This window comes from Sporosarcina sp. ZBG7A, assembly GCF_000813425.1.
In the GTDB taxonomy this organism is placed as follows: domain Bacteria; phylum Bacillota; class Bacilli; order Bacillales_A; family Planococcaceae; genus Sporosarcina.
This window is the reverse complement of record NZ_JWIB01000021.1, coordinates 1-57671: the sequence shown is the minus strand read 5'-3', so window position 1 is coordinate 57671 and position 57671 is coordinate 1. Positions and strand designations below refer to the sequence as shown.

Genomic DNA, 57671 nt, shown 5'->3' with positions numbered 1-57671 from the left:
TGCAAAGGAAATTAAGGGTAAGAAATGTTTCGCGAGTGAAAATGTCGATAAAATTAGAGATATTGAGGATTCAACTGTCTACTTTCCGAATGGATACACTTATAAAACTGGACAGAATTTTGATTTGGAAGATTCCTGGGTTTATGTAAAAGGGGAATTTAACACTGGGAATGGTCATCTTTACATCGAGGAAACTGATTTTAGGATAGATGGTTCGCTAACGCTAAGTAATAAACTGGATATTGAGGATTCGATTTTAGTTGTAAATAAGTCAGCAGTTATTAAAAATGATGTCGATATCGAAGAATCCTATTTTTATATAGGTGGAGATCTCACAGCAGAGAATCATTTTAATGCTGAGGATTCGAATAATTTGATTGTTATTGGTAATTTTACTGCTAATAAAAAGTTTGAACTTGAAGAAACTTCATTGTACGTAGGAGGGAATCTAACTTTAAAGGGTAATAAGACAGAGATTGAAGACAAATCAAAGGTTTGTGTAGCGGGGAACCTAACAATAGAAAATAAGGTTAGTGAAATATCCTCATCAAGTTATATTTTTTACAAAGGTAACCTTTCTTATCCAGAAAAAATACCTCATCCAAGAATTCAACGTCTTAGTAACCAACAATTCTTAGAAAAGTGTCCGGAAGTTTCAAATCAGACTCCACCAACAGATTCTGGAATTAAATGGCCAACGCCATCTATTGAAGTTGAATATAAGTGAAACTCATTTGAGAATTGAGGCTAATTATGACACCTTATCTACTACTACTAATTCTAGCTGTTTTAGCATATGCAGCCACCCTTTGGCTAGTCCGTACCAACCGGCTGCCAGATATCGCGACTTGGATTGTCCTACTCGGTACATCCACGGCATTCCTGGCCATGCTCGTTTCACAAATGATGTCATTTTGGTACGCATTACTAGTTATCTTGGGCTTGTCCTTTGCAACAGCAGTATTGCTAGCAAAGCAGCAAGAAGCGAAATAATATGATTCTACTTATAAAGAATTTTGAATGGGAGGCGTCCAAAACGTGGGTAATCGAACTGTTGTAACATATTTTTTAAGCATTCTGGGCGCTTCTTTACTCTTTTTTGGAATTGCGTCTGCAGGATCGTTTGCTGCAGAAAACCTACTCTTCGGTAAACGATTCGGGGATCATACATATGCAGGTCCTTTCAACTTATCAAAACAGACGGACAAGGAAGCGGAAATCAAGTTAACCTCAGAATTGTTGGGAATGCAAGACAAGTTGCAAGCGGATTTACTCTATCAAGATGCGATCATTCCATTACCAGCAGAATTAGTAGATTATAATCCTTCCGAAACCATCAAACAAGCTAAGTCTGAAGAGGAAAACTCACTTATTTCAACTGTTTCTGAAGATGGACTTAGAACATTGTTGCAGCAACAATTGCCGATGCTGTCTTTTAGTGATTCTGAAATCCAATCTATCGCTATGGGGATTGGGGAGAAATTGGAATCAGGAATCATGCCGCAATCCATTATTTTGACAGATTATCTTGAATCCACACAGACAACTACTGAAATTGCATCTGCATCCACTGAAATTGACGGTTTGACAGCTCCGATGCTCGAGTTAATCAGTGAGTTAGACGGAAACGAAATCGAGCCGAAAGCTCCATTTTCAATTCTTGAGTTCATCGAAAATACGCAACCTGGACTACTAGACGAAGAAGAACTCACAATTCTAGCGTCTACCCTCTATAAAGCTTCGTTACAGACGAACTTCTGGATTGAAGATCGAACAATTCGTCGTAAACTGACTCAGGGCGTGGAACCTGGATTCGAAGCGGCGATTAATACACAGCTAGGTCTGGATTATGTAATGACGAACCCGAATTACACTTCCTATACAGTTCATGCTAAGTGGGAAAGTGGATCATTGAACATTTCTATTGAAGGAATGCCACTTCGTTATGAATATGAGCCATACGTTGCGGAAACGAATAAATTCGATCCTAAAACTGTTGTTCAATATAGTGAGGATCTAACACGGGGACAAGTCCATATTGCAGAGCCTGGCACAGATGGATTCGAAATTATTGTTCAGCGCAAAATCACAGAAGATGGAACTTTACTAACTACTGAATCTATAGCAGAAGATTTTTATCCACCGGTTTCCCGTGTCGAACGACGTCCTTTAATTGAGGCAGACACGAATTTGGATAATGAACCCGGGGCAGATTCTTCTCAGAACAATGGAAGTGGGAATGATTCCACATCTAACAACGAAGATTCAAGCAACAAGCCCGATTCAAGTGGAGAGAAACCTTCTGGAAATAACAAACCATCTAAAAATCCTAACGATACTTCGGATCCAGATGATGGAAACGCTATACCGATGCCTGGTGATGATGACTATTTGTATGACAAAGGCGGAAATTTGATCAAGTAACACCCGGTTTGGAGGGGGATTTTCAATGGCAGCACCACGAAAACGGTTAGGGGATTTATTGGTTGAGTCTGGACTGATTACAGATGCTCAGCTCGACATGGCATTAGCCGAAAAGCCAAGGGACCAGCGTCTCGGTGATGCATTGCTTGCGCGAGGATACATTACAGAACAACAACTAATAGAAGTATTGGAATTTCAACTTGGGATTCCTCATATCAATTTGTTCCGTTATCCGTTTGATCCAAAATTGTTTAACATTGTACCCAAGGATTTCGCTAAGCGAAACTTACTAGTTCCATTGAAAGCGGATGGCGATCGGTTATTTGTTGCGATGAGTGATCCGATGGACTATTTGACGATTGAGGATTTGCGCTTGTCGACTGGCTTTCATATTGAAACTGCAATCGCTTCTAAAGACGATATTTTACGGACGATATCTAAGTACTATGAAGACGAATCATTCGAAGATATTTTTATTGATCAACCCGAAGAAACAAAGCAGCAGGAAGAATTGACGGATCTCGATTCACCGGTTGTTCGATTGGTGAACCAGTTGATGGTATCTGCCGTTGCTCAAAAGGCGAGCGATATCCATTTGGATCCCCAAGAAAACGAACTCGTAATCCGCTACCGATTAGACGGAATGTTGAAAACGGAACGAGTCCTCCCGAAACACATGCAAGGTATGTTGACAGCTAGGATCAAGATTCTTGCTAATTTGGATATTACCGAACAGCGTTTGCCTCAAGATGGACGTATTAAGACGACCATCGATTTTCGCCCAATCGATTTACGGGTGTCAACATTACCTACGATTTTCGGGGAAAAAATTGTGATGCGGATTTTGGATTTAAGTAGTTCACTAAGTGACTTGAAAAAACTAGGCTTCAATTCTCTTAACTTGGAACGATTTTTGGCGGAAATTAATCGCCCGAACGGCATCGTTTTGATTTCTGGTCCAACTGGGTCTGGTAAGTCGTCGACGTTATATGCGGCGCTCAACAAGTTGAATAGCGAAGAAGTCAATATTATTACCGTTGAGGATCCAGTGGAGTATCAACTTTCTGGTGTCAATCAAATCCAGGTCAATCAAAATGTAGGTTTAACCTTCGCTACTGGTTTAAGGTCGATATTGCGCCAAGATCCCGACATCGTCATGGTTGGTGAGATTCGAGATCGTGATACAGTCGAGATTGCGATAAGGGCATCGTTAACTGGACATTTAGTTCTTAGTACGATCCACACAAACGATTCTGTCGCATCCATTACCCGATTACTCGATATGGGTGTGGAACCGTTTCTCGTCACAGCGTCACTCAACGCGGTTGTTGCGCAACGTCTCATTCGAAAAGTGTGCAGAGACTGTGGGAAGAAAATGCCGGCGACGATACGAGAACAAGAGATTTTTGCGAAACGCGGGTTGGCAATTAATGAAATAAACCGTGGATCAGGCTGTGCAGCTTGTAACATGACGGGCTATCGAGGACGTGTTGCGATTCACGAAGTGCTGCTGATCGACGATGCGATGCGAGAATTGATTAACAGTAATGCGACGCCTGCTAAAATGCGTGAAGCTGCGGTCAACAGTGGAACGGTCTTTTTAATCGATGATGGACTGGATAAAGTGAAACAAGGACTGACAACGACGGAAGAAGTTCTCCGTGTAGCGTTGCCTGAATAAGGAGGGGATTTCATGATGAAACAACAGATTGATGATTTATTGACGAAAGCGGTTGAGCTTCATGCTTCTGACATTCACATGACGATAGATTCTCCACCAGTCTTTCGGATTAACGGAGATTTGAAACGTTTCGGGAGTGAGCCGATAGTTGAACAGTTTACGATGGGAGTTGCTAAAGCGACAGTCCCTGATAAATTATTCACTGCATTTAAGGAACAAGGTCAGATTGACTATTCATATGAAGTGCCAAATGTTGCTCGATTCCGCGTTAACGCGTTTCAACAGCGTGGGGTTACGTCTCTAGCATTTCGTACAATACCGACAGACATTCCGACAATTGAGTCTTTACAGATGCCGGGGATTTTAAAATCTCTGGCAGACACAAAACAAGGATTAATCCTTGTGACTGGACCGACGGGATCGGGTAAGTCCACAACGTTAGCGTCGATGATTGATTATTTGAATCAGACATCAAGAAAGCACATTTTGACGCTGGAAGACCCGATTGAATATATGCATAGTCATGGTTCAAGTATTGTCGACCAGAGGGAAGTCGGTTTTGATACGGATTCATTCGCAGATGGCTTACGGGCTGCATTGCGCCAAGACCCTGATGTCATTTTAGTTGGGGAGATGCGAGATTTAGAGACGATTTCAACTGCGATTACTGCTGCTGAAACTGGACACCTTGTACTTGCCACACTCCATACGTGGAGTGCTGCATCGACGATTGACCGAATTATCGATGTCTTTCCACACGGGCAACAAGCGCAAATTCGCGTTCAGCTGGCAGGAGTGTTGACAGCGGTTTTATCTCAAAGATTGTTGCCGACTAAAGATCGTTCAGGTAGACGAGCGGCGACGGAGCTAATGATTAAAAATGCAGCAATCGCCAATTTAATTCGCTCGGAGAAGGTACATCAGATCCCAAACGTCATTCAAACAAATCGGGCCATGGGAATGCACATGATGAATGCATCTGTTAAAGAGTTATTAGATGGTGGAATCATTAGTTTTGATACCGCAGAGCCTTACTTGCAGGAGGAATCATAATTGTGGCTCGTTTTAAATATGATGGACGAGACGCTAAATCTGTCCGTTCAGGTGTAATAGTTGCTGATAATAAAAGAGATGCGGCGTTGAAACTGAAACGCGAAGGAATCCGTGTGAAAAATTTAACGGAACAGGCGGAAACTACGCTAACAAAAGAGATTCATATCGGAAAACCGGTGAAACGCCAGCACTTCATCATGTTTTTGCGTCAGTTTTCTACGTTGCTGCGTGCAGGTGTAACAATCGTTGAAGCGATTCGAATCTTAGCTCTCCAAGTAGAAGGGAAGCAGTTCAAAAAGATCCTGACAGAAGTTAATGAAGACTTACGGACAGGCGGTTCCTTATCCGACTCATTTGCAAAGCATCCGAAAGCGTTCGAACCACTCGTGGTGAATATGATCAAAGCCGGTGAGCTGTCAGGTACATTGGATGATGCACTGGATCGGCTTGCGATTCACTATGAAAAAGCTTACAAGACACGGCAAAAAGTGTTGTCTGCACTTTCATACCCAGTTGTAGTTGGGATTGTAGCGGTTGGAGTTGTCATTTTTTTACTGACATTTGTCGTACCGATGTTCGTGGATTTGTTCGCCAGTGTAGGTGGAGAATTGCCGTTGCTCACACGTTTTGTCATGAGCGCAAGTGATTTTGCCTTGTCTTATTGGTATGTGATTGTCATGACCATTGCGGCGATTGCAATTGCGTTTTATCTAATTCGAAATAACCCGGCAGGAAAGATGATGTTGGATACGGTATTACTTCGGCTGCCGATATTCGGAGACATTGTGAAGAAATCAGTTCTGGCTACGTTAACTCGCACGCTTAGTTCGTTATTTTCGAGTTCAGTACCAATTCTGCAATCGATTTCGATGACAGAAAAAGTGATTGAAAATGAAGTCGTTAAGAAAGTGCTTGTAAAGTCACGAGAATCATTGGAACGTGGCGGGTCACTTACCGAGCCGATGGAAGGGCACTGGGCGTTTCCACCGCTCATTCCGCACATGATCGCAATTGGTGAACAAACAGGTTCTTTGGATGCCATGCTTGCGAAAGTCGCAGATTTCTATGAAAGCGAAGTTGATGCATCAACTGAAAGACTCAAAGCCCTAATCGAGCCAATAATGATTGTGCTGTTAGCGGGATTAGTTGGGACTATTGTCCTCGCAATTTTATTGCCGATGTTCAGCCTATTTAACGAGATAGATAATTTGTAACAAGTAAACCTTATCGTCCATTAAAATTTCATAAATTACTAGAAAAATAGTTCCACACAACCAGAACTTTTGGTATACTGACAGTATGTTAGAAAGCACGTACACTAAGGAGGAGAACAAATGAAAAAGTTTTTACAGAAGAAGTTGAAAAATGAAAAAGGTTTGACACTCGTCGAGCTACTCGCAGTTATTGTTATTTTGGGTATTATCGCAGCGATTGCTGTGCCTTCGATTGGGAATATAATTGAGAATAGTAGAGTTAAAGCTGTTAAAGCTGATGCTCAAACTATTTTATCTGCTGCTAATATGTATTTTGCTGAAAATTCAGAAAAGTCTACAGTGACACTAAGTGAATTAAATACTGAGAAATTTATTGACGACGGTGGCTCTTTTCCAATAACGGGAACAGGAACGCCTACCGTAACAAAGAGTAATTCAACGAAAAAAGCAATGACTATTTCAGGTACTGGTGATAATAAAGGTACCAAGGTTGTGTTTACTGATGCGACAAGTAAGGAAATAACAGACAGCGGTAACTCGAAAGCAGTGCCTAAATCAACTACACCATAACTCTCTAATCTAGGAGCCAAACCCATGCCATTCCCATTCTCCCGCCCAAAGCGGCCAATCTCACTTACAATTGAAGAAGACGCCGTCCGCTATGTAAAGCTGAAAGCGGGAGAACCGTTAACGGTGGAAGAAGCAGTAGAAATTCCACTTCTCGCGAATACCGTCCATGACGGGCGTGTTGTGGATTCCGTGGGGTTGGTGACTGTGCTCGACGGGCTTGCGAAGGAATGGGGCATTGTGAAACGCAGTGTCCAGTTTCTTGCGCCCGATACATATGTAATGATCCGGAAAGTGCCGTACCCGGAAGATGTACTAGAAGATGAATTAAAAGGGCACTTTTTCATAGAAATCGGTTCGTCGATCTATTTGCCGTTCGATGATCCGGTTTTTGACGTTGTACCATACTTACCGAATGAAGATACCCATGAAGCGATTTTAATTGCCTCCAAAGAAAGTGTCCTCAATGGATACGAAGCGGCGTTAACGGATGCGAAATTCGAACCTCTTGTCGCAGATATTGCACCGCTTGCACTATATCGATTGGCGCATGACAAGCACCAATTTACAGGGGACGAGCATGTTCTGTTAGCAGATTTAACTGCAGGAAAGCTTGTCGTTTCGATTTTCCATCAACATTATCCGCAGTTTATGCGTCCAGTAGATTTAGAAAATGCCACGGAACTCGATGTTTCGGCAACTGAGTTGTCGACGGACTCCAAAACGCTGTCTCCGCGTGCAATTGTTCAGGAGCTTGAAAAACTCGTCAATTTCTATCGCTACAATATGTGGAATGGCGGAGCGACGATTACACATTTGCTTGTGAATGGGGAGTATGTGGAATTGGATGAATTGCTGAAGCAAGTATCCGACCGTTTAAATGTGGTCGCGGGGCCTCTTTTACCAGAACCACTTAAATTCACAGATGGCGGGATAGTTCCTGCGTCGTTCAATCGAACGATCGGATTGGCGCTGAAAGAGGTGCACCATGCTAGTAGATATTAATTTATTGCCAGAAAAGGAGAAGGAGCGCTCTGTACTCCTTTACGTCGCGCTTGCGTTTCTCGGCGCAGCGCTTCTTTTTTGGCTAATTTTCTTTTTGCTTACACGGAGTGTGACTTCGGACTCAGAGCGTTTGGACAACCAATTAGTGAAACTTCAAATCACGCAAGCTGAATTGACAGAACGATTGAACCGTTCTGATACTGCCCAATCTCATGATCAGCTTGCTGCAAGTGTCCAGTGGGTTGAAGACTATCGTTATGAAACAGCTCCATTGTTGGAAGACCTGGTCGCACAACTTCCGAGACGTGGTTTTTTCCGATCATTTGCATTTGCGGCACCTCACCAAGCGACTGTAGAAATCCAATTTGATGATAAAACGGAAGCTGCATACTATTTAACTCGTATATTGTCTTCTGAATTTGTTGAGACTGCTTCGATTGAATCGATTGAAGCGGAAGAAATCGATCAGGAAGAGGGCGTCAATAACAATTGGTTGCCACGGTACCTTGCGACGTACACGATCTTCTTTACTGATGGACGCCAACTAATTGATGGGGCTGCGCCACCAGCTCCAGGTGATTCTGTGGAAGATAGTGAATCGTCATCTGACGAAACCGCTCCACCGTCAGAAAACACAGATGACAGTGAATCACCTGTTCCAGAAGAGGAGGGATCCGATGCGGAGTCTAACTAAACGTCAAAAAGACATTGCCCTTCTTGTACTAGCGGTTATTTTCTTTGTATTGCTTGTCAGTTATAGCTGGTTCCAGCTCTATGCGCCTGCAAAAGAAGAAAACACAGGGGTGGTTAATTCACTCGTAGATCAGCGAGAAGTCATCTTCGAGTTGCAACGTCAAGTAGCTGCAAAACCGATTGAACAGTCGAACAGTTCCCGTCCGTTGCAACGGAAAGTCCCGGTTCTACCGCTTGAGGATTTGCTGCTTGTCCAACTAGAAAAAGCTGAAGTGAAATCAAAGGCATTAATTAATAACGTGGCGTTTGCTAAAGATGAACTCAATGAGGTGCCGATAGAATCTTCTGACCAGCTGGATGCGGGGACAGAAGATCCTGCACTTGCCCTTAAACAACTGACAATTGACGTCGAACTCACTGCGTCTTCATATGAAGAGGTTGATAAATTCATTCGTGAAGTGGAAGCGACTGAACGTATCTTTGTCGTACAATCTATCGAATTGGATACGCCTGAAGAGATTCGGGAAGCGGCTGCCGAAAAAGAGCCAATTGAACTAACCGTTTCATTCCAAGCATTCTGTCGTCCTGATCTCCAAGAACTTGTCCCTGAAGCGCCAAAACTGGACGCACCGATGCCAGCGGGGAAAGAAGATCCAACAACTCGCGCAGGTGAAGACGAATGACAGCTGTCTGGACAGGCTTTTTCTTCATTTACGGACTTGTATTTGGTTCATTTTATAATGTGGTAGGGTTACGTGTGCCAAAAAAGGAATCAATCGTATCGCCACCGTCTCATTGTACAGTTTGCGATCGTCGACTGACTGCTGTAGATTTAATTCCGGTATTTTCTTACGTGTTCTTGCGTGGAAAATGTCGAGGGTGCGGAACGAAAATCAGTGTGATATACCCGTTAATGGAACTCGTTACCGGGGGTTTATGTGCCCTCTCATTCTATTATTTAGGGTTTTCGATTGAGCTCGCAGTGGCACTTCTTTTCATCTCGATGCTCGTGATCATTACAGTGTCAGACATCACATACATGTTGATCCCAAATAAAATCCTGTTGCCGTTTGGAATCGCAATTGCTTTACTGCGTATTGTTAGCCCGCTTGTCCCTTGGTGGGATAGTTTTCTAGGCGCAACAGTTGGTTTCCTGGTGCTTTTGCTTATCGCCGTTGTGTCGAAAGGCGGCATGGGCGGTGGCGATATTAAACTATTTTTCGTCATCGGACTTGTACTTGGAACGAAGCTCACCTTGTTTACTTTGTTTCTTGCGGCTTTAATAGGTTCAATCGTAGGGATTATCCACCTTTGTCGGACGCGTCAAGGTAGGAAAACACCCATCCCATTTGGACCATCTATCGCAGCGGCAGCTGTCATCAGTTACTTTTATGGAAATTTACTTGTCGGATGGTATCTGTCGCTGTTAACTTAAGTCGAACAATTTTCTTGAACAAGACGACACGAGTCTTGTTCTTTTTCATGTCCGTTTTGGTACGGTTAATGAAACTGGGGGGATTGTTATGAACTTCAAGAAAAAGTATACGAAAATGACAATTATGTTGGCACTCGGACAAGGCGTGCTGCTTGGGATTGCGGCAGTAGCCATTGTCGGATTCATCCTTTTAAAAACTGAGAAACCTGAAAGTGCTGCGTCACCTAACGTAAACGTTCCGGCGAGTGGACCTGCATCCGGTCAGGGGACTGATAAAAAAGACGAAACGAAGCCAGACACTGCAGCTGCAGGAGCGCCGATACCTATGTATGCAAAACAACATGGGGTGTTTTCATCAAAAACGTCTGCAGCTTCGTTTATAGCGGATGAAAACTTACCCAAAGCCGCTCCAGTCCAAGCTAATGGGCAATTTTATGTATGGAGTGCCTTGGGATTATCTGAAATAGATGCAGATCCTGCAGGAGAAGAGGGTGTGTTCCGTAAACAAGTGAACGTCTCCCCACTAGCTTGCGACAGTGGAGAGGGAGAATTGTTGAGGAGTGTTTTAAGTGCTACTAAAATTTCTGAAATTCAGGATTTGGTCGCTTCTAGGAAACAGAGTGTAGGTGAAGGGAAAAAAGATACGTTCACGAGTAATATTACCGCCATCACTGCATTTACAGATGATATTAATATCATTAAAATGCATGTGCTAGCTCATTATTCTGAGACAGGTAAGTGTGTCAAACTTGAATTTTGATAGCTAAAAAGCGACCAAAGTCATATTATGCTGTTTTCTACACAATTTTCTTCTGAATCACATTGTCGTATGATGTGGCAAAGGGGGCATTTACGTATGTTTTTTGAAACCAATGAAACCATTATTTTAGCTTCTGCTTCACCACGAAGAAAAGAGTTATTAGCCAGATTAGGGGTTCCATTTACAGTAAACGCAAGCAACGCGGATGAACGTCCGATAGAAAATGGTGAAAAGCCGGAAACTTATGCGAGAGCTTTGTCGTCCATTAAGGCGTCCGCTATATACGAAGACTATCCAGGGACTCTAGTAATTGGAGCCGATACGGTGGTCGCGTTAGACGGAAAGGTGTTCCCGAAGCCAAAATCTGCTGCTCAAGCGGTGGAGTTTTTACAAGAGCTCTCGGGACAAACTCACAGTGTCATAACCGGCGTCACACTTTTAAGAGATGGTGCGTTCACCAGTTTTTCATCCAGTACCGAAGTGACATTTCGGAAGTTAGATTACGCACTCATACAAGCATATGCAGCAACTGGTGATCCGCTAGACAAGGCAGGTGGCTACGGCATACAAACAGCGGGCGGTTTGCTTGTCTCAGAAATTACAGGCGATTACGATAACGTCGTAGGTCTACCAATCTCAGAACTTGCGGATGCATTGCGTTCGAGAGGTCTGATCTGGTTAAAAGGAGACGAGCGCTGATGCCGACGGATTATAAAGATGCGCTAATGATTCGTGATATCCATTTCGCAGACAGACCGCGTGAGCGGATGACTCGTCAAGGGGCGTCCAGTTTGTCGAACCAGGAGCTTGTAGCGATTTTACTTCGTACAGGCTCACGTGAAGAATCCGTGCTCGTCCTTGCAAATAAACTCTTGTCTGAGTTTGATAAGATCCAGGATTTACGTGACGTCACGATTGAAGAGTTGACTGCGGTCAAAGGGGTAGGAGACGCTAAAGCGGTTCAAATCTTGGCGGCAGCTGAACTCGGCAAACGGATCTATTCGGTTGCGCAAGATGGACGCTACGCTATTAAATCACCAGAAGATGCCGCTGCCTACTTGATGACGGATATGTCAAAATTGACGCAAGAACATTTTGTTGTGCTGTTTTTGAATGTGAAAAACGAAGTACTGCACAAACAAACTATTTTCATAGGTAGCCTAAATTCCTCAATCGTTCATCCACGGGAAATTTTCAGGGAAGCTGTGAAACGCTCTGCTGCGTCACTCGTCGTAGCGCATAATCATCCTTCAGGCAACGCAACACCGTCTCCTGAAGACATTGAAGTGACCAAACGACTTGCAGAAGCGGGAGAGCTAATGGGTATCGATCTTTTGGATCATATTATCATTGGAGACCAGCGCTTTATCTCCCTTAAAGAAAAGGGATACATGTGACACTGTGAATTTGTTCGCCTTTCCGTTATACTATGGTGTATGCTTTTAAGAAGCCTCATAAAACGGTACTGCAGAAAGGAAGAACGAATTTGTTTGGACTAGGAGCGAGAGATGTCGGGATTGACCTCGGCACCGCCAATACGTTGGTTTTCATCAAAGGAAAAGGGATTGTTCTACGGGAACCATCCGTAGTTGCGAAAAATACGATGACTAATGAAATCGTGGCTGTTGGTAGTGCTGCGAAAAATATGATCGGCCGTACGCCAGGTTCGATCGTTGCAACACGCCCAATGAAAGATGGAGTTATTGCTGACTTCGACATTACAACAGCAATGATCGAGCACTACATGAAAGAAGCAACAAAAGCTTCTGGTGGCGCATGGAAAAAACCGAACGTTATGGTTTGTGTGCCATACGGAATTACATCAGTTGAACAGCGGGCAGTGATTGACGCAGCTCGTCAAGCTGGCGCAAAAGATGCGTACACGATTGAAGAGCCTTTTGCAGCTGCAATTGGTGCCAATCTACCTGTTTGGGAACCTACTGGTAGTATGGTTGTCGATATCGGTGGAGGTACGACTGAAGTTGCGGTAATTTCACTTGGAGGAATCGTAACAAGTGAGTCGATTCGTGTCGGTGGTGATACGATGGATGCAGCGATCATTAGCTATATCCGTAAAACGTATAACTTAACAATCGGAGAACGTACAGCTGAAGCTATCAAAATCGAAATTGGTTCTGCTAGCGTGCTTGAGACATCTGAGAAGATGGAAATTCGTGGACGCGACTTGTTGACAGGTCTGCCGAAAACACTTGAAATCTCACAAGATGAAATTGTCGAAGCGTTGCGTGAATCATTGTTACAAATTGTCGACGGTGTGAAAAAGACATTGGAAACAACACCTCCAGAATTGTCGGCTGACGTGATGGAGCGTGGAATCGTCTTAACTGGCGGTGGTGCGCTATTACGTAATTTGGACAAGGTAATTTCTGATGAAACGAATATGCCTGTGTTCATCGCGGAAGATCCTTTGGATTGTGTCGCAATCGGAACAGGTAAAGCGCTTGATAATTTTGACGTTATTAAAAAAATGCAAGCGAAATAATTGAGGGAGGATATCGGCAATGCCGCGATTTTTTTCGAACAAACGATTGATTTTACTGCTCGTGGGCGTAATTGTCCTGGTAGCATTGATAGCTTTTTCTCTTAAAGACCGGCAAAGCGCCAACCTCCCTGAAAAGATGGTGAAGGATGTCGTCGGTTTTGGACAATCTCTAATTTCCAAGCCGGCACATTCCATTACCGGATTTTTCGATGACATTGATGGAATTTTGAATACATATGAAGAAAACAAGACGTTGAAAGCCCGTCTGACCGAATATGCTTCAACAGAAGTGGAATTAGCAGATATCAAAGAAGAGAATGAACGTTTACGTAAGATCATCGATAAAAAAGATGATTTGCGAGCGTATGATCCTGTTCAAGCAACTGTCATTTCACGAAATCCCGATCAATGGGAAGAGAAAATTATTGTCGACAAAGGTGCTAAACAGGGAATAAAACGCAACATGGCTGTGTTGACAGCGAATGGGCTTGTCGGAAAAGTTGTCCTCGTGACGCCTTTTAAATCGACTGTCGAATTACTGTCGACTGAAAACCAAAACTTCCGAGTGTCTGCAATGATTCCTGGTAAGAAAGATATTTTTGGTCTGATGGAAGGATACGATCCCGAGCGTGGCGAATTGATTATGAAACGGATCGATTCCAGTTTTGAAGTGAAAGTGGGTCAAAAAGTGATGTCTTCCGGACTTGGCGGGATTTTTCCGAAGGGTCTTTTAATTGGAGAAGTAACTGAGGTTTCGACGGATGATTATGGTCTCACGAAGTTGGCCTACGTTCGTCCGGCTGCTGAATTCTCAATGCTCGATCATGTCATGATCGCCAAAAGACAGTCTGCAACTGCAAAAGGGACAGATGACCCTGGAACGTCGGCAACGGAGGGGGAGGATGGATCATGACTCGGTTCATCATCCCTCTTATTGCTGTCGTTCTGTTTTTTCTGGAGCCGGTTTTCAGTTTGTTTTCACCAATTGAACTGGGCGACGTCCGCTATACACTCGTTCCGAGATTTGTCATTGTTTACTTAGTATTCATCGCTTCCTATTATGATCTTCGCAAGGCGGTTCTCTATGGTTTATCCTTTGGCCTCTTGTATGATATGTATCACATTGATATTATTGGGATATATACGTTTCTCTATCCGCTAATTTGTTTCTTAGCTTTTGTGATCATCCGTCAAGTTCATCGGTCTACCGGGACTGTTATGCTCTTGTCTCTATTTATGGTCGTGTTGCTAGAAATGATGTCATATTTGTTCGCTAGTCTGATTGCCCTTACGTCAATCAATTTAGAAGTGTTTATGACAGCGAGACTCGTACCGACAGTGATCGCTAACTTGATATTCATAATCTTGTTTGGATGGTTGTTTAAAAACCTGATCTACAAACGAGTCGTAGAGAAGCAAGCCGGTATGTAATTTTCGCATAGGGCGGGGTGACGCAAGTGTCGAAACAGCAAGTTGTAACGATTAAAGGTACCAAAGATGGACTCATCCTGCGGTTGGACGATCAATGCGCCTATTCAGATCTATTGGAAGAGTTAGGCAAGAAAGCGCAGGATCCTGGTCTAGAAGGCGCTGTTGAGGTGCAAATTCATACAGGCTCACGCTATTGCAGTGACCAGGCAGCAAAAGAGATTATCCAGGTTGTCCAGTCTGCTGGGCATTTACGTGTTTCAAAGATTCAAAGCGATGTAATTACGATGGAAGAATGCAACCGCCGCGTACAAGAACAACAGTCCGAAACGTATATCGGTATTGTACGTTCTGGTCAGGAAGTACATGCCAAAGGTGATCTGGTTGTCATTGGTGATGTGAATCCGAATGGACATGTCTCTGCAGCGGGAAGCATTTATATACTTGGTAGGTTGAAAGGGAAAGCGCATGCAGGAAATGCTGGCAACCGTGAAGCGGTTATTGCTGCTTCATGGTTGGAAGCGACACACCTCATGATTGCGGACCAAATGGAAACGATGACAGATGAGCTCGCAATTTTGTCAGAGCATCCTGAAATGGAATGCGCATACTTGCACACGAATGGCTTTATCGCCATTGACCGTTTGCAGGATCTAAGACTGTTGCGGCCTGGTTTGTCAACATTTAAAGGGGGGAGCTAATGTGGGAGAAGCAATTGTTATAACATCTGGGAAAGGTGGAGTCGGTAAAACGACTTCGTCGGCAAACCTGGGTACTGCATTGGCCCTTCAAGGTAAGAAAGTTTGTCTAGTCGATACAGATATTGGATTGAGAAATTTAGACGTAATTCTTGGCCTTGAGAATCGTATTATTTACGATCTAGTGGATGTTATTGAAGGTCGCTGTCGAATTCAGCAAGCGCTCGTTAAGGACAAGCGGTTCGAGGATCGTTTGTTCTTATTGCCAGCTGCACAGACGACCGATAAAAACGCAGTCACGCCAGAACAGATGAAAGACTTGATCACTGAGTTAAAACGGGACTATGATTACATTTTGATCGATTGTCCTGCGGGTATTGAGCAAGGTTACAAGAACGCAGTGGCAGGAGCAGATCGTGCGATTGTCGTGACGACTCCGGAAATTTCGGCAGTTCGAGATGCGGACCGGATAATTGGTTTGCTTGAGGCAGAAGATATTGAGCCGCCAAAGCTCATTATTAATCGGATTAGAAGAAATCTCATTAATTCAGGAGATACGCTTGACGTGAATGATATTACTTCACATCTGTCGATCGATTTGCTTGGTATCGTGCTTGATGATGAAAACGTTATTTCGTCTTCCAACAAGGGAGAGCCAGTTGTGATGGATCCAAATAATCCCGCTGCGCTAGGGTATCGTAATATCGCTCGAAGGATACTGGGGGAATCTGTTCCGCTCATGTCAGTGGATACTGGTAAACCAGGATTTTTCGGTAAGTTGAAATCGTTATTTTCAAAATAATATTTAAAGTCCTCTGTACCTAAATTGGTGCAGAGGACTTTTTTGATGCGAATTTATAATTTTACGATTCTCCGCCTTGTATACAAAAGATGTGCGGTCCCGACTATTCAGGAGTTGTGGTTCATATACTGAAAAAAAGGGGGGATACGTGTGAGGAAAAAGACAAAATGGATGTTTGCTCTCGTATTCACAATTGCGATTCTCGGTGTTGCTAAACTAGAGCAACTCGGCGTAATGGAGAAGCCAGTCACCCAATATCTTTCAACGGGTCAAGATTTTGTAGCGGTGAAAAAATGGGTGGCTTCGATGATTGACTCTGAGGAATCCGGAATGATCCAAGTAAGTGGTGAGGTTGAAGGAGTTGACCCATTTGCTGCGTACGAATCGATGCAACCGTATAAATCAGGCGTGATTTTGTCCTATCCTGAAGCTCTTCCGATAGCGGCTCGTGGAAGTGGTCTTATTGTATTTACAGGATTTACGAGACAATCGGGAAAGACACTCACTGTACAGTATGACAATGGCGATGAAGTAACTTATGGATTCGTCGGGTCGTTTGCAAAGTTACCTTATACTGCTGTTAACAAAGGGGACACGCTTGCAGTGATGGAAGAAGGTACGATGTATTTAAAAGTGAAGAGGGATGGACTTGTGCTTGACTCGACGTTGTTACCGGCGTTCTTTTCGGAAGTAAGTCCTTGAAATTTCGGTTGCATCCGATTTTGCTGCCGGTCTTCATTTTACTTGCTGTAATGGGCGGACTCGCTGCTTACGCCATTGTTTTCGGTTCGTTACTCTTTCACGAAGCGGGACATTTAGTGGCGGCAAAAGCGAATCGAATGCGCGTCCGTTCGATAACAATCCTGCCATATGGTGGGGAATTAGAAATCGCCGGACGCGCTGACCATTCACGTCGGGCACGACTCCTGCTAGCACTTGGCGGTCCGATTGCAACGACTCTGTTACTTTTAGTGGCCATGACGGTAACGTTTCCAGGTTCCATGGATGTGATGCGCATCCAACTGTTGATCCTACTCGTGAATTTACTTCCGATATTGCCGCTAGATGGTGGACAGGCGTTACTCGCATTGACAGAACGTGAAGAAAGCCGTTATTTCGATCAAACCGCGTTTCTTTTGTTCTCGATAGGATTTCTGGTCGTAGGAATTTCGGTGTTACTGACAGGATTGCCTGAAACTGCGCTTTTAATAAGTCTTGCGGTTTTTTTATGTTTGCAGAACATTAGTGTATTTCGATTTAGAAGATATCAAAGAATCTATGAGCAATTGAAAAGAAACAACTTGACGTAAAGATGTATGCATGTTATTATTCTAATGTTATGTTTGTAGCGCACCCGTGCTGCAACCGCACTGAACCAGGTACAAGCATCTGTAATGGATCACCTGGGAAGGCGAGTCTAAGACTATTTGAGGAGGTGCAAGTATGTACGCAATTATTGAAACTGGTGGAAAGCAAATCAAAGTTGAGCAAGGTCAGGAGATCTTCATCGAGAAATTGGTGGGAGAAGCTGATGAGGCTGTAACATTTGACAAAGTTCTTTTTGTAGGTGGAGATGACGTGAAAGTTGGCGCTCCATTCGTGGAAGGTGCTTCTGTAACAGCGAAAATCGTTAAACAGGGCAAAGGCAAAAAAATCACTGTCTTCAAATACAAGCCGAAAAAGAACTACAGCAGAAAACAGGGTCATCGTCAGCCTTATACTAAGGTTGTTATCGAAGGCATCAACCTGTAAGCTGTTATGATTCAAATCACCGTACAGGAACAAGCATCTGGTCGTATCAACTCTTTTGAGATGAGCGGACATGCCGATTACGCAGAACATGGGAAAGACTTAGTGTGTGCAGCTGCATCTGCCGTGTCATTTGGCGCAGTAAATGCAATTATTACACTTACTGGAATCACACCAGCGATCCAACAAGGTGAAGATGGTGGATACCTGAAAGTCGTTCTACCGGAGACGGAATATGATCATGATCAGCAAGTGATTATGCGTGCGATGATTGTTTCGATGCAGACGATTGAACAAGACTATGCGCAGTTTATAAAAATAACCTTTACCAAGTAGGAGGTGGAACACATGTTGTTACGTTTGGATCTTCAGTTTTTCGCATCGAAAAAAGGGGTAGGTTCTACAAAGAACGGTCGTGACTCCGAATCGAAACGTCTTGGCGCTAAGCGTGCCGATGGACAATTCGTTTCTGGTGGTTCTATTCTTTACCGCCAGCGCGGAACGAAAATTCACCCAGGTGAAAACGTAGGTCGCGGAGGCGACGATACTCTTTTCGCTAAAGTTGACGGCGTTGTACGCTTCGAGCGTTTTGGCCGCGATAAGAAAAAAGTAAGTGTGTACCCTGCAGTGCAGGAAGCATAAGAATTGAATCCAAAAAGGACTGCACGCGCCAAGTGTGCAGTCCTTTTTTTATTTTTAAAATCTGGATTCCAATTAGTATCATCTCGTTTTCACTTATATAGGCAATCAACAATGATTCACCCAAACTTTTTGACGAACAACACCCCCATAATGCTATACTGTAAAGAACGAAACTGCAGGCGGTGAAGAATTTTGAAAAAATCGGAGTTGACTGTCCGGGATGCGATGAAATTCGCCCGACATGATTTTTTAAATGAGCTACAGCTCATCCTCATGCACATGGACCTCAATAATGTCCCCGAAGCACGGCGCAAACTTCTGGATGCTACAGAACGCATGCGTATTGACTCCCAAATAAGTGGACTGGACATGCCCGTGCTTGAAACGTGGCTATTAACTTTTGACTGGAACTACATAGCGTTCAGCAAAGTTTTAAAAACATCAATCGTTCCTAGAAAATCTGACCGAAAAGCAGACGATCAGGCGATTGTTGAAGTATTGGACGACATATGCCAGCAACTTGTAAATGGCGCAGACCCTTACGCGGACTGTGTGGTCAACATTTTAGTGACGACCACCGGTGACGAGTGGGAAGTCTCACTTTCGCTTCCCGGACAAACAGCGCCGATTGTATGGAATGATGTATATGAGAAAGACTGGACAGCAAAGCTGTCTGTAGATAATGAGTATTGGACGTTCACATTCCGTGGACAATAGGAGGAAATTACATGTTTGTCGATCAGGTAAAAGTTTACGTTAAAGGTGGAGACGGCGGCGATGGAATCGTTGCGTTCCGCCGTGAAAAATATATTGCATTTGGCGGTCCGGCAGGCGGCGATGGCGGGAATGGTGGAGACGTTATCTTCGTCGTAGATGAGGGATTGCGTACATTGATGGATTTCCGTTATCAGCGTCATTTTAAAGCTCCGCGCGGGGAGCATGGAGCCAACAAAAACCAGCATGGCCGTCGAGGTACGAGTATGGTAATCAAAGTTCCGCCTGGTACAGTTGTGACAGATGTAGAAACAAAAGAAATTATCGCGGATTTAGTGGAAGATGGACAAACTGCAGTGATTGCACGCGGAGGACGCGGGGGACGCGGGAACAGCCGTTATGTGACACCGCAAAACACGGCGCCTGAGCTATCCGAAAAAGGAGAACCGGGTGTAGAACGTGACATCATGCTTGAACTGAAAGTACTCGCTGATGTTGGCCTTGTTGGATTCCCAAGTGTCGGTAAATCTACGCTTCTATCTGTCCTATCTGCTGCCAAGCCTAAAATCGCTGATTATCACTTCACAACACTCGTTCCAAACTTGGGGCTTGTTGAAACAGATGATCACCGGACATTTGTCATGGCGGATTTGCCCGGACTTATTGAAGGTGCCCACGAAGGAGTAGGACTTGGACATCAGTTTTTACGTCATATTGAGCGGACTCGTGTCATTGTGCACGTTATTGATATGTCAGGTTTAGAAGGCAGAGATCCATTTGAAGACTTCGAAACGATTAACGCAGAGCTCGAGCAATATAACATGCGTCTAATGGAGCGTCCTCAAATTATTGTGGCAAACAAAATGGACATGCCGGATTCAGAAGAAAACTTACAGGCATTTAAAGAAAAACTTGGAGAAACGGAACACAAAATCTTCCCAATCTCAGCCATTACACGCACTGGATTAGATTCACTATTGTTTGCGATTGCAGACCTGCTTGAAGTGACGTCAGAATTCCCAATGCATGAAGTGGAAGAAACAGAAGAAGAGCACTCCGTTCTTTATAAATACGAACCAGAAACACCTGATTTCAAAATTACACGCGATGACGATGGGGCTTACGTATTGTCCGGATATGGTATCGAGCGATTATTCAAGATGACCGATTTCAACTTCGACCAATCTGTCCGTAAATTTGGCCGTCAAATGCGAGGCATGGGTGTTGATGATGCACTTCGTGAACGCGGTGCGGTAAACGGAGACATCGTTCGTCTTCTTGACTTCGAGTTTGAATTTATTGAGTAATGAAGAGCCGGCTGACGGCTGCAGGGGGATTGACGATGAAGCAGTTGGGTGAAGACCAATTCTATTTGGTGCGGGAAGATGTCCTGACGGAGTCGATGCAAAAAATGCTTGAAGCGAAGCGTCTTCTCGTATCAGGGGAAGCGGCAACGATTCAAGAAGCGACTACTCGTGTTGGATTATCACGAAGCGCCTTTTATAAGTACAAAGATGCAGTATACCCATTTGAAGCGATCGCGCGTGAACGGGTACTGACGGTATTCATCCAATTGGAAGACTTGAAAGGTTCACTTGCGGTTTTGTTGGAGCTTATTTCAACATCCCACTGTAATGTGTTGACGATTCACCAAACCATACCCGTACAAGGGCGGGCGAACATTACGTTGTCGCTGGACGTAACTGAGATGAACCTCTCCATGGAGGCGTTCATCCACAAGCTGAATGGGCCGAGTTTTGTGGATTCGGTTCATTTGGTCAGTTCGGGCGCATTGTGAGAGGAGAACTAGTCGATGAAACATGAATCTTTAAAACCGAGTGTTGCTTATTTAGGACCTGAAGCATCTTTCACGCATATTGCGGCTACAGACTTCTTTGGTAATGATGGACTGATGCCGTTTCCATCGATTCCAGATTGCATAGAAGCGGTGACGGATGGACGAGTAGCCTATGCGATTGTACCGCTCGAAAATGCGTTGGAAGGATCCGTTCCGTTAACGATTGACTACTTGTTTCATGGGAGTGATTTGTTCATTAATGCTGAACTCTCCACACCTATTCAACAGCATCTGATGGTGCATCCAAAACAGGCTGACGCAGTGGAATCACTTTCGTCGATACACTCTCATCCTCATGCGCTCGCGCAATGTCATAAATACTTGCAATATCACTTTAGAAGAGTTCCGCTCATGCAGACGTCTTCGACAGCAGCTGCTGCGAAGTATGTGTCTGAGCATCCGGAACTACCGATTGCGGCGATTGGAAATCAGCTCGCTGCAGATACATATGGACTCCATATTGCTGAAGAATCAATCCACGATTTCCATTTCAACCACACCCGGTTTGTTGTCCTATCATTACGTAAAGAAACGTTAGCTTATGAAGGTGCAGGAATTCCAAAAACCACCCTTATGATTAAGTTGCCGGAAGATGATCAGCCTGGTATGCTTCATCAAATTTTATCGGTGTTTTCATGGCGTAAGTTAAATTTAAGTAAAATTGAGTCCCGTCCATTGAAAACGGGTCTAGGAAATTACTTTTTTATCATAGACGTTGCAGAAACGGAAAATCATCCGATGATGAAAGGTGCAATGGAAGAACTAAAAGCACTTCGTTGTGATGTGTCGTCGTTTGGATCTTATAGTACGTATAATCAAAAAATACCTGCCGGAAAGTAATCGGCAGGTATTTTTTTGTTGAAGTACTATTTACCTCTCCTAATTCGTATAGTTGAAAGAGAAGGTGCCGGACAATGTACATGGTCACATATCCGGGCACCCGTTCATATGATGAGTCGATGGAAGGGGGACTTTACAGAGTGAATGTCCATATCGTTGTAAAAGGTGACACGCTTTGGAAAATAGCGCGTCAATATGGAATTTCGTTTGAAGAATTGAAAAAGGTGAATGCACATTTAGCCAATCCTGACTATATTGTGCCCGGCATGAAAATTTTTCTTCCCGAGGGGAAGGGGACTAAGCATCCTGAAAAGCATGGGGGAAAGGAAAAACATCCTCAACAGTATGAGAAGCCGATGAAACCAGCACCGCCGGCACAGCCAGTACCTCCGATACCAAAGCCGACGCCACCTGCACAGAAGCCAATGCCAAAGCCACCTGCACAGAAACCGTTGCCAACGCCACCACCAGCACCGCCGCCAAAACCTGCACCAAAGCCAGAGGTGAAGCCACAACCGAAACCTGAAGTGAAGCCACAACCGATGCCGAAACCACCACCTCCACCACCAAAGCCGGAAGTGAAACCGATGCCTAAACCAGAACCTCCGAGCTGCGAAGCACCACCAGTACCACCAATGCCGCCAATGCAGCCACAACCGATGGTCCACCCGATGTTCATTGGCATTCCGTGTGGTTGGATGCCGATTTACGATGCGGACTGTCATCCATGCGCGCATCCGATGCAACATCATATGCATCAGCCGATGGCACCACCGATGATGCCGCAAGTACCTGTACAGCCACCATTATGGAACATGCAACCTGAAACATCGGAGTGCAAAGATGAATCACCAATTATGGCTGGTCAAGGACCAGGAGTGTCACCGAATCATTGCGACAGTATGAAAATGTGGGAAACTCCGAACGTTCAAATGCCGAATATCGAGTCATCTACTTTTGACTTATCACCACCTGCGTACTGTCCGCCTGAACAAGGATATGTCCCACAACAGATGCCGCAACAAGGATATACACAGCAGTACCCGAACAATCAGCAAGTTCCGATGCAAGGCATTCAAGCTGCTGCACAACATCCACAATACATGCATCTATGCTCGTCTTGTGGTTCAAACATGTCGCCAACTCCATATTACGGGATGCCGATGATGGGAATACATCCTTATTATGGTGGCTATCAGCAAATGGGTTATCCGCAGCAAGGAAACTATGGGCAAAACCAAATGGGTTCGTATTGATCGACCGTGGAAGTTGAAAAGAAATTTTCTCGCATTAAAGAAAATGTATGGCGATTAGAAGAAGAGGGAAAAGAATATTCGGTAAAGCGCTATGCGGATGTTCGAGATGCCATCAAAATCAGGAAAATACATGAACTGTTGCAAACAGTGGAATATCCATTTTGTGCACCAATTACGACCAAAGGAAATGCGCACATTGTCGTCCAGCCATGGATAACGGATGCTATCCCAGTGGATTTTACAAAACAATCTGATCGGAGGGCTTCCTTGACAGCATTGGATGCCCTCCACGAGACTGAATCTGTTGTGGACTGGGAATCTCTTCCGTTTTTACAAACGTACACATTGTTGGATAAATGGAGTTGGCGACTGGAGAGGTTTCTCAACAAACGCCATACAATCGTTCCTTTTTTAGGGGAAGAGACCTTTGATAGTATTGAGCGGTATAGCGAGCAAGCTCTTGCACGTTTAGTCACCTCAACTGCTCGAGAAGCGCCCCATACGCTTCTTCACGGAGATGTGGTGCATCACAATCTATTGAAAACCTCGGAGGGAACTGTATCCTTAATAGACTTTGATTTAGCATGCACTGGTCATCCCGACGTAGAAATTGCATTATGGCTGCATCGAGTTCTTCCAAAGGTCGATTACAATGCGACGTTATTGTTTGATGAAGAACCTAGATTGCAAGTTCTTGGCCAGCAGGCAATTGCCATGCTTCAGTATCCAAATGAGATGCTGCGTGAGTGGTCGTATTTGACGACACTTCCTGAAGAACGTCAAAAGACCTTAGCCAAGCAACTCATTCCATTTACTGAACAGGCATTGAATCGATGGCCTGAACTCTGTCAGTTTTCAAACAATTTACTTGAACACGATCGCTATTTCCCATAAGGACTGCCCAAGTCGTATGTTATACGTCTGGCAGTTCTTTTTGGTGATTAGACTGCGCTGTATTTCACGTTGATGTGGTATACTTGAAGATAAGACTCTAGGGGGTAAGTGGCATTGTATGATTACATAAAAGGGTTCGTTACCCGAGTGACACCAGAATATATTACGATTGAAAATGGAGGAATCGGTTATCAAGTGTTAACACCGAATCCATACGCATTTCATGTGACGGAAACAGAGCAACAGATCTTCATTCACCACCATGTGCGGGAAGATGCTCAGTTGCTTATGGGTTTTCTATCATTAGAGCAAAGAGAACTATTTAGAAAACTGATCACGGTATCAGGAATCGGTCCAAAAGGGGCACTTGCCATACTTTCAAGTGGTATTCCATCACAAGTGATCAGCGCAATCGAGCGTGAAGACGAGTCGTTCCTTGTTCAGTTCCCAGGTGTCGGTAAGAAGACAGCTCGCCAAATGATTTTGGATTTGAAAGGCAAATTGGTAGATCTCTTCACGGAGTTGGACATGCCAGAAGATGATGGCAATACACTATTCACTCTCACAGAAAACGGAGCACTTGAAGAAGCGATGCTTGCACTTGAAGCGCTAGGTTATTCAGCAAGAGAAATAGCGAAAGTGAAAAAAGCGCTCGAGAAAGAAGAGTTATCGACAGAAGGATATATGAAGAGAGCATTGCAATTATTACTTAAACAGCAGTAAGAAGTCCGTGTTCTTTGCGCACGGTTGAAAAGGAGGGAGAACAATGGATTCACGCGTACTTTCAAGTGAACTTTCGGATTTTGATGAAGGATTCGAGCAATCACTGCGCCCGCAACTGTTAGCGCATTATATAGGACAAGATAAAGTGAAGGACAACTTGTCAATTTTCATCGAGGCCGCTCGGGGACGAAGCGAAAGTTTGGACCACGTGCTATTATATGGACCACCAGGGCTAGGGAAGACAACGCTCGCTGCTGTTATTGCGAATGAGATGGGCGTCAACCTTCGCATGACGAGCGGTCCAGCGATTGAACGTCCCGGTGATTTGGCGGCAGTCGTTTCTTCACTGGAGCCAGGGGATGTATTATTTATCGATGAAATTCATCGGTTGAATCGATCGATTGAGGAAGTACTGTACCCTGCTATGGAAGACTTTTGTCTCGATATCGTCGTTGGAAAAGGGCCATCTGCAAAATCGATACGTCTCGACTTGCCACCGTTTACATTGATTGGGGCAACAACACGTGCCGGATCACTTTCTGCCCCGCTTCGGGATCGGTTCGGCGTTCCGTTACGTCTTGAATACTATGACATTGACCCGCTACAGGAAATTGTCATTAGAAGTGCAGGGTTGTTTGATGTGAAGATCGAGGACCAGGCAGCTGTAGAAATTGCACGTAGGTCAAGAGGGACCCCACGTATTTCAAATCGTCTACTTCGTAGGGTGCGAGACTATGCGCAAGTGCGCGGCAATGGTACAATTTCTCTCGACATCGCAAAAGAGGCACTGGAAATGTTACAAGTGGATTCCCATGGACTTGACCACATCGACCATAAGTTATTGACCGGTATGATTGAACGGTTCCGAGGTGGGCCAGTTGGATTGGAGACCCTTGCAGCAAGTATCGGGGAAGAGTCGGTCACACTTGAAGACGTCTACGAACCCTATCTATTGCAAATCGGGTTCATTCAACGGACCCCGCGTGGAAGAATTGCGACACACTTGGCGTATGAACACTTTGGGTATCCACTGCCCGAGCAACGCTGACTTTACGACATTAAGGAGATTAGATGGAATGGATGTACATGATTTTGACTTTGACTTACCACAACGGTTAATAGCACAAACACCACTCGCGGATAGAACTGCCAGTAGGATGCTTGTGTTGAATAGTGAAACAGGAGAAGTTGCACATAAACACTTTCGTGCAATTGTCGACGAACTAGAAGCAGGCGATATGCTTGTGCTGAATGACACGAAGGTGCTACCAGCGCGATTGATTGGCGTGAAAGAAGAAACCGGAGCTTCTATCGAAGTATTATTACTGAAAGAAACCGGTGACAATGAATGGGAAACACTCGTCAAGCCTGCGAAGCGAGTGAAGCCTGGGACGGTCATTACGTTTGGTGACGGTCGTTTGACTGCAGAGTGTATCGGTGTTGCCGATCAAGGCGGCCGCACGTTTAAGTTTACGTATGAAGGTATTTTCTATGAGCTACTGGATGCTCTTGGGAAAATGCCATTGCCACCGTATATTACGGAATCACTAGATGACCAATCACGCTATCAAACCGTGTTTGCAAAAGAGCGTGGTTCTGCAGCAGCCCCAACTGCTGGATTGCATTTTACGGAAGAAATTTTAGATGAACTACGAGCTAAAGGCGTTGGTGTAGAATTCATCACCTTACACGTAGGTCTCGGAACATTCCGTCCGGTTAGCGTCGATTCGATAGAAGATCACGAAATGCATGCAGAGTACTACCAAGTGACCGAGGCAACGGCTACTGCTATTAATCGTACGAAAGAAGCGGGAGGACGCGTGATTGCAGTTGGTACAACGTCTACGCGTACGCTTGAAACGATTGCGAGCGAAAATGATGGCAAGATTGTCGCTGGTTCGGGATGGACATCCATCTTTATTTTCCCGGGCTATGAATTTAAAGGGGTAGATGGGCTCATCACGAACTTCCACTTGCCGAAATCGACACTAGTCATGCTTGTGTCCGCCCTTTCCACTCGAGATTATATTTTAAATGCCTATCACCAGGCGATCGATGAAGAATATCGATTCTTCAGTTTCGGAGATGCGATGTTCATCCGACCGTCAAGAAAGAAGGAGAACGAATAATGCCAGCAGTTACATACGAACATATTAAAACATGTAAACAAACAGGTGCACGCCTTGGAATTGTGCATACGCCGCACGGCTCTTTCGAAACACCAACATTCATGCCTGTTGGAACGATGGCGACTGTGAAAACCATGTCTCCTGAAGAGTTGAAAGAAATCGGTTCTGGAATCATTTTGAGTAATACGTATCACTTATGGCTTCGTCCGGGTCATGAAATTATTCGCGAAGCAGGCGGACTTCATAAATTCATGAACTGGGATCGTCCCATTTTAACGGATTCGGGCGGATTCCAAGTATTTTCTTTGAGTGATATGCGTAAAATCGAAGAAGAGGGTGTTCACTTCAGACACCATTTGAACGGCAGTAAGCTTTTCCTAAGTCCTGAAAAGGCAATGGATATCCAAAATGCTCTCGGGTCGGACATTATGATGGCGTTTGATGAATGCCCGCCTTTCCCAGCAACTTATGAGTATATGAAAGCGAGTGTTGAGCGTACTTCCCGTTGGGCAGAACGCTGCCTAAATGCGCATCAACGTCCTAACGATCAAGGTCTGTTCGGAATTGTACAAGGTGGAGAATTTGAAGAACTGCGTAAACAAAGTGCGAAAGATCTAACGTCACTTGACTTCCCAGGTTATGCGATTGGTGGACTATCTGTTGGTGAACCAAAGGACATTATGAACCGTGTGCTTGAATTCACAACACCGTTACTGCCTGCTGACAAGCCCCGTTACTTAATGGGAGTCGGCTCACCGGATTCACTAATTGACGGAGCGATCCGTGGAGTGGATATGTTCGACTGCGTATTGCCAACGCGAATTGCTCGTAATGGTACGTTAATGACTAGTAACGGACGCGTTGTCATCAAGAACGCAAAATATGAAAAAGACTTTGGGCCAATCGATGAAAATTGCGACTGTCATACATGTAAAAACTATAGTCGCGCATACGTTCGTCACCTAATTAAATGTAATGAAACTTTTGGTCTGCGACTCGCGTCATATCATAACCTGTACTTTTTGCTCAATTTAATGGAGCAAGTACGGGATGCAATCCGGAATGATCGTCTCGGCGATTTCCGTGAAGAGTTTTTCGAACAATATGGTTTCAACAAACCAAATGCAAAAAACTTTTAATTCTTGTATACTAGTTTAAGTAGGGGGGGGGATTTTAGATGAGTGCAACTTTAGTAAATTTGCTGCCGTTCGTAGCGATGATCGCAATTATGTGGTTTTTGCTGATTCGTCCAGCACAAAAACGTCAGAAAGCAACAAAAGAAATGCAGACAAGCTTGAAGCGTGGAGATGGTGTCGTGACAATCGGTGGATTACACGGTACAATTGACGCAGTCGATGAAACTTCTGTATTTTTGAAAACTGCAGACGGCGCTGTATTGCAATTCGATCGTCAAGCTGTCGGTCGAGTTACAGATAGCTCAACCGCTATTTAATACTGAAATTGAAGAGACCTGCCAGGTTAATGGGCAGGTCTCTTTTTATGCCTTTATCCGTTTAAGCGACAGCACTTGTGGGCAAGCTACGAACGATAAAGGAGGATGTAGTCATGCATGATTTAGTTATTATCGGGTTTCGCACATTACTTCTGTATGCGCTTATTGTTCTCATCCTTCGATTGATGGGAAAGAGAGAAGTCGGTGAATTAAGTGTTATTGATATTGTCGTTTTTGTCATTATCGCTGAAGTGGCAGCATTTGCACTCGACTCTCCAGACGAAAAGCTCATTAACTCCATTCTGCCCATGTTAGTTTTGCTGATCATTCAGTTTGTGTCGTCTTATATTTCGTTGAAAAACAAGAAATTCCGAGACATTGTTGACGGGGATACAACTGTAATTATTCGAGATGGGCATATATTAGAAGAAGAGATGCGAAAACAACGTTATAATTTAGATGACTTGTTCCAGCAATTACGTGAAAAAGAAATCGGTTCGGTATTTGAAGTAGCATACGCGTATCTTGAACCGTCGGGTAACTTAGCGGTATTCAAATACGGAGACACCGCACCTGTTCTTCCTCTCATTTCAGATGGATATATCGATGCCCGACACCTGGAAATCCAGCACAAAACTGAAGAATGGTTAGTAGCAGAGCTTCGTAAAAAAGGTATAGAGGATCCGCAGCAAGTTTTTTACTGTTCGTATGAAAATGGAGAACTAAAAGTCCAATTGAAGCAAGCTTATTTGTGACGAGCAAATAATTTGTTGAAGTGACGGATGTCATCTCGCTTCAACTGTCCAGTGAAAAATAGAACGATTGTGAGAAAAATTACGGTGATTCCGCAATCGATCCAAAGACCATAATTGCCGGTTGGTATAAAGATCGGACGCATGATTGCAGTCATTATGAATGATGCATATGGAAGTGCAAACATTGTAAAACCGGTGTCGGTCTTTCTGTTTTTTCTTAACGTTGCAATATGTAGGAACGAGGTAATTAGAACACCGAATCCAATTGCTAAAATAGCCCCAGTTTCTTGAAGACCTGGTTGTGAAGCAAGTACAAACATGACAACCAACTTAGCGATTCCACCGTAGACAGAGTTCATCATAGCCGCTTTCGCTTCATTTGTTGCTTGCAAAATGGAAAACAAAGGACTTTGAATGTAATAAAAGAAAAAAATTGGGGCAAGTATTACCATATACGATGCCCCTTTTGTAATATGAAAGAGTGTTTCTGCCATTTCTTTACCGTGAATGAAAAATACTGCGGCTGCAAACGCGCCTGTTAGGGCAGAAAGCCGAAGAGATAAATGAATACGTTCTCGAAGCTTACTAATATTTCCTGATGCGGAAGCACCGCTTACTGCAGGAATGAGCACAACAGACAGCGCATAAGAGATGAATGATGGGAATAGCAGCAATGGAATCAGTACCCCTGAAATAACCCCATAGAGCGAAGTCGCAGCAGCCGCTGTAATTCCCGATACAGCAAGAGCGCGTAAAAAGATGATCGGTTCTAAAAACCATGTAAACGTCCCGAATAATCGACTTCCTGAGGAAGGTAATGCAACAGAAAATAATGGTTGAAGCGGATAATGACCATCCCTATCGCGCGTAGCAGGGGTATTTTTTTTGTGTTTTTTATATTTAAGCCATAAATAGAATACCGAACCTGCCTCTGCAAGTAATGTAATTAACATAGCGATTGCAGCATTCAGTGGAGCATTTCCATCGACTAAGAAGTAAGGAAGTAGCCAAGTGATGAGTATAATCCGGATGAATTGTTCAATGATTTGTGACCATGCTGTCTCTTCCAGACGAGCGATTCCTTGAAAAAAACCACGAATCATTCCACCGATAGCAGCTATCGGTATAATTGCAATACCTACATAAAGTGTCGTGGATGTGGCAGAATTACCAAGTAACGTTCCTGATAGATAAGGAACGAATAATACCGAAAGCGGAATGAAGATAAAAGCCGTGCACAGTGTTATGAATGTGGACGTTCTCATTACTTGTGAAAAACGAGCAGTTTCACCTTTAGCTTTCAGTTCGGCTATGACTTTTGCAATTGCAATCGGTATCCCTAACTGAACGAGCGATAAGAAAAAGATGAATGCCGGGAATGCAGTCATATAAATGCCTACTGCTTCTTCACCAGCAACCCGCATAAATTGAATACGATAGACAAAACCTAGTAGTTTTGTCATGAAAACGGCAATCATCAAGATTACTGTACCGCGAATAAATGAAGACAATGAAAACAACTCCTTCTCAAGTCCAACCAATTCATATACACTATTAGTATGCGGAAACATGTACATTTACAACTCTCTATTAAAGAAGGGATGAACGTGAGTGGATATCAAATACGAACAATTGTTTGACCATGTCCGCCCTGCAATTGAAAGTAAGATGAACGAATTCCATTTTTACGGGTATTCAACTGTGACAGAAAAGGATATTTGGAAATACTGCGTTCAAAAAAAGTGGCGAAAGCGAAATATCAGTGAGATGAGGACGTATGAGCTGATCAATGATGTTATGGAACTCACACCAGCAGAATACATGACCTACACACAAATTGAAGAGCAGCGGGGGTCTGATTGGTTTTCAGATTTGAATAGCGATGAGTTACAACTCTTACTTTCCCCTAAGAAGAATTCAGAAAATTAGGTTGTGGAACGAATAGCATTTGACACAAGAGACTCTCTGTCTCATAATTGTTGTGTTGATGTTTCTTTCGTACATAACATAGTAATACCGCTTCACATATAGAGGGGGAAAATGGATCATGAAGAAAAGAGGACGGCTGGTCGCCTTTTTATTGTTGCTCGTTATTTTTGCAGCTACAATCGGCAGTACAGCGAACCCAATTTTAAAAAATGTAAAATTAGGACTGGATTTACAAGGTGGATTTGAAGTCTTGTATGAAGTTCAGCAACTGAAAACAGGAGATAATAAGCAGAAAATCACTGAAGACGTTGTCGCTGATACTGCGAAAGCACTTCGCAACCGGATTGACGTACTCGGTGTCAGTGAACCAAGTATTCAAATTGAATCGAACAATCGAATCCGCGTTCAGCTAGCTGGTGTTGACGACCAGAAGAAGGCACGTGAATTACTTTCGACCCAAGCGAATTTAACGTTCCGTGATGCGGATGATAAATTATTGCTTGACGGGGACGACTTGAAAGCAGGTAAAGCGAAGGCAAACTTTGGTGAAGGCGGCAATCCAGTCGTTACACTAGAGATGAAAGACCCTTCGAAGTTTGCTCAAGTGACAACGGAAGTCGCTGCAAAAGCGCCTGAAAACGTCATGGTCATCTGGCTCGACTTCGAAGAAGGTAAAGATTCTTATAAAGAAGAAATGAAAAAACCGGATCCTCGTTTCATCTCAGCACCTTCCGTACGTCAAACTATCAACTCTTCGGATGTTGAGATTTCCGGTAGTTTCACAGTTGACGAGACAAAGGATCTTGCAGGTATCTTGAACGCAGGGGCACTCCCGGTTCATCTTGAAGAGATGTACTCGACATCTGTCGGTGCACAATTTGGTGAGCAAGCGCTAGACAAAACGATAACTGCTGGTATTATCGGCGTTTCGTTAATCTTCCTCTTTATGCTCGTGTACTACCGTATTCCCGGGGTTGTAGCAGTCATTACACTTTCTGTATACATTTTCTTGATCATGGTAGTCTTCACACTCATTAATGGTGTGCTAACATTGCCTGGTATTGCCGCATTGCTACTAGGGGTCGGTATGGCCGTTGATGCGAACATCCTAACCTATGAGCGTATAAAAGAAGAACTACGCATTGGTAGTTCCATAAAGACCGCTTTCTCTCGTGGTGCCAAAGAGTCCTTCACTGCGATTTTAGATGCCAACATTACAACGCTACTTGCAGCAGTCGTATTGTTCATCTTCGGGACAAGCTCGGTTAAAGGTTTTGCAACAATGCTCATCATCAGTATCGCTGTCAGCTTCATAACAGCTGTATGGGGTTCTCGTTTACTTCTCGGCTTGCTTGTTCATAGCGGTTACTTTGACGGGAAAACAAGCTGGTTCGGAATTTCTCCGAAACACGTTCACCCTGCAGAAGAAAACGTAGATACGCTCGAATTGTCTACGAAGTTCGACCGTTTCGACTTTGTTCATAGCCGTAAGCGATTCTATACACTTTCAATCGTATTATTGATTGTAGGTGCGATTATCCTAGGAATCTTCAAATTGAACTTAGGAATTGACTTCTCTAGTGGTACACGAGCTGAAATTCTTTCAGAGAGTGCGATAACGAAAGATGAAATCAGTACGTACTTGGAAGACATCGGCTATCCTACAGAAGATATCGTCATTTCTGGAGACAAGAGCAATATCGGTGTTGCTCGATTTAATGAAGAGTTCAGTCAAGAAGAAGTGAACGACATAAAGACTCAAGTTGCTGAAAAATATGGTTCTGAACCAAATATTTCAACAGTATCAGATAAAGTCGGAAAAGAATTAGCAAAAAATGCGATTTATGCATTGATGCTAGCAGCACTTGGGATTATTATCTACGTCGCGTTCCGCTTTGAATGGCGAATGGGTGTCTCGGCTATTATAGGGCTGCTTCACGACGCATTCTTCATGATTGCGATCTTCAGTATCTTACGTTTGGAAGTGGATATCACTTTCATCGCGGCTGTACTGACGATTGTCGGGTATTCTATCAACGATACGATCGTTACGTTTGACCGGATCCGTGAGAACCTTCATAAGATCGGTCACTTGGACAACGAGAATGACTTGGCAAATATTATCAACAAATCACTTCGCCAAACACTCGGACGTTCTGTGAATACCGTATTGACTGTACTTATAGTCGTCGTTGCGCTTATTGCATTAGGCGCAGAAGCGATTCGACCATTCTCAATCGCATTGCTGATTGGTCTCATCGCAGGTACGTATTCATCAATCTACATTTCCGCTCAAATCTGGTTCGACCTGAAAAAGCGTGAAATCAAGAAACACGGTAAACTTAAAACGGTCAAAGAAAAGAAACAATGGGGATCAGACGAACCAATCGTTTAATACGTTTCAACGATTCCTTTAACAGGTATACTCAGGTATACCTGTTTTTTTATGTTTATTTACGTGCATTGCTGGTGAGAAAAATCTTTATTACTCATATACCGGCTTTTAACTAAAGGAGGAAGCAAAAATGAAATCCCAATGGATGCTCGTAATCGGATTATTATTTGCAATCATCATTGCAGTCTTCGCAGTATTCAATGTCGATAAAGTTCCAGTCGACTATGTATTTGGTGAAGCTCACTGGCCACTCGTTCTAGTCATTCTTGGTTCTGCGCTACTCGGCGCACTCGCAAGCGGACTCTTTGCAGTCTTTAAATCTGTCAGGACCAGACGTGAAGTTAAGGTTCTGCAAAGACAAATCACCGAGAAAGAAAGTACGATTGCCAACCAACAAAACGAAATAGCGATGCTGCAAAAATCACCAGAACTCGCAACCGAAGTATTGGGTGATCAGTATGATGCCAAAAAGTAATACAACAAGCGTCTTTGCGATTAATGCAAAGACGTTTTTCTTTCGGATACAATCCTTTCAGAAATCATCTGCAGCCGGTATAATAGACATAAGGAAGTGAATGCATTGATTAAATCTAACAAAAATTGGAAGATACATAGACCCGATGAAGCTGTGGTTGAAAGCTTGATGAAGGAATTGAAACTGCCTTCGCTTCATGCGAAAATTTTAGCATCTCGTGGATTTCAAGATTCTGAATCAGTCAAAAAGTTTCTAACGACCGATGCAACCGCTCTGCATGATCCATTTCTCTTATATGATATGGACAAAGCAGTGGCAAGAATTCAAGCAGCTATAGAAAACGGAGAACATATTGTCGTATACGGTGACTACGATGCCGATGGTGTAACCAGTGTTACGGTCCTAACAACTGCGTTAGAAAGAATTGGAGCGGATGTATCCTTTGTCATCCCCAATCGATTTGAACACGGCTACGGGCCAAACAGCGAGCTGTTCCAAGAAATCGCGGATCTTGGCGCTTCCCTCATCATTACAGTGGATAATGGCATTTCTGGAATTGATCAAACCGTTTTTGCAAAATCGATCGGACTCGATATCATCATCACGGATCACCATGAAATTGGAGAAACCTTACCTCAGGCAGATGCTATCATTCATCCAAGACATCCTGAAGGAAATTACCCATTTGGTGAGCTTGCAGGCGTTGGTGTTGCGTTCAAACTAGCAACGGCGCTTCTCGGTGAGGCACCGCTCGATCTACTCGAATTTGCTGCAATCGGAACAGTAGCAGACTTAGTTCCTCTATTAGATGAAAATCGGTATTTCGTAAAAGAAGGCATCCGACGTCTTCGTATGTCGAGTCGCCCTGGAATACAGGCTTTGGCGAAAATCGGTGGAACAGAACAGCGACAATTCACGGAGGAGACGCTCGGCTTCATGGTCGGACCACGACTCAATGCACCTGGTCGTTTAGGAGATGCAGACCCTGCTGTCGAGCTATTGAAAGCAGAAGAAAGTGATATAGCAACTGGAATCGCAAACGAACTGGACCGCCTCAACAAAGAGCGACAAGCCCTCGTCAATGGGATTTCAGAAGAAGCGCTCACAATGATTGAAGAACATTACGGCTCAGCCATCCCGCATGTATTTGTTTTAGCTAAGGAAGGGTGGAATCCGGGTGTTATCGGAATCGTCGCTTCCCGGTTGACCGAGAAATTCCATCGACCTTCAATTGTCCTTTCGATTGACCCAATTGCTGAAACTGCAAAAGGATCTGCACGTAGTATCGAAGGATTTGACCTTTACCAAGAGCTCTCGAAGAACAAAGAACTCCTTCCACACTTCGGTGGGCATGCAATGGCTGCTGGTATGACGCTTGCCCTAGCGGATGTGGATGCTCTACGAGACCGGTTGAATGAACAAGCAGGACAAGTGTTAACAGATGAACAGCTCATCGCTACTGTTCAAATTGACGTCCCACTGACGATCGATGAAATTGAAGTGGACGTATTGGAATCTTTGGAACAGCTACGTCCATTTGGCATGGCCTTCCCGAAACCAATGTATATGATTGAACAGATAACAGTCGGTTCCATTAGGAAAATTGGTTCTGCGAAAAACCATTTGAAATTGGAACTAGAAGATGGTGCGAGTAAATTGGATGCGATCAGCTTTGGTTCTGGAGAACTTGCAGATGAAATGACACACGGCATGTCACTAATGGTGACAGGGGATTTGCAAGTGAATGAGTGGAACAATTTTAAAAAGCCTCAAATCTTACTCCAAGATATCCGTTCTGATGAGCGTCAAGTGTTCGATTTGAGAGGAATCCGGGATCCGCTTCGTTGGATTCATACAATCCCTAAGGAAAATGCTCTCTATATTGCGTTCCAACCTCAGACGAAAACTCACTTTTTACCGATTCTTCAAGGAAGAGAAATTACGTTGTATGAGGAGCGTCAGGTAGATGGAACGATAGAACACGTTGTGTTACTTGACATGCCGGAACAACAAGACCAGCTCGAGTCGTTACTGAGTGAGTACGATCCAGGCCGGATATATGCTCATTTCTATGCACCGGATTCGCGGTATTTTGACGGCATTCCGGATCGAACGGAGTTTGGATGGTACTTCAGCTTTTTGAAAAAACGGAGTACATTTGATTTATCCGCACAAGCAGAGCAGCTAGCGAAACACAAAGGTTGGAAATTAGATACAATTTATTTCATGTCGAAAGTGTTTTTTGATTTAGGATTTGTTAAGATAGAGAATGGTGTAGTTTATATTGAACCAACAGCAGGCAAGAGGGATCTTGCCGATGCACCTGCTTATCAAGAACGGAAAAGACAGATTGAAATGGAAGAACGGATGTTGTATGCCCCTTACCATGAACTTAAGCAATGGTTTCAAAAGGTGCATCAGGAGATAGCCGTCAAGGAGGAAACAGTATGGACTTGAAACAATTCGTAACAGTAGTTCCCGATTATCCGAAAAAAGGGATTAGCTTTAAAGATATTACAACGATCATGGATAATGGAGAAGCCTACAAGTATGCGACAGACCAAATCGTAGAGTATGCAAAAGAAATGGGTGCTGAACTTATCGTTGGACCTGAAGCACGAGGTTTCATCATCGGATGTCCAGTTGCTTATGCACTTGAAATCGGTTTTGCACCGGTTCGTAAACCAGGAAAATTACCTCGCGAAACGATTGCAGTCAACTACGATTTAGAATACGGTGTGGACCAATTAACAATCCATAAAGATGCCATCAAACCAGGACAGCGTGTTCTCATTGTGGACGACCTTCTGGCTACAGGTGGAACAGTTGGAGCTACGGTTGAACTTGTTGAAAAGCTAGGCGGCGTTGTGGCAGGATGTGCGTTCCTAATCGAACTTACTTACCTGGATGGTCGTCGAAAATTAGAAAACCATAATGTCATTTCCCTAATGAAATACTGATTTCTTTCTCCCCCGCAATTTTCGCGGGGGAGTTTTTGTATTTCTTTAATAGAAATGGAGCAAAAACAGCTTTAGACATGCTTTCGACACAGTGACGAAACTCCGTGAATTCATTTCTTTACAAATCTTCTATTTTCGCCATACAATAGAGGTATGTTTATTTTTTCGGAAATTGCTTGAAAGAGGTGAGAGAATGGCTAAAAATCAAGATTTAACGGCAGAAGATATATTTGAACTTGTCGGTTCCTATATGAATAACGAACACGTCGCATTTGTCGAAAAAGCGTACGAAGCTGCAAAGAGAGCGCATGAAGGTCAGTTCAGAAGTTCTGGAGAACCTTACATTCTCCATCCTGTGCAAGTAGCTGGAATTCTTGCAGAACTTCAGATGGATCCTTCGACAGTAGCTGCAGGCTTTTTGCATGACGTTGTAGAAGATACTGAAATTGGAAGAGACGACATCGTGCGAGACTTCGGTGAAGAAGTCGCTATGCTTGTCGACGGGGTCACCAAACTCGAGAAATTGAAGTTTAAAACGAATGAAGAAAAACAAGCGGAAAATCACCGGAAGATGTTTATCGCAATGGCTCAAGATATTCGGGTCATTCTTATTAAACTGGCGGATCGTTTGCATAATATGAGGACGTTAAAGTATGTGAAAGAAGAAAAACAACGTCGTATCTCTGCGGAAACACTTGAAATATTTGCACCGCTAGCGCATCGACTCGGAATATCTGCGATTAAATGGGAGCTTGAAGACATTGCCCTTCGCTATTTAAACCCTCAGCAATATTACCGCATCGTCAACCTCATGAAACAAAAGCGCGTGGAACGTGAAAACTATTTGAAAAATGTTATGGAACAAATTAATAGTGAAATTGGGACAATGGACATTCACGCAGAATTGTCGGGCAGACCTAAACATTTGTACTCCATTTATCGGAAAATGGTCTTGCAGAAAAAAGAATTCAACGAAATTTATGATTTACTAGCAGTTCGTATTGTCGTGAAAAGCATTAAAGACTGTTATGCAGTACTTGGGATCATTCATACACTTTGGAAACCGATGCCTGGTCGCTTCAAAGACTATATTGCGATGCCAAAGCAAAATTTGTACCAATCGTTGCATACAACTGTTGTTGGACCTGCGGGTGATCCTCTTGAAGTACAGATCCGTACGGATGAGATGCACAAAATTGCTGAATTCGGGGTTGCTGCACATTGGGCGTATAAAGAGGGAATCACTGCCGATCACCCCGATACGATCGACTCTAAGTTGACATGGTTCCGTGAAATATTAGAAATGCAAAATGAGTCTTCAAACGCAGAAGAGTTCATGGAGTCATTGAAATTCGATCTATTCTCGGACATGGTCTACGTATTCACACCTGAAGGGGACGTCGTCGAACTTCCTAAGGGCTCCATTCCAATCGACTTTGCCTATCGTGTTCATTCTGAAGTTGGGAATCGTACAATCGGTGCGAAAGTGAATGGCAAAATGGTTCCGCTTGAAACCGAATTATTTACAGGTGATATTGTAGAAGTGTTAACGTCTAAACAGTCGTTTGGGCCAAGCCGTGATTGGTTAAAAATCGCCAACACATCTCAAGCACGTAACAAGATACGCCAATATTTTAAAAAGCAATTGCGTGAAGAGAACATTTACCGCGGAAAAGAATTGCTTGAAAAAGAAGTGAAACACCAAGAATACGTACTACGCGAAGTAGTAACACCAGAAAGTTTACGACGCGTTATTGATAAATTTAGTTTCACATCTGAAGAAGATATGTATGCAGCTATAGGCTCTGGCGGAATTACCGCACAGCAAGTCGTCAATCGAATGACGGACAAGATCCGTAAAGAGCGGGAACAAAAAGATACGATTGATAAGATTGTGTCTGAGATAAAGACTCAGCCGCCCCCACCAATGACAGAATCAGGTGTTGTCGTCAAAGGGCTGGAAAACCTACTCATTCGCTTATCTAAATGCTGTAATCCGGTACCGGGAGATGAAATTGTCGGGTTCATCACAAAAGGTCGTGGCGTATCAGTTCACCGAGTGGATTGTCCGAATATCCATGCGGACGGTGAGCAAGAGGATCGCTTGATAGATGTCAGTTGGGCAGTTTCCGGTACTGAAAGCATCAAGAAAGAATTCCAAGTCGATATCGAAATTACAGGCTATGATCGACAAGGTCTGTTAAACGAAGTGATGATGACAGTAGTCGATACTAAAACACCGATTGTGGCGGTTTCCGGTAAAGCAGACCGTGTAAAGATTGCTCACATCAGTATGTCTATTAAAATTACGGATTTGCAACACTTACAACGAATAGTCGATAAAATTAAGCAAATTCGAGACATCTATTCCGTTCAACGTATTATTAATTAACAAAGAGGTGTCTTAACATGAAAGTAGTCCTACAACGTTCTAAGAAGGCTTCAGTCACGGTAGATGGTACCGTGACGGGCGCGATCGAACATGGGTATGTACTACTCGTCGGCCTCACTCACACGGACACACAAGAAGATGCTGCGTATGTTGCGAAGAAAATCGCAGGTCTCCGTTTGTTTGAGGATAAAGACGGGAAGATGAATCGCTCTATCGACGAAACGGGTGGAGCTATTCTTTCGGTTTCTCAATTCACGCTTTATGGAGATACGCGTAAAGGGAGACGCCCGAGTTTTATCGAAGCAGCGAGACCAGAAACGGCAGAGCCTCTTTACGATTATTTCAATGAACAGCTCCGTGCCTACGGTTTGACGGTGGAAACGGGGATTTTCGGTGCAATGATGGATGTAGCTCTCGTGAACGACGGTCCAGTGACTATTATTGTTGAATCCAAATAAAAACGTCCGCTGCAGCCAAGAGTTGGCTTGCAACGGACGTTTTTTCATTGTGCGTCAAAATAATGAAGAAGTCCTTTATAAATTCCTTGTGAGGCTTGTTCCCGGAAATAAGAACTCGTAAGTACACGTTCTTCAGATGAATTTGATAGGAATCCTAATTCAATAAGGACTGCAGGCAACCTATTTTCACGGAGAACCAAGTAATTAGCAGGCTGGGTACCACGATTGGTTAAATCGATAGAACCGGAAAGCCCGTCATTAATGGCTTGCGCAAAAGAATGTTGAGTAGACTGCGTATAATAGGTGGTGAATCCTGTAATCGATCGGTCTGGATTCGCGTCATAATGCAGACTTACGAAAGCATCTGCACCTTCCTGTTGAGCGATGGACGTACGCTTCCGAAGAGACACATACGTATCCGAATTTCGTGTCATGACGACAGTAGCGCCTGCATCTTTTAATTTCCCAGCAAGTAGTTCTGCAGTTAGTAATGTTAAATCTTTTTCGTCTGTTCCATGTGTGCCGGTTGTGCCACGGTCATTGCCTCCATGACCTGGATCTAATGCAATAGTGATTCCTTTTAAGGTCCCTGGAACTCGCTTTGTTTTTTTCGGAACTGTAGTTTTCGAAGCGGTAGAAGCTTCAGAAGAATTGACAACCCATTCAGCGACATATGCGGTTCCACCAGTTGGCAGATGGACCTCATACCAGTCATCTTTCTTCTCGACCACTCGGAAGACATCTCCAGCGTCAGCACGTAAGGCAACGTCTGAGGAGGTAGTAGGTTCTACACGGATGTTTGTCCCATTTGTGACAATCGAGACGGTCTTTGTAGAGTTTTTTGAAGTATTCGTGCTCTTGTTTGAAAGTTCACCATGGAATGAGTATACCCAACCGGATTTTTTACCTTCCAATGAAATCTTGACCCAATTACCCTCAATTTTTTGAATGGGATAGGTTTCTTTCTTACTCACACTCCCAATTCGCTTTGAGGTCTGATCAGGCTTCTTTCGGACATTCAATTTGTCCACTGTCACAGTAAATGTATTGGCATCCGTAACTTTGGGTTTATCCGACTTTGATACAGTCTGATTTTGTTCTGAATCTACTTCAGTTATGTATGTCGTGTGGACCCATCCTTCCATGCCGTCAACGATAATTGAAGCCCATTCGCCTTGGTATTCAATGAGTTCTGCAAGATCGCCGGAACGTAATTTCCCAATAGCTGCAGAAGTGATGGAAGGAGACGATCGGATATTCAATGAATCAACACGGGAGACGATAGTTTTTTCATCTTTGAATCCGCTGTCATTGGACTTGGTAAGCCAAGAAGCAATCCATCCTGTTTCACCATCAACCGATATTTGGAGCCAATCATCTGAGCGATCGATGACTTTCACTTTTTGTCCATTTTTTAGTTTTCCTGTTAAGGAATAAGTGAGCCCTGGTCCAGAACGAATATTTAGCGTAGGAGAATCAACAACTACCGTATGTCCTGAAGAATTTGCAGTAGCAGGTTGTGCATCTAGCAACGTAACCGATAACAATAGGATAGCGGCTACTAGTTTCGCGATTTTTGCCATTCAATCACTCTCCTTTATCATTATTGTAAAAGAGATTGTCGAAAAAGACTAGAAGAAATGAAAAAGGTTGACACATTTTCAACAGATGGTACTATTATTGTTAACTGCATGAAGAATTCATGTCGATGACTTGGAAAGTAATCAAGATTGTGGCTGAACAGAGAAGGGCGGACGTGGCTGAAATCCCCCTGCAGACTAACTTGACGAACAACACCAACGAGACTCTTTACTGAAACGCCCGAGCGGCATATTAGGTAAAGACGGAGCCGGCCGTTATCCGGATACGAGTGGACGTCATAGACGTCAATTTGGGTGGAACCGCGGAAGCTAATTACAAGCTCTCGTCCCTTGCATACGCAAGGGGTGGGAGCTTTTTTGTATTTCCGTTGAACTGAAACAGACGAGAGGGGTTTACTAATGAAGTTTAAAGTGCCAAGAGGAACACAAGACATTCTGCCTTCCGAATCATGGAAGTGGCAAAAAGTAGAGCAACTTATCCGCGAAGCGTGTGAAGTTTATCGCTATTCAGAAATACGTACACCGATGTTTGAGCAGACTGAACTTTTCCAAAGAGCGGTTGGCGATACAACAGATATCGTGTCGAAAGAGATGTATACATTTAAAGACCGCGGAGATCGTTCCATGACTTTGCGTCCTGAAGGAACAGCACCAGTCGTTCGCTCGTTTGTTGAACATAAGATGTTTGGCTGGGTAGACCAGCCTGTCAAATTGTACTACATTGAGCCGATGTTCCGATACGAACGTCAACAAGCAGGACGGTATCGCCAATTTGTTCAATTTGGAACAGAAGCAATCGGCAGTGCTGATCCAGCAATCGATGCTGAAGTAATCGCCCTGGCACTCGAGGTATATAAACGTGCAGGCTTGAAAGACATCAAACTGGTATTGAATTCTCTAGGGGATAAAGATTCGCGCACAGCACATAGAGATGCATTAGTTGCACACTTCACACCGCATATTGATGAGTTTTGCGGTGATTGCCAAACCCGCTTAGAAAAAAATCCTTTGCGAATTTTGGATTGTAAAGTAGACCGCGACCACCCACTCATGAAAACAGCACCATCGCTAACAGACTACTTGAATGATGAATCCCGTGCATATTTTGAAGCGCTGAAGGAATTGTTAACGAAAGCGGGCATCTCTTATGAATTAGATCCAAATCTAGTACGCGGCCTTGATTATTACAATCACACTGCTTTTGAAATCATGAGCACCGCTGAAGGTTTCGGCGCAATTACAACGCTATGCGGCGGCGGCAGATATAATGGACTTTCTGAAGAAATTGGAGGTCCGTCAGCTCCAGGTATTGGCTTCGGAATGAGTATCGAGCGTTTACTGCTAGCACTTGAAGCGGAAAAAGTTCCGCTGACAAATGATGACGCACTGGATGTGTATGTCGTGACACTTGGTGAAGCAGCGAAGAAAGAAGGCTTCCAAGTCCTTCAGCAATTACGCGCAGCAGGCATCCGTGCAGATATGGACTATCTCGACCGGAAGATGAAAGCGCAAATGAAGTCCGCGGACCGATTACAATCCAAGTGGGTTACTGTTATCGGGGAAGAGGAAGTCGAACAACAGATTGTCCAGCTTAAAAACATGGCGGAAGGTACACAGCAATCCGTTACCATCACCGAACTAATCGAACTTATTAAAGGCTAATTGAAGAGAGGCAGTGTTGAATGATGCAGCGAACACAATATTGTGGAGAACTAAATGAGCAACATATCGGTCAAGAAGTAACGTTAAAAGGATGGGTTCAAAAACGTCGTGACCTCGGGGGACTAATTTTCGTGGATATGCGTGACCGGACAGGAATCGTACAAGCGGTTTTCAACCCTGCAATTTCTGAAGAAGCACTAGCAATTGCAGAAAAGTTACGAAGCGAATTCGTCATTTCAATTACGGGTAACGTAGTAGAACGCGAAGAACGGACAAAGAACAAGAATTTGAAAACGGGAGCTATCGAAGTCCAAGTGACCGATCTCACAATAATCAATGAAGCGAAGAATCCTCCATTCTTAATCGAAGATGACACAGATGTCAGTGAAGAGCTGCGTTTGAAATATCGATATCTAGATCTTCGTCGTCCACAATTAGCACGCACATTCAAAATGCGTTCGGATATTACGAAGACAGTCCGTAACTTCTTGGATGGAGAAGGCTTCCTAGAAGTTGAGACACCAATCCTAACAAAGTCGACACCTGAAGGCGCACGTGACTATCTCGTACCAAGCCGTGTCCATGATGGTGAGTTCTATGCACTTCCACAATCACCTCAGCTCTTTAAACAGATGTTGATGGTATCCGGTTTTGATCGCTACTTCCAAATTGCACGTTGTTTCCGTGATGAAGACTTGCGCGCAGACCGTCAGCCGGAATTCACTCAAATTGATATGGAAATGAGTTTCATGTCTATCGAAGAGATTATTGAGTTAAACGAACGCTTGATGCAAAAAGTTATGAACGATGTGAAAAATACTACAATCGATGGACCATTTAAACGGATTACGTATACAGATGCAATGGCTCGTTACGGTTCGGACAAGCCGGATACTCGTTTCGCGATGGAACTTATCGACGTTTCAGAAATAGTGAAGGAAACAGCATTTAAAGTGTTCACCGGCGCATTGGAAGCTGGCGGCCAAGTTAAATTGATCAACGTAAAAGGTGCTGCAGCTGATTATTCACGTAAAGATATCGATGGATTCGGTGAGTTTGCAGCAGTCTACGGCGCTAAAGGATTAGCTTGGTTGAAATGTGAAGAGGATGGTCTCAAAGGACCGATTTCCAAGTTCTTTGAAGGCGAAACTGCTGAAGCACTTAAAACAGCTGCAGATGCACAACCAGGCGACTTGTTATTATTCGCTGCTGATAAAAAATCAGTGGTCGCAGACACGCTTGGCGCACTCCGTATGAAGTTCGGTCGCGAACGCGGACTAATCGACGAAACTCTTTATAACTTCCTATGGGTTACAGACTGGCCACTGTTTGAATACGACGAGGAAGATGGACGTTATTATGCAGCCCACCATCCATTCACAATGCCAGCTGACGTTGAGGAACTTGTGTCTAGTCCAGAAACAGTCAAAGCGTTAGCGTATGACTTAGTGTTGAATGGATATGAATTAGGTGGTGGTTCACTCCGCATTTACGAACGCGATGTTCAGGAAAAAATGTTCAAAGCACTTGGATTTACAGATGAACAAGCACGCGAACAATTTGGATTCCTACTCGATGCATTCGAATACGGAACACCACCACACGGCGGAATTGCATTCGGTCTAGACCGTCTTGTCATGTTGCTTTCTGGTTCCACTAACCTACGTGACACAATTGCATTCCCGAAAACAGCAAGTGCAACAGACTTGTTAACAGCTGCTCCAGACGTCGTCGACCCTAAACAACTGAAGGAATTGCACATCCAATTGGCGGACGAACAAAAATAGGAAATTAGGACTTTTCTGAATTATACAGGTAATTTCATAAGCAAATTATTGAATCTCAAGAAGTCGTATGATATGATACATCTAACAACAAATCCTGAGGTGTTCGTTATTTGCCAGACAGTTTTGACCGAACACTTTAATCGTCGGGAGTCTAGATTCTTCTTATGATGACACGCCTGTCATGGGACCTCAGAAGTGAGAAGATCGGACACCCACCTGCACCGTGCGGGTTCAAAACGATATTACAAAGACGGCACATTTGGGATTTGTTTCTTATGTGAAAGTTCACCTCTCGGCAGTCTTGCTGAGGGGTTTTTATATGTGAATTCCGAAAAAGAAAGGTCGTTAGAAAATGCTAAATCAGTTTTCAAGAAACGAATTGTCCATAGGTAAAGAAGGTGTTAAGCGAATGTCCGACACGACAGTTGCGATTTTAGGAGTTGGAGGAGTCGGTTCTTTCGCTGCTGAAGCATGCGCACGTAGCGGCGTTGGTAAAATTATTTTAGTAGATAAAGATGATGTAGATATTACCAATATCAATCGCCAATTAGTAGCCTATTTATCTACAGTTGGACGTTCAAAAGTGGAAGTGATGGTCGAACGTATTCAAGATATTAATGAGAATTGTGAAATTGTGCCACTCCATATGTTTTATACGGAAGAGACTGCAGAGCGATTTTTCGACCAAAAGCCGGATTATGTGATTGACGCATCGGATACAATCAGTTACAAAATTCACTTGATTGAACAATGTCAAAAGCGTGGTATTAAAATCATTTCAAGTATGGGTGCAGCGAACAAAATCGACCCGACTCGATTCCAAATTGCTGATATCTCAAAAACGCATACCGATCCAATTGCAAAAGTGATTCGTACGCGACTGCGTAAACTAGGGATCCATAAAGGAGTACCTGTTGTGTTTTCAGATGAAAGCCCAATCATTGTTCGACCGGATGTCGTAGAGACGGTTGGAAAGCCTGATGCCGAAATCCGGAAAGCGAAAATGCCACCCGCATCGAATTCCTATTGCCCATCTGTAGCGGGGCTTGTCTGTGCTAGTTGGGTATTGAATGACATCACAGCAGATATCCCATTGGAACGAGTGAGTGACGCAAAGAAGTAATGTGAAGGCGGGGGAGTATTGACAAGTGATCATAAATCATGAGATCTACTCATAAGTCCATTCAGCGTATCCAATGAATTGCTCTAGCTATATTGCCTAAGCAATAGCCTGAAAGAAACAAGCGAAGCGCCACCAACTAATCCCTTAAAAAGGAAGAATGGTGGAACGCTATCGTTGGTTTCTACTAGATGAAAAAGATATTAAAAGATTTGATTGGTTAAGTGCACTTTGCTAGGGAAGTCTCGTATTTTCTAGTCCACATATTGCCCAACCTGCCAACTTACTGGCAGGTTTTTGATTTCGCCTATCAAAAATAGTTTGGAATGATCATAAATCAATGGATTTGCTCATAAAAAATGAAATATGATCATAAATCGCGGAATGTGATCATAAATTCTCAAAAGTGCTCATAAACTAGAAAAAGTGATCATAACCCCTCAAAACTGATCATAAACACAAAAATATGCTCATAACCTAAACAATCCACCCAACAAAAAAGCATGCGCGCCTAGAAGAGGTCCAACGACTCTCTGAGGTGTGCATGCTTTCCTTATTATTTCTTCATATACTCCCGTTTCCAAGCTAACACTTTCTCAAATGCCTCGTCTACAGTGTCCGCTTCAATCGCTACTTTCAAGTCATCATCCACTTTTCCAGTTGAATGTTGATAGCGGGGATCATAGTAATGCTCAAGTAGCAGTAGAGTAGCCGTCTCAAAATCACCAGTTTCCAACGCGATTTCGATTTCCTTCGCAATCGGAACGTGTATCCTACGCCGAATTTGTTCGAAAGCAGCTTTGAACTCTTCAGGTCGCTCCGTTGGTTTGTAGTCTTCCAACGTAATTCTTACACGCTCTTCAATCGGTAGTTTGATGATCAACTGTCGACTGTGTTCTTTTTTATCGAACAAGAACCCAGGCATCGTCACTTTACCGATACGTTTACTTTCACCTTCAATGAACACAACTTTTTCATCCTTAGTCCGTTTCAAATCATGTAAAAGTAACGACTCAAAGTTTTTCTGATTACTGCCAGCTAAACCAATCTGACCGAAAATTGACCCTCGGTGACCTGCGAGATGTTCTAAGTCTACTATGGGTTCATCCGCTTCTGCTAACTTATGCAAAATAACTGTTTTGCCTGAACCAGTATAGCCATTTAACACAATCAGCTCAGGTGTATACTCTATATTATTAAGCTCTTCCACAACCCATTGGCGGTACGTGCGAATGCCACCAGTCAGCCTGTGAGCATGTATTCCCATTAGATCGAGAACCGTCGCTGCGGTTTTACTGCGCATTCCTCCACGCCAACAAAATACCGTCATGGATGTATCGATTTTTTCAAACTCAGCAATGAATGCAGGAAGCTTTTCTGCAAATATGGCAAGTCCTCTTTTTTTCGCTTCTGCCTGACCGATTTGCTTATAAATCGTCCCGACTTCTGCGCGTTCTTCATCATTAAATAGAGGAATATTCAAGGCTCCTGGAATACTTGCCTCTGCAAATTCTTTAGGAGATCGGACATCGATCATTGTATGGGGCTCTTTTGCGTGGAGCCCCATTAAATCCCTTAGCGTTATATCTCGAAACATACATGCACCTTCTTATAGGACAGAAATGTGTCCAGGATTGTCAGACGTAACTGTACCAATTTGTTTTGCGTCCACACCATTCTTCTGGAGTGAAGCGAGGAGCTCATCGGCTTCGTCAGGGGAAACAGCGATCAGTAAGCCGCCTGAAGTGACAGCGTCGCACAAAATCCATTGATCAATTTGGTCTAAGTGACTCGCAAATGTGACATCATTTTCAAGGTGTGCAAAGTTATTTTTCGTACCACCTGGAACACGACCACCTTCTGCTAATTCTTTAGCACGAGGGAGGACTGGAACAGCACTAGCCTCTATTGTGATGCCCGCGTTACTGCCTTTTGCCATCTCAGAAGTATGCCCAAGTAGACCAAATCCAGTCACATCTGTAACTGCATGAACGTCGAAATCAGCCATTGTCTCAGCAGCCGTTTTGTTCAATGTTGTCATGATTGACGTAACGTGCTTGATTTCTTCATCAGATAATTCACCGTGTTTCAGTGAAGTTGTATAGATGCCAACTCCGATTGGTTTCGTAAGAAGGAGTACATCCCCAGGCAGAGCCCCTGCATTTGGTCGGATTTTGTCAGGATGAACAGTACCTGTAACGGCAAGGCCAAACTTCGGTTCTTGGTCGTCAATTGAGTGTCCACCAACGAGTGCTACACCTGCTTCTTTCAATTTGTCACCAGCGCCACGAAGAATTTCTGTCAAAATTGTTTTGTCTAGTGCCGCAATAGGGAATGCAACTATATTAAGGGCAGTTATTGGAGTCCCTCCCATAGCGTAGACATCACTGATTGCGTTTGTCGCAGCAATTTGACCGAAGTCGTACGGATCATCTACGATTGGTGTGAAGAAATCCAGTGTTTGCACGATTGCAAGATCATCTGTTAACTTGTAAACACCAGCATCATCGCTTGTATCCAATCCCACTAATAGGTTTGGATTTGGTGTTGCGGTAGGGAGTGTGCGCAAAACTTCAGCTAAATCCGCTGGTCCAATTTTGCAGCCACAGCCGCCTTTTTTTGTAAGTGTCGTCAGTTTAACTGTTGTTTCCATATATTCGTCGCCTCACATTTCTGTTTTGTTCAGTAAGCCGAAAAAGCTTGCTATCGTTCAGTTTATCACAAAACACGTAGTTATCTGTTGTGAAGCATTCAAAAAATGACAACAACCGACAAAACTTATTTATATCCCACCTCAAGTGAGGCCTCAAAATGATAAGTAACATCGATACTGAAGGAGGAATTTTTAATGGAAAGCTATGAAATGATTATTGGAAAACAAGACTTCGGTGAAAAACTAGAAAAAATCCCGGTCGTCAATCCATTTACACAAGAAGAGATTGCGGACGTACCTAATGGTGGAGAAGTCGAAGCCACCCGAGCTGTCGATGAAGCCCATAAAGCTTTCCCTGAATGGGCTGCACTTTCTGCATATGAACGTAGTGAATTGATCATGAAATGGCATGATCTAATTGAACGCGACAAAGAGGATCTAGCGAAAACGATGACGCTGGAACAAGGGAAACCGACGAAAGAAGCTGTTGGTGAAATCGATTATGCGAATGGTTTTAATAAATGGTATGCAGAAGAAGGGAAGCGTCTCTATGGGGAAACGATTCCTGCCACTCAACAAAATAAGCGTATGTTTGTCACCAAACAACCGGTTGGTGTCGTCGCGGCTATTACACCGTGGAACTTCCCAGCAGCGATGATTACACGAAAAGTGGCACCTGCGCTTGCTACGGGATGTACAGTTGTTATAAAACCATCCCGTCAAACACCTCTCACGGCTATCAAGCTCGGGAGACTTGCTTTAGAAGCAGGGATTCCTCCGGGAGTAGTAAATGTCGTAACTGGTGACTCCAAAACGATTAGTGATGCATGGCTTGAAGATGGACGTGTAAAAAAGATCACGTTCACTGGTTCTACAGAAGTGGGTAGAGGACTCATGAAGAAGGCGTCAGATACTGTGAAAAAGGTATCGCTTGAACTGGGTGGATTAGCTCCAGCAATTGTGATGGAAGACAGTGACCTCGAGAAAGCGGCGGATGGTGTCATTGCTACGAAATTTAGAAATGCTGGACAAACATGTGTCTGTGCGAATCGGATCTATGTCCAGGAATCGATTGTCGAGGAGTTCTCGAAAATATTCACTAACAAAGTAAAAGCTTTAAAAGCAGGAGATGGTCTCGAATATGGTACTCAAATCGGACCATTAATTGATGAAAAAGCGGTTGAAAAGGTGGAGATGCATGTAAAAGATGCTCTCAAGAAAGGAGCGAAAGTGGCGACAGGAGGTCAAAAGTTAGAGGGACTCATCTATGAACCGACTGTGCTAACAGGTGTAACTGAAGATATGTTGTGTATGAACGAAGAAACATTTGGGCCAGTCGCACCGATTTCCACTTTTAAAACGGAAGAGGAAGCGATTCAACGGGCGAACGATACGATTTATGGTCTAGCAGCCTATCTATTTACCGAAAACCTTAGCAGAGGAATCCGAATGAGTGAACAGCTTGAATATGGCATTGTTGGTCTGAACGACGGTTCTCCATCTTCACCACAAGCACCATTTGGAGGATTCAAGCAAAGTGGTTTAGGTCGAGAAGGCGGTCACCATGGTATCGACGAATTTGTAGAAGTTAAATATATTTCAGTCGGATTGTGAGACCCAAAAAAACAGGCAGAGCCAAAAGGGCTTTGCCTGTTTTTTGTTCCGTTAAATCAATAAATCGAACAACGTACTGTCATTATTCACTTCAGTAAACGAGAACCCGTTCGAACGCATCCGATCCAGCAATCCGCCATAATCCTCAGGATGCTTCAGTTCGATACCAACGAGTCCTGGACCGTTCTCTTTGTTATTCTTCTTCGTGTATTCGAAAGTTGTAATATCATCATTTGGACCGAGCACGTTATCTAGGAATTGTCGTAACGCACCCGCACGCTGCGGGAAATTCACAATGAAATAATACAATAGTCCCTGATGGATTAAAGACTTTTCTTTGATTTCCTGCATTCTCCCAATATCATTATTTCCTCCACTAATGACGACGACAATTGATTTCCCTTTAATTTCTTCCTTATAAAAATCGAGTGCTGCAATTGGGAGTGCGCCAGCCGGCTCTGCAATGATTGCGTGCTTATTATACAATTCGAGAATGGCTGTACATACCTTACCTTCAGGAACTGCTACTATGTCTTCGACCAATTCAAAACAAATATCAAAAGTCTTCTGACCCGGGCACTTCACCGCCGCTCCGTCAACAAACTTATCGATTGTAGGTAACGATGTTAACTTTCCCTTTTCAAAGGAAGCTTTCATGCTAGCCGCACCAGCGGGTTCCACTCCAATCATGCGGGTTAACGGAGACAGGTTTTTAATATACATGCTCATACCAGAAAGGAGTCCACCGCCGCCAACGCTTGAAAATACAAAGTCAATGGGCTCTTCAATGTCATTCATAATTTCAACAGCGACCGTAGCTTGACCAGCGATAATGTCAAAATCATCAAATGGATGAATGAAAATTCGATCTTCTTCTTCTGTACAAAGCATGGCACTTGCAAAAGAATCGTCAAATGTATCTCCTGTCAATAAAATCTCAACGAAGCCTTTACCGAACATTTTCACTTGGTCAACTTTTTGTTTAGGTGTGGTTAACGGCATGAAAATCTTCCCGTCAATGCCAAGTTGCGCACACGCGAACGCCACGCCTTGAGCATGATTACCAGCACTGGCACAAACAATGCCCTTATCCAATGCGTCGGATTCAATCCTCTTAATTTTGTAATAGGCGCCTCTTAACTTGAAAGATCGAACGTGTTGCAAATCTTCTCGTTTGATGTAAACCGTACATCCATATTCTTCTGACAACCGTTCGTTTTTTTGAAGAGGTGTATGTGCCACGATGTCTTTTAATACCTGATTAGCAATTAAAATGTCTTCAATACCTAAATTTTTCTTTTCTACTTCTTGAACGTTTGTCAATGGGTCGACCTCCTCAACACTAGCATTTTTCAATACTAACACGTGTTGAAGGAGAAATACAACCACTAAGTCTAAATAGTTAGAACATTTAGTTCGAGAATTATATGTAAGCGTTTTCTTTATGAAAATATATATTATTCACTTGTGTCTACAAGTTTTAGCGCTTCTGATTGTAATCGAATTGTAAAATGCGGGGCATGGATAGGTTCACCATCTAATATGAGCAAGATGTTCCTATTGGCTTCTAATGTAATAGTAGTACCTGTTAAATAAGTGATTGAAGGACTGTGAATCAGATTTCCTTGAAGAAGTTTAGGAAACAAACGAAGTAGAAGGGAAGGCCGATTTGCTGTATGAGCGACCGTGATATGCATTAACCCATCATTTGTAAGTGCTTCCGGACAGACGCGCAGGCCACCCCCATAAGAGGGGGTATTGCCGACAGCAATCAGCCATGTGCGCTGCCAGAAATATGGTTCATCATCGATAGACAAATTTACTTCGAATGGTGTAAAGGTGCTTATTGTATGGATAGCTGCAAATGGGTAGGCAAGCCCGCCTAATCCAATTTTGTTGAGCAATGATTTGTAAAAAGAGTGGTTGGCTTTGTCACCGATTTTTGCATCTACACCAGCAGCAGCAATGGTAATTCCGAGTTTCCCATCCACATCTAGTAAATCGACTTGTTGGGTAGAAAAATCTCTTAGTCTCTCTACGAAAACAAAGGGATCATGGGTAAGGCGAAAAGCTCTCGCGGCATCATTCCCAGACCCTGCGGGCAGAATGGCGAGAGGAATGGACTGTTCTGCTGCAAGTTGAACGATAGATCCCGTCGTTCCGTCACCACCGATGACTACAACCGCTGAGAGTTTCCTGCTTCCCAACAGATTTTCAAGGAACTGATTAGACGCTTCTGTTGAATCGCTTAGCAGTGCTTCGTATGGCATATTATGCTGGATCAGCAATTGTTCGACTCGTTGAAATAGCTGAGTTGCTTTTCCACGACCAGAAGAAGGATTGACAATGATTGCATACATAAATCACACCCCATCCCAATAGTTTAGTTCGAAGGTTTTGTAAGTGCTTCATCAAGCTTTTTATAAATCACTAACATAGCTTGCTGTTCTTCCGGTGAAATGTGTGAAAACAACTCTCGACGCACTTCAATTCCATCATTATAAGCTTTTTCGACAAGCACTTTACCTGCTTCAGTAATGGATAAATACTTAGTTCTTTTGTCTTCTTCAGCTTGTCTTCTTTCAATTAAACCTTGTTTTGTAAGCTTCATTGAGAGGTGAGTAAGTGAAGCTGGGGTGAAATTCAGTTTCTTAGCAATATCTGAAGGTCTGCTTTCTCCCTCGTTCAATAATTCTTGAAGAACGAGGATATGGGAAATACCCAGATCGTTATCAGAGCGCTGTTGCCATTTGACAATCATTTGATAGCTAACTTTTTCAATCGTGTGGAGCAGTTCGAAAATATTCTTATCATCATTATTATTAGTCATATTGGGAAACCTCCGGTGGTAATAAACTTGCTAAGGAAACGATTGCAAGTTATTAAAAGTAAAAGACTATTTTATCATACCTCAACGATGATGAAAAATAGAGAAAAATGACTTCGAAATATAGAATTTAGGTCGATATATAAATGTGCGACCAGAGTGAAGTTTGTGTGACAGATTATGTTTGTATAGTTTTTTACTCAAATCTAAGGTAAGGTTATAGGTAGTAAAGTCCTTATTAAAAGAAATCGAAAAGAGGTATTATGTATCATGAAGGTAAGAAAGTCATTAACATTTCAATTAGGTAGTTTGATAATTGGAATTCTTGTTGTCATGCTTGCTATCACGTCCGTAGCTACTTACAAAACGGCATATGACAAACTCTTCGAAGCAGCTGGTATCGAAGCGTATGGTTGTGCAAATATTACTACCGGTCTTATTTTACCGGAAGATATGAACAAAGCACTGGCAGGAGACACTTCCACACAAGACAAAGTAGGAGAACAACTTAACTGGACAACTGCTCATAAAGACATCTTTGAAACACAATACATTGTCGAGTTAGACGGAACTTTAGTGGCTGTTGATGATAATCTTAAAGCTAAAGGATTCAAGCCAGGAGATAAGTTCAAAGTGGATGATGAAGCGATTGCTATGCTTGCTGACATGAAACATCCTACCTACTCTAAAGCGTATAACTTTGCAGGCATGAAACGTCTGTCAGGATATGCCCCGATTTTTAAAGATCAGGATCCAACTAAAGAAGTTATCGCCGTTAGTGTAATTGACTTCGACGCAGGAATTGTCACTTCACGCACATGGGGAGTTGTTCGAAACGGTATTTTAATTAGTATCGTTCCATTACTGCTCGCAGCGCTGTTGACGATTTTCTTACTTCGTAAAAAAACTAAACCTATTTCGAAGCTCATCGAGCATTCCAAACAGTTGGCTTCTGGTAACTTAGGGATTGCGGATGTACAGGTTTCTAGTAAGGATGAGGTTGGAGATCTAGGGACAACATTAAACACACTCGCTTCAAATTTACGGAATATGATTGGGACCGTCAAAAAGTCTTCATCCAAATTAACAATAAGTATGGCACAAACAGTGGACTCCTTAGAAGAAATGGAAGGCGCCGCTCATATGGTTTCTGAAAATATTAATGAAGCTGCGAGCTCCGTAGTGGATGGGAACGCGAGTGTGGAGCAAGTTGCTCAACTTATCCAGGATTTAGCACAGGATCTTCATCAAGCGGATGAGCGTGCAAAAAAAGCTACATCTATCTCATCAAACACGATGGTATTAGCAGAAGAAGGTAGAGAACGGGCAATATCTCTTAATGAGGATATGAAAAAGATATCAGTCTCCTCATCGAGTACGAAATCTGCGATTCAAGGGCTTATCAATTCTGCGAAAAAAATCCAGATGATTACTGAATCGATTTCTGATATTGCAGGCCAAACCAACTTACTAGCATTGAATGCTTCCATTGAAGCGGCTAGGGCCGGTGAACATGGTAAAGGATTTGCAGTCGTTGCTGATGAAGTACGTCGTCTTGCAGAACAATCCAACCAAGACGTTCAGGAAGTGGGGCAACTGATTAAAGATATATCTTCTAGTATTGCAGACGTGGTGTATTCAACTGAAGAGAGTGGCAAACTGATTGAAATGGGATCAGAGACAGTAAGCCAAACCGCTCTGACATTAAGTGGTATTTCCGCAGCTGTTGAAGATACAGTTGCTGAGGTTTCGGCAATCTCAGAAAGTCTGATGCGTGAGGCGCAGAAGTCAGAGGAAGCAGAGCGTTATATTCGAATGTTAGCAGATGCACTTCGTTCTTTGGAGGAAATGACTTCGAACATATCAGCATCAGGTGAAGAAACGTCAGCTACGATTAGTGATGTCGCAGAACAATCCAATGATTTGAAACGACTTGCAGAAGACTTAGATGGAAGTGTTCAACTCTTCCAATTGACTGAAGAAGAAGGAGACTCCTCTTCACGCGTATGACCTCGTGAACAGAGCTAAGGTTACTGTGGAGCGTATCTCTTTTCACGTGTCAGATCATGTTGTATTCGTGCGATATATGATATAATGAAGTGGTGAAAAATTTTAGTTCTGAGGAGTTATCGACATGCTAAAAGATTTATTTATGGGCCTCTCCCAAAACCAGACATTAAACAGCGCAGCGAAAAAATACGGTCTAAAGCTGGGAGCTCAAAACGTAGTAGCGGGGACGAATGTTCCTGAAACAATTGAAAGTATTAAGGAACTGAATGCGCACGGTATTTCTTGTACTGTCGACAATCTTGGTGAGTTTGTTTACAATCGCGAAGAAGCAACTGCTGCAAAAAAACAAATTTTAAGCGTAGTTGAAGCAATTCATGAAAACGGCGTCGATGCGACGATTTCACTGAAGCCTTCTCAACTCGGACTGGATATCGATCCAAGCTTCTGTGAAGAGAATTTGCGAGAAATCGTAAGTAAAGCTAATGAATACGATATTTTTGTTAACTTTGATATGGAAGACTATGATCGCTTGAAGCCTTCATTCGATTTACTTGATGATTTATCAAAAACATATAAAAATGTCGGAACTGTCATCCAAGCTTACTTTTTCGAAGCGGAAGACTATATGAAGGAACATAAAGATTTCCGTCTACGCATTGTAAAAGGGGCATATAAAGAGTCACCTGCTGTTGCGTATCAGGACAAAGCGGATATCGATGAAAACTTTGTTAAATTAATTGAATGGCATTTGTTAAACGGGAAGTTCACTTCAATTGCGACGCATGATCACCATGTGATTAACCACGTAAAGCAATTTGTGAAAGAAAATGATATTTCTTATGATAAGTTCGAGTTCCAAATGCTTTACGGATTCCGTAAAGATATGCAATTAGAGCTTGCGAAGGAAGGCTACAACTTCACGACTTACGTTCCATTTGGTGAAGACTGGTATGGATACTTCATGCGCCGTCTTGCAGAGCGTCCACAGAATATGAACTTGATAGTAAAACAAGTGTTCAACAAAAAGACGAATACATTTATCGGATTGGCTGCGGGTGCATTTGCCCTAGGTCGCATGACGAAACGAAATAAATAAAAGATACAAAGGCTGCTCATAACTTCAGTGAATACTGAAACCAGAGCAGCCTTTTTTTGATTGTAGTTTGTAAAGTATTAATGTTTTGTTACTCAGTTGCTTCCTTATTAGTAAACAACAACAAAAAAGTAAACAATCATCGCGAGTAATCCGAAGGGGAAGCCGAAGCGAGCCCATTCCTTGCTAGTGATGGACAGTTTGCCAGCAGCAATGATATTTGGAATGTTACCTGGAATCAGCATACCTCCGCTAATTAGTAAGCCCATAAGAATAGCGCGGATGGTTGGTTCATCCATGGTTGGGCCAAGTTCGATTGACGCAAGTGTGGCGTTATCTAAGACAGCTGATATCATGTTGGTCCAATAGAGGAAAGTAGGGCTTTTCCCTTCTAAAGCGGGACTCAATAACGGTTCAAATCCAGTCCCTAGAAGAGAGAGAGCCATGACAAATATGTATACTTTAACACTTCTGATGATAATAGCAGTCCAAGATTCTTTCTCTAATTTCTTTTCTTTCCCGCGTTTTACGTGAGGGGGGGCTATGACAATTCCTGTTATAATGCCAAGAAGAAAAATTGCAGTGATGACATCGCTTCCTAACAAATTGAATAAGTAAAAAAATGATTCGTCTAATCGACTGGTTGCAATTGTCGATAAAGGCTCACCAAGTGGGGTCAGGACTGCCCCCAACCCGATAGCGTAGCAAGATAGAATAACTAGGCGGATTTGAGTCCGTCTGTCATAATCGAGCAAACTAATGATTGAGACGAGTAAAACTGCAGCTATGATGGCGGTTATGAAACTAGCTACTAATCCAATACTGATTACAATTAGTGCAACAAAAACCCTGGAAGGCATGAGACGCTCTGCAAAGCTGATCGACTGACTGAATGGTTGTTGAAATACACGAAATAGCCACCCTGCGAGTAGTACCGCGCACGTTATTGCAATAGGGTCAGTAACTACAGTATGAAGCAACGCTTTGTTCCAATTACCGGCTATGAAAACTGCACCGATTCCTAATGTGAAAAGATAGAGTTCCAATTGTCGCTCTGCGAAAGAAAATAGGAACGGTCCTAACAAAACAGCGAAAAGCAAAATCAGCAACAAAACTGTCATCTAACATCCCTCACTTCAAATAACTCATTTAGTTATTTAATTTATGCAAGGACGTTCCGTGAAATCACAGCACACAAAAAGCGGTTTTCTCGAGGGAGACCCGCTCAGACTGTAGACAAAAGGGATGGGAATCAATTTGAATTCCATCCCTGTTTTCTTTTTGCATCGTTTTCTCTGAAAATGAAGGATAACAACAGGTCGTTGATCTCCGTTCCGGACGGGTGCTTTCCGGGGGCTTACCCTCAGCCTCCTCGTCGCTTCACTCCTGCGGGGTCTTCGCGCTGCGCTGATCCCCAGG

The 57671-nt window shown here is 43.3% G+C and carries 57 protein-coding genes, 1 other RNA gene and 2 other annotated features (1 of these 60 running past the window's edge); of the genes, 50 read left to right on the top strand and 8 right to left on the bottom strand.

The genetic code is table 11. The features are described from left to right. From RL70_RS08795 to RL70_RS08620, 36 genes are all read left to right on the top strand, one after another. Nucleotides 1-727, top strand: partial view of a hypothetical protein gene (locus RL70_RS08795; protein WP_039043045.1) — the 3' portion only. Its footprint begins 710 nt before the window's first position; only the last 727 of its 1437 coding nucleotides appear in the window; the start codon falls outside the window, past its left edge; the stop codon is at nt 725-727. A gap of 26 nt (nt 728-753) precedes the next feature. Next, on the top strand, nt 754-993 hold the full coding sequence (locus RL70_RS08790; protein WP_039043044.1) for a hypothetical protein: 240 nt from the start codon (nt 754-756) through the stop codon (nt 991-993). A 45-nt stretch (nt 994-1038) separates the two neighbouring features. Next, entirely contained in the window at nt 1039-2424 is a 1386-nt protein-coding gene (locus tag RL70_RS17295) for a G5 domain-containing protein (RefSeq protein ID WP_052245870.1), read from the top strand. Nucleotides 2425-2449: 25 nt separating this feature from the next. Further along, nucleotides 2450-4105, top strand: a complete 1656-nt coding sequence (locus tag RL70_RS08780; RefSeq protein ID WP_039043043.1) for a GspE/PulE family protein — start codon at nt 2450-2452, stop codon at nt 4103-4105. Between the two features lie 15 nt (nt 4106-4120). Continuing rightward, nucleotides 4121-5158, top strand: a complete 1038-nt coding sequence (locus tag RL70_RS08775) for a type IV pilus twitching motility protein PilT (RefSeq protein WP_039043078.1) — start codon at nt 4121-4123, stop codon at nt 5156-5158. A 2-nt stretch (nt 5159-5160) separates the two neighbouring features. Next, entirely contained in the window at nt 5161-6372 is a 1212-nt protein-coding gene (locus tag RL70_RS08770) for a type II secretion system F family protein (RefSeq protein WP_039043042.1), read from the top strand. 120 nt (nt 6373-6492) lie between these two features. Continuing rightward, complete coding sequence (locus RL70_RS08765) at nt 6493-6942, top strand: type II secretion system protein (protein ID WP_039043041.1); 450 nt, start codon at nt 6493-6495, stop codon at nt 6940-6942. Nucleotides 6943-6966: 24 nt separating this feature from the next. Further along, complete coding sequence (pilM, locus tag RL70_RS08760; protein ID WP_039043040.1) at nt 6967-7944, top strand: type IV pilus biogenesis protein PilM; 978 nt, start codon at nt 6967-6969, stop codon at nt 7942-7944. Then, nucleotides 7928-8638 carry a hypothetical protein gene (locus RL70_RS08755; protein WP_039043039.1) on the top strand — a complete coding sequence of 237 codons (711 nt, stop codon included), beginning with the start codon at nt 7928-7930 and terminating at the stop codon, nt 8636-8638. The genes pilM and RL70_RS08755 overlap by 17 nt, the downstream gene beginning before the upstream one ends. Then, a complete protein-coding gene (locus tag RL70_RS08750) occupies nt 8622-9320 on the top strand; it encodes a hypothetical protein (protein ID WP_039043038.1) in 699 nt (232 codons plus the stop codon). The genes RL70_RS08755 and RL70_RS08750 overlap by 17 nt, the downstream gene beginning before the upstream one ends. Further along, nucleotides 9317-10072, top strand: coding sequence for an A24 family peptidase (locus RL70_RS08745; RefSeq protein WP_039043037.1), 756 nt, complete (start codon nt 9317-9319; stop codon nt 10070-10072). Before RL70_RS08750 ends, RL70_RS08745 begins: the two co-directional genes overlap by 4 nt. Before the next feature lie 88 nt (nt 10073-10160). Further along, entirely contained in the window at nt 10161-10832 is a 672-nt protein-coding gene (locus RL70_RS08740) for a hypothetical protein (protein WP_039043036.1), read from the top strand. Nucleotides 10833-10928: 96 nt separating this feature from the next. Beyond that, entirely contained in the window at nt 10929-11531 is a 603-nt protein-coding gene (locus tag RL70_RS08735) for a nucleoside triphosphate pyrophosphatase (protein ID WP_039043035.1), read from the top strand. Then, entirely contained in the window at nt 11531-12229 is a 699-nt protein-coding gene (radC, locus tag RL70_RS08730; RefSeq protein ID WP_039043034.1) for a DNA repair protein RadC, read from the top strand. The genes RL70_RS08735 and radC overlap by 1 nt, the downstream gene beginning before the upstream one ends. Before the next feature lie 89 nt (nt 12230-12318). Continuing rightward, on the top strand, nt 12319-13335 hold the full coding sequence (locus tag RL70_RS08725; RefSeq protein ID WP_025783515.1) for a rod shape-determining protein: 1017 nt from the start codon (nt 12319-12321) through the stop codon (nt 13333-13335). A 19-nt stretch (nt 13336-13354) separates the two neighbouring features. Then, nucleotides 13355-14248, top strand: a complete 894-nt coding sequence (mreC, locus tag RL70_RS08720; RefSeq protein WP_039043033.1) for a rod shape-determining protein MreC — start codon at nt 13355-13357, stop codon at nt 14246-14248. Further along, the gene (mreD, locus tag RL70_RS08715; RefSeq protein ID WP_039043032.1) at nt 14245-14766 is read left to right on the top strand and encodes a rod shape-determining protein MreD; all 522 of its coding nucleotides are present in this window, start codon (nt 14245-14247) and stop codon (nt 14764-14766) included. Before mreC ends, mreD begins: the two co-directional genes overlap by 4 nt. A gap of 26 nt (nt 14767-14792) precedes the next feature. Then, nucleotides 14793-15464: a septum site-determining protein MinC gene (locus RL70_RS08710; protein WP_039043031.1), complete on the top strand. Its 672-nt coding sequence runs from the start codon at nt 14793-14795 to the stop codon at nt 15462-15464. Nucleotide 15465: 1 nt separating this feature from the next. After that, on the top strand, nt 15466-16263 hold the full coding sequence (gene minD, locus RL70_RS08705) for a septum site-determining protein MinD (RefSeq protein ID WP_039043030.1): 798 nt from the start codon (nt 15466-15468) through the stop codon (nt 16261-16263). Nucleotides 16264-16413: 150 nt separating this feature from the next. Continuing rightward, nucleotides 16414-16965, top strand: a complete 552-nt coding sequence (locus RL70_RS08700; RefSeq protein WP_039043029.1) for a M23 family metallopeptidase — start codon at nt 16414-16416, stop codon at nt 16963-16965. After that, nucleotides 16962-17573, top strand: a complete 612-nt coding sequence (locus tag RL70_RS08695) for a site-2 protease family protein (RefSeq protein WP_039043028.1) — start codon at nt 16962-16964, stop codon at nt 17571-17573. The genes RL70_RS08700 and RL70_RS08695 overlap by 4 nt, the downstream gene beginning before the upstream one ends. Before the next feature lie 43 nt (nt 17574-17616). Beyond that, nucleotides 17617-17692, top strand: a sequence feature (ribosomal protein L21 leader region). A gap of 14 nt (nt 17693-17706) precedes the next feature. Further along, the gene (gene rplU / locus RL70_RS08690) at nt 17707-18015 is read left to right on the top strand and encodes a 50S ribosomal protein L21 (protein ID WP_025783522.1); all 309 of its coding nucleotides are present in this window, start codon (nt 17707-17709) and stop codon (nt 18013-18015) included. 6 nt (nt 18016-18021) lie between these two features. Beyond that, on the top strand, nt 18022-18348 hold the full coding sequence (locus RL70_RS08685; protein ID WP_039043027.1) for a ribosomal-processing cysteine protease Prp: 327 nt from the start codon (nt 18022-18024) through the stop codon (nt 18346-18348). A 15-nt stretch (nt 18349-18363) separates the two neighbouring features. Continuing rightward, entirely contained in the window at nt 18364-18654 is a 291-nt protein-coding gene (gene rpmA, locus RL70_RS08680) for a 50S ribosomal protein L27 (RefSeq protein ID WP_025783524.1), read from the top strand. A 192-nt stretch (nt 18655-18846) separates the two neighbouring features. Then, nucleotides 18847-19371, top strand: a complete 525-nt coding sequence (locus RL70_RS08675) for a Spo0B domain-containing protein (protein WP_039043026.1) — start codon at nt 18847-18849, stop codon at nt 19369-19371. 11 nt (nt 19372-19382) lie between these two features. Continuing rightward, a complete protein-coding gene (gene obgE / locus RL70_RS08670; protein WP_039043025.1) occupies nt 19383-20675 on the top strand; it encodes a GTPase ObgE in 1293 nt (430 codons plus the stop codon). A gap of 35 nt (nt 20676-20710) precedes the next feature. Next, nucleotides 20711-21166: an ACT domain-containing protein gene (locus RL70_RS08665; protein WP_039043024.1), complete on the top strand. Its 456-nt coding sequence runs from the start codon at nt 20711-20713 to the stop codon at nt 21164-21166. Between the two features lie 15 nt (nt 21167-21181). Further along, nucleotides 21182-22066, top strand: coding sequence for a prephenate dehydratase (gene pheA, locus RL70_RS08660; protein ID WP_039043023.1), 885 nt, complete (start codon nt 21182-21184; stop codon nt 22064-22066). A gap of 74 nt (nt 22067-22140) precedes the next feature. After that, nucleotides 22141-23322, top strand: coding sequence for a SafA/ExsA family spore coat assembly protein (gene safA, locus RL70_RS18335; RefSeq protein ID WP_052245869.1), 1182 nt, complete (start codon nt 22141-22143; stop codon nt 23320-23322). A 6-nt stretch (nt 23323-23328) separates the two neighbouring features. Beyond that, nucleotides 23329-24216 (top strand): aminoglycoside phosphotransferase family protein, encoded by an 888-nt coding sequence (locus RL70_RS08650; protein ID WP_052245868.1) that lies wholly within the window; start codon nt 23329-23331, stop codon nt 24214-24216. 114 nt (nt 24217-24330) lie between these two features. Further along, the gene (gene ruvA / locus RL70_RS08645) at nt 24331-24939 is read left to right on the top strand and encodes a Holliday junction branch migration protein RuvA (protein WP_039043022.1); all 609 of its coding nucleotides are present in this window, start codon (nt 24331-24333) and stop codon (nt 24937-24939) included. Between the two features lie 43 nt (nt 24940-24982). Further along, the gene (gene ruvB, locus RL70_RS08640; protein ID WP_039043021.1) at nt 24983-25987 is read left to right on the top strand and encodes a Holliday junction branch migration DNA helicase RuvB; all 1005 of its coding nucleotides are present in this window, start codon (nt 24983-24985) and stop codon (nt 25985-25987) included. A 28-nt stretch (nt 25988-26015) separates the two neighbouring features. Beyond that, on the top strand, nt 26016-27068 hold the full coding sequence (gene queA / locus RL70_RS08635) for a tRNA preQ1(34) S-adenosylmethionine ribosyltransferase-isomerase QueA (protein WP_039043020.1): 1053 nt from the start codon (nt 26016-26018) through the stop codon (nt 27066-27068). Continuing rightward, on the top strand, nt 27068-28207 hold the full coding sequence (gene tgt / locus RL70_RS08630) for a tRNA guanosine(34) transglycosylase Tgt (RefSeq protein WP_039043019.1): 1140 nt from the start codon (nt 27068-27070) through the stop codon (nt 28205-28207). The genes queA and tgt overlap by 1 nt, the downstream gene beginning before the upstream one ends. A 38-nt stretch (nt 28208-28245) precedes the next feature. Continuing rightward, nucleotides 28246-28521: a preprotein translocase subunit YajC gene (gene yajC, locus RL70_RS08625; protein ID WP_039043018.1), complete on the top strand. Its 276-nt coding sequence runs from the start codon at nt 28246-28248 to the stop codon at nt 28519-28521. 113 nt (nt 28522-28634) lie between these two features. Beyond that, complete coding sequence (locus RL70_RS08620) at nt 28635-29276, top strand: DUF421 domain-containing protein (RefSeq protein WP_039043017.1); 642 nt, start codon at nt 28635-28637, stop codon at nt 29274-29276. On the opposite strand, the gene RL70_RS08615 is transcribed toward RL70_RS08620, so the two are convergent. Beyond that, nucleotides 29267-30787, bottom strand: a complete 1521-nt coding sequence (locus tag RL70_RS08615; RefSeq protein WP_039043075.1) for a polysaccharide biosynthesis protein — start codon at nt 30785-30787, stop codon at nt 29267-29269. The genes RL70_RS08620 and RL70_RS08615 overlap by 10 nt on opposite strands. A 100-nt stretch (nt 30788-30887) precedes the next feature. Between RL70_RS08615 and RL70_RS08610 the strand changes: the two genes are divergently transcribed. The 7 genes from RL70_RS08610 to dtd all read left to right on the top strand — a co-directional run bounded on the left by RL70_RS08610 (nt 30888) and on the right by dtd (nt 39885). After that, nucleotides 30888-31205, top strand: coding sequence for a post-transcriptional regulator (locus tag RL70_RS08610; protein WP_039043016.1), 318 nt, complete (start codon nt 30888-30890; stop codon nt 31203-31205). A gap of 118 nt (nt 31206-31323) precedes the next feature. Continuing rightward, entirely contained in the window at nt 31324-33600 is a 2277-nt protein-coding gene (gene secDF, locus RL70_RS08605) for a protein translocase subunit SecDF (RefSeq protein WP_039043015.1), read from the top strand. A 130-nt stretch (nt 33601-33730) separates the two neighbouring features. Then, complete coding sequence (locus RL70_RS08600) at nt 33731-34075, top strand: lipopolysaccharide assembly LapA domain-containing protein (protein WP_039043014.1); 345 nt, start codon at nt 33731-33733, stop codon at nt 34073-34075. 105 nt (nt 34076-34180) lie between these two features. After that, entirely contained in the window at nt 34181-36532 is a 2352-nt protein-coding gene (recJ, locus tag RL70_RS08595; RefSeq protein WP_039043013.1) for a single-stranded-DNA-specific exonuclease RecJ, read from the top strand. Continuing rightward, nucleotides 36523-37035, top strand: coding sequence for an adenine phosphoribosyltransferase (locus RL70_RS08590; RefSeq protein WP_039043012.1), 513 nt, complete (start codon nt 36523-36525; stop codon nt 37033-37035). The genes recJ and RL70_RS08590 overlap by 10 nt, the downstream gene beginning before the upstream one ends. Nucleotides 37036-37228: 193 nt before the next feature. Beyond that, nucleotides 37229-39427: a bifunctional (p)ppGpp synthetase/guanosine-3',5'-bis(diphosphate) 3'-pyrophosphohydrolase gene (locus tag RL70_RS08585; protein ID WP_039043011.1), complete on the top strand. Its 2199-nt coding sequence runs from the start codon at nt 37229-37231 to the stop codon at nt 39425-39427. 17 nt (nt 39428-39444) lie between these two features. After that, nucleotides 39445-39885: a D-aminoacyl-tRNA deacylase gene (dtd, locus tag RL70_RS08580; protein ID WP_039043010.1), complete on the top strand. Its 441-nt coding sequence runs from the start codon at nt 39445-39447 to the stop codon at nt 39883-39885. Between the two features lie 44 nt (nt 39886-39929). Here the strand turns inward: dtd and RL70_RS08575 are convergent, their stop codons facing one another. Beyond that, a complete protein-coding gene (locus RL70_RS08575) occupies nt 39930-41468 on the bottom strand; it encodes an N-acetylmuramoyl-L-alanine amidase (protein ID WP_039043009.1) in 1539 nt (512 codons plus the stop codon). A gap of 116 nt (nt 41469-41584) precedes the next feature. Continuing rightward, nucleotides 41585-41820 (top strand) — a binding site (T-box leader). 65 nt (nt 41821-41885) lie between these two features. Between RL70_RS08575 and hisS the strand changes: the two genes are divergently transcribed. The 4 genes from hisS to RL70_RS08560 all read left to right on the top strand — a co-directional run bounded on the left by hisS (nt 41886) and on the right by RL70_RS08560 (nt 46058). Continuing rightward, nucleotides 41886-43148: a histidine--tRNA ligase gene (gene hisS / locus RL70_RS08570; protein ID WP_039043008.1), complete on the top strand. Its 1263-nt coding sequence runs from the start codon at nt 41886-41888 to the stop codon at nt 43146-43148. Between the two features lie 20 nt (nt 43149-43168). Next, complete coding sequence (gene aspS / locus RL70_RS08565) at nt 43169-44935, top strand: aspartate--tRNA ligase (RefSeq protein WP_185736873.1); 1767 nt, start codon at nt 43169-43171, stop codon at nt 44933-44935. An 88-nt stretch (nt 44936-45023) separates the two neighbouring features. Next, nucleotides 45024-45205: non-coding RNA, 6S RNA (gene ssrS / locus RL70_RS17540), on the top strand. Between the two features lie 82 nt (nt 45206-45287). After that, a complete protein-coding gene (locus RL70_RS08560; protein WP_025783551.1) occupies nt 45288-46058 on the top strand; it encodes a ThiF family adenylyltransferase in 771 nt (256 codons plus the stop codon). Between the two features lie 553 nt (nt 46059-46611). Here the strand turns inward: RL70_RS08560 and mnmH are convergent. Then, nucleotides 46612-47652 (bottom strand): tRNA 2-selenouridine(34) synthase MnmH, encoded by a 1041-nt coding sequence (mnmH, locus tag RL70_RS08555; RefSeq protein WP_039043007.1) that lies wholly within the window; start codon nt 47650-47652, stop codon nt 46612-46614. 12 nt (nt 47653-47664) lie between these two features. Further along, nucleotides 47665-48708 (bottom strand): selenide, water dikinase SelD, encoded by a 1044-nt coding sequence (gene selD, locus RL70_RS08550; RefSeq protein ID WP_039043006.1) that lies wholly within the window; start codon nt 48706-48708, stop codon nt 47665-47667. Between the two features lie 195 nt (nt 48709-48903). Here selD and RL70_RS08545 point away from each other — a divergent pair, with 195 nt between their 5' ends. Next, nucleotides 48904-50322: an NAD-dependent succinate-semialdehyde dehydrogenase gene (locus RL70_RS08545; protein WP_039043005.1), complete on the top strand. Its 1419-nt coding sequence runs from the start codon at nt 48904-48906 to the stop codon at nt 50320-50322. Between the two features lie 51 nt (nt 50323-50373). Here RL70_RS08545 and ilvA read toward each other — a convergent pair whose 3' ends face one another. The 3 genes from ilvA to RL70_RS08530 form a co-directional block, all read right to left on the bottom strand. Continuing rightward, nucleotides 50374-51645, bottom strand: coding sequence for a threonine ammonia-lyase IlvA (ilvA, locus tag RL70_RS08540; RefSeq protein WP_039043004.1), 1272 nt, complete (start codon nt 51643-51645; stop codon nt 50374-50376). Between the two features lie 134 nt (nt 51646-51779). Then, the gene (locus RL70_RS08535; RefSeq protein ID WP_039043003.1) at nt 51780-52682 is read right to left on the bottom strand and encodes a diacylglycerol kinase family protein; all 903 of its coding nucleotides are present in this window, start codon (nt 52680-52682) and stop codon (nt 51780-51782) included. Between the two features lie 23 nt (nt 52683-52705). After that, the gene (locus tag RL70_RS08530) at nt 52706-53152 is read right to left on the bottom strand and encodes a MarR family winged helix-turn-helix transcriptional regulator (RefSeq protein WP_039043002.1); all 447 of its coding nucleotides are present in this window, start codon (nt 53150-53152) and stop codon (nt 52706-52708) included. Nucleotides 53153-53419: 267 nt separating this feature from the next. On the opposite strand from RL70_RS08530, the gene RL70_RS08525 reads away from it, so the two are divergent. Continuing rightward, on the top strand, nt 53420-55159 hold the full coding sequence (locus RL70_RS08525; RefSeq protein WP_039043001.1) for a methyl-accepting chemotaxis protein: 1740 nt from the start codon (nt 53420-53422) through the stop codon (nt 55157-55159). Nucleotides 55160-55283: 124 nt separating this feature from the next. Further along, nucleotides 55284-56255 (top strand): proline dehydrogenase family protein, encoded by a 972-nt coding sequence (locus RL70_RS08520; protein WP_039043000.1) that lies wholly within the window; start codon nt 55284-55286, stop codon nt 56253-56255. A gap of 107 nt (nt 56256-56362) precedes the next feature. Here RL70_RS08520 and RL70_RS08515 read toward each other — a convergent pair whose 3' ends face one another. Next, a complete protein-coding gene (locus RL70_RS08515; RefSeq protein WP_039042999.1) occupies nt 56363-57373 on the bottom strand; it encodes a DUF1646 family protein in 1011 nt (336 codons plus the stop codon). Nucleotides 57374-57671: the final 298 nt, after the last annotated feature.

Excerpts from the sequence above, each read along its gene's own strand:
- RL70_RS08790 (WP_039043044.1), top strand. The coding sequence starts at position 754 with ATGACACCTTATCTACTACTACTAATTCTAGCTGTTTTAGCATATGCA.
- RL70_RS08780 (WP_039043043.1), top strand. The coding sequence starts at position 2,450 with ATGGCAGCACCACGAAAACGGTTAGGGGATTTATTGGTTGAGTCTGGA.
- RL70_RS08775 (WP_039043078.1), top strand. The coding sequence starts at position 4,121 with ATGAAACAACAGATTGATGATTTATTGACGAAAGCGGTTGAGCTTCAT.
- RL70_RS08765 (WP_039043041.1), top strand. The coding sequence starts at position 6,493 with ATGAAAAAGTTTTTACAGAAGAAGTTGAAAAATGAAAAAGGTTTGACA.
- pilM (WP_039043040.1), top strand. The coding sequence starts at position 6,967 with ATGCCATTCCCATTCTCCCGCCCAAAGCGGCCAATCTCACTTACAATT.
- RL70_RS08755 (WP_039043039.1), top strand. The coding sequence starts at position 7,928 with ATGCTAGTAGATATTAATTTATTGCCAGAAAAGGAGAAGGAGCGCTCT.
- RL70_RS08750 (WP_039043038.1), top strand. The coding sequence starts at position 8,622 with ATGCGGAGTCTAACTAAACGTCAAAAAGACATTGCCCTTCTTGTACTA.
- RL70_RS08745 (WP_039043037.1), top strand. The coding sequence starts at position 9,317 with ATGACAGCTGTCTGGACAGGCTTTTTCTTCATTTACGGACTTGTATTT.
- RL70_RS08740 (WP_039043036.1), top strand. The coding sequence starts at position 10,161 with ATGAACTTCAAGAAAAAGTATACGAAAATGACAATTATGTTGGCACTC.
- RL70_RS08735 (WP_039043035.1), top strand. The coding sequence starts at position 10,929 with ATGTTTTTTGAAACCAATGAAACCATTATTTTAGCTTCTGCTTCACCA.
- radC (WP_039043034.1), top strand. The coding sequence starts at position 11,531 with ATGCCGACGGATTATAAAGATGCGCTAATGATTCGTGATATCCATTTC.
- mreC (WP_039043033.1), top strand. The coding sequence starts at position 13,355 with ATGCCGCGATTTTTTTCGAACAAACGATTGATTTTACTGCTCGTGGGC.
- mreD (WP_039043032.1), top strand. The coding sequence starts at position 14,245 with ATGACTCGGTTCATCATCCCTCTTATTGCTGTCGTTCTGTTTTTTCTG.
- rplU (WP_025783522.1), top strand. The coding sequence starts at position 17,707 with ATGTACGCAATTATTGAAACTGGTGGAAAGCAAATCAAAGTTGAGCAA.
- RL70_RS08685 (WP_039043027.1), top strand. The coding sequence starts at position 18,022 with ATGATTCAAATCACCGTACAGGAACAAGCATCTGGTCGTATCAACTCT.
- obgE (WP_039043025.1), top strand. The coding sequence starts at position 19,383 with ATGTTTGTCGATCAGGTAAAAGTTTACGTTAAAGGTGGAGACGGCGGC.
- RL70_RS08665 (WP_039043024.1), top strand. The coding sequence starts at position 20,711 with ATGAAGCAGTTGGGTGAAGACCAATTCTATTTGGTGCGGGAAGATGTC.
- pheA (WP_039043023.1), top strand. The coding sequence starts at position 21,182 with ATGAAACATGAATCTTTAAAACCGAGTGTTGCTTATTTAGGACCTGAA.
- safA (WP_052245869.1), top strand. The coding sequence starts at position 22,141 with ATGTACATGGTCACATATCCGGGCACCCGTTCATATGATGAGTCGATG.
- ruvB (WP_039043021.1), top strand. The coding sequence starts at position 24,983 with ATGGATTCACGCGTACTTTCAAGTGAACTTTCGGATTTTGATGAAGGA.
- queA (WP_039043020.1), top strand. The coding sequence starts at position 26,016 with ATGGATGTACATGATTTTGACTTTGACTTACCACAACGGTTAATAGCA.
- tgt (WP_039043019.1), top strand. The coding sequence starts at position 27,068 with ATGCCAGCAGTTACATACGAACATATTAAAACATGTAAACAAACAGGT.
- yajC (WP_039043018.1), top strand. The coding sequence starts at position 28,246 with ATGAGTGCAACTTTAGTAAATTTGCTGCCGTTCGTAGCGATGATCGCA.
- RL70_RS08620 (WP_039043017.1), top strand. The coding sequence starts at position 28,635 with ATGCATGATTTAGTTATTATCGGGTTTCGCACATTACTTCTGTATGCG.
- secDF (WP_039043015.1), top strand. The coding sequence starts at position 31,324 with ATGAAGAAAAGAGGACGGCTGGTCGCCTTTTTATTGTTGCTCGTTATT.
- RL70_RS08600 (WP_039043014.1), top strand. The coding sequence starts at position 33,731 with ATGAAATCCCAATGGATGCTCGTAATCGGATTATTATTTGCAATCATC.
- RL70_RS08590 (WP_039043012.1), top strand. The coding sequence starts at position 36,523 with ATGGACTTGAAACAATTCGTAACAGTAGTTCCCGATTATCCGAAAAAA.
- RL70_RS08585 (WP_039043011.1), top strand. The coding sequence starts at position 37,229 with ATGGCTAAAAATCAAGATTTAACGGCAGAAGATATATTTGAACTTGTC.
- dtd (WP_039043010.1), top strand. The coding sequence starts at position 39,445 with ATGAAAGTAGTCCTACAACGTTCTAAGAAGGCTTCAGTCACGGTAGAT.
- RL70_RS08575 (WP_039043009.1), bottom strand. The coding sequence starts at position 41,468 with ATGGCAAAAATCGCGAAACTAGTAGCCGCTATCCTATTGTTATCGGTT.
- hisS (WP_039043008.1), top strand. The coding sequence starts at position 41,886 with ATGAAGTTTAAAGTGCCAAGAGGAACACAAGACATTCTGCCTTCCGAA.
- aspS (WP_185736873.1), top strand. The coding sequence starts at position 43,169 with ATGATGCAGCGAACACAATATTGTGGAGAACTAAATGAGCAACATATC.
- RL70_RS08560 (WP_025783551.1), top strand. The coding sequence starts at position 45,288 with ATGCTAAATCAGTTTTCAAGAAACGAATTGTCCATAGGTAAAGAAGGT.
- mnmH (WP_039043007.1), bottom strand. The coding sequence starts at position 47,652 with ATGTTTCGAGATATAACGCTAAGGGATTTAATGGGGCTCCACGCAAAA.
- selD (WP_039043006.1), bottom strand. The coding sequence starts at position 48,708 with ATGGAAACAACAGTTAAACTGACGACACTTACAAAAAAAGGCGGCTGT.
- RL70_RS08545 (WP_039043005.1), top strand. The coding sequence starts at position 48,904 with ATGGAAAGCTATGAAATGATTATTGGAAAACAAGACTTCGGTGAAAAA.
- RL70_RS08535 (WP_039043003.1), bottom strand. The coding sequence starts at position 52,682 with ATGTATGCAATCATTGTCAATCCTTCTTCTGGTCGTGGAAAAGCAACT.
- RL70_RS08530 (WP_039043002.1), bottom strand. The coding sequence starts at position 53,152 with ATGACTAATAATAATGATGATAAGAATATTTTCGAACTGCTCCACACG.
- RL70_RS08525 (WP_039043001.1), top strand. The coding sequence starts at position 53,420 with ATGAAGGTAAGAAAGTCATTAACATTTCAATTAGGTAGTTTGATAATT.
- RL70_RS08520 (WP_039043000.1), top strand. The coding sequence starts at position 55,284 with ATGCTAAAAGATTTATTTATGGGCCTCTCCCAAAACCAGACATTAAAC.
- RL70_RS08515 (WP_039042999.1), bottom strand. The coding sequence starts at position 57,373 with ATGACAGTTTTGTTGCTGATTTTGCTTTTCGCTGTTTTGTTAGGACCG.